Origin of the sequence: Vibrio sp. EA2, assembly GCF_033042495.1 — a bacterium.
Taxonomy (GTDB): Bacteria; Pseudomonadota; Gammaproteobacteria; order Enterobacterales; family Vibrionaceae; genus Vibrio.
In genome coordinates this window covers 1-57,671 of record NZ_JAWLID010000010.1, presented here as the reverse complement: position 1 = coordinate 57,671, position 57,671 = coordinate 1, and the positions used below count along the sequence as shown (strand labels likewise).

Here is a 57,671-nt window from a genome sequence, read left to right as displayed (position 1 = left end):
ATTTCCGGATACAGCGTTTCTAAACCATGCACAAACTCACGATAATTGGACATGTATGACTGAACACTGCTGACACCACAGTCAAGTGTGTCAAACAGCGCATGCATATGCTTCCACTCTGGGTTATACGGTGAGTTCTTAGTTGGAATATAGGAATGCAACGGCATGCCATTTTTGTAAGTCGTGCCTAGTGGTGGCTTCTTGTGAGTTTCGAGATAGAAGCGAATGTTTTGCTGCTTAGGGCCGAGCTCCAAACTGCGTATCCAGCTTGGGTTTAACATTCCTGGGCTGGTTAAATCCGACTGAATCTCTGGCAACTGCATGCACATCGCTTCACGCCAACGCCCCGGCACCGATGGACTTAGCAGGTTTTTCCAACCCTGCTCTTTTGCCAAAGTGCGTAATGAGCGGGGAATCGCTATCGCACCAGGTTTAAGAAAATTAGGACGCCAACCGACATTAACCAATCCAGTTGCCGGTACTATGCTGATGGTTTTACTCAGATTTCGTCTTTCTTCGGCGTATAAGATGTCAGCAAAATCCCGTAATCCGTTCATCGCCTGAGTCATTGGAGCCCCCTCCATCGAACCAGAAACATCCAACATGATGACAATTTCTAGTGTCATCAGGTGTAATCGGGAGGTAGCCTGGTGACGTATAATCAAGTCTTCTGTAACTAACTCTTCATTGAGTACTAACTCACTCGCCTTAACTTTTCCGGTCACTGTCGCTGTGGTGAAGTCATCACGCTTATCTAACCTCGATTGAGGTGCCGATAATCCCGTTGCATCGTCGCTAACGTTAGCGTTCAACAGTTGGTTGGCATCTTGATCTGCGCTTACGCTATCAGACGAAGAGTACAACACGGCATCCGCCAGCATAGATAACCGGCTGTCTGTGGTACTGGTGACGACCACTAACAACACAAAACTAAAGAAGGTCAGCATACCGGCTAGAAATATCGCCGCCGACACCGACACCACGCCAACCTGATGGCGACGAGACACAGAATATGTAGATAGCGCCATCATCAGTTCGTCTCCCTGATCATATGAGAGTGGAAGCGACCATTTGGCCATAGTTTCCAGATTGCGTTACTACTAACACTGTCGTCAGGCTGGAAGCAGATCGCGACTTCTACCAAGCTACCGACGTCAAAATCAGGCCATTTACCACTCAACATACAAGCAGAACTCACCATCACTGGCGTGGTTTCCTTAGTCGCTGCATTGTGCATTGCGATAGACAAACTCACGTTGCCTTTGGCAATGTTCGAGAGTTGCTGCTCGGCAAAACCACTAAAATATGGGAGCTGGGCAATATTATTTTCAATCGTCAACGTCCGGCGATTGCCCACCATTTCAAGAATGTTGTAGTTAAGGTTCACCAAGCGTTGCTCCACACGGAGGATGGTCAGAATTTCTGACGCCGCAACAATCACGGTCAGCAACATCGGCAAGATCAGAGCAACTTCCAGACTGACACTGCCTTGTAAACAACGTTTACGCGCGGAAAAAATCGGGTATCGAAACATAGTTAATCGAACAACAAGTCCTGTGAAGCAATCAAAGTGCTAGTAAACACCAAGGGTTCTGGATATAGCGTGGCTAAAGGGCTGATTTCCATTTGTGTCGAGAGCGTCGCGGTCACCTGAAAAACTGGGTCTCTCGGGCGAAAGAACGCGCTGGCCTCTACTTCTTCCTGCTCTTTCCCCACTCGAAGCATCTCTTCCAACGAGTCATAACGAATGATGCTGACCTCGACCTGGTCGATAAAACCGTAGCTGTTGTCGTCAAGCATTCGTTTGATAACAGAGGGATTCAACGGTTTAACGCGCCAGTCTTCTGCTAACAGCACCCGCAATGAGCTACGCATCGCGTGTTCCAATAATCCGTATTGCAAATGAACACGGGTAATATCAAAAAAGGCTAACAACACCGCTAAGACCGCAGGAAATAGCAGTGCGGTTTCTAAACTGATGACACCTCGCTGACGAAAACGACACCGACTCATTGGGCATTCCGCATTGCCGTCAAACGCGCGTTGAGGATAGCCAGATCGCGCTCAACTTCGCTCGCGGGTAAATGACGAGTAAGTAACGCTCGCGCTTGGTCTTCTTTACCTTCTGCCAGTAACAACAGCGCGAAATTCAGCTCTACCTGCGGAGGTAACTGCTGATACGCCAGGAGCGGAGAAAATGTAGTGCGAGCTCTCTCGACCTGATTGTCATGCAGATAACTGATCGCCAAGTTAGAACGAAAATGAGGGTTATCTGGTGAAAGGATCATCGCTTGTTGTAACGCCGTTCGTGCTTGTAAGGCATCACTGCCCAACAATGCGATACCAAGGCCGTTATGCAGCTGCGCTTCAACCTGTGGACCGTCCGCTTTCGGTAGCCCTAACTTATACACCTCGATAGCTTCGGTCACACGACTGTTGCTAAGCAAGTAACGGCCAAGATACATGCACGCCTGCGCAGAGACTGGCTCCGGATTCGCGCACACATAATGCAGTTTCGCCATCGCGGTTTCTTTCTTGTCCTGACGGTACTGACTACGAGCCAACATCATTTGGTAAGTGAGATTGTCTGGTGAGAGCTCGAGCAACTTAAGATACTGCTGCTCCGCTTTACCATACTGACCATAATTGAATGCTGCTTCGGCTAGTGCTTGAGTATTATTTTCAGTCTGCTTTTTCACTTTGCTCGCCGTCGCGCAGCCTAATAGCAGAGGGCTTAGACAGACCAACAACAGCCATTTGGTCGGGTTTGTCGTCATCATTTTAAACTCTCCAATAACAAGTTCATGGTCGGTGCGACGATCAGCACCATCAATGGCAACATAATGAAAGCCATTTGAATCAGCGTAATGCGTCCCGGCAACTTACCAGCTTGCTCCTGCAACGCCATTTTGCGTAGTTGTCTGGCATCGGCGCTGATGGTACGCATGGTTTCCGCTAAAGGAGAGCCATATCGCTCGGCCATCGCTAGCGTACTGGCGAGACGTTCTATCTCTTTCAGCCCCGTGCGCCACGCCAGCTTTTTCAGACACTGTGCAGACTCTCCCCGCACCTGAATCTCTGCGTGAGTGCGCAATAACTGTCGCGCCAACATCGGCTCAACATCGAGCAAATACAGACCGACTTTCTCCAATGCACGCTCCAGCGACAGCCCGGCTTCCACACTGATCACCATCAAGTCGATGGCGTCAGGCACGACTTGCTGCTGCTTCTGTTGAGCCTGATTGGCTTGGCGGCGCAACCAGTATTCCGGCAAGTTTGACCCCAGCACGTAACCGATTAACGTCATCATTAGGGTGTATGCATCGAGCAGTTCTCCAGATACCGCCTGCCAAATCAGAGCGGCACTCGCACTAAACAAACCGAGCACAAGCTTGGCGCCGCGCACCGAATTTAAGGCAGTCGAAGACGCAATACCGGCATGCTCCAGCATTTGCTGCAGGCGCTGTTTCTCTTTGTCAGAAGTGGGATACAACACACCTAGCCCGGCGAGAAATGACGATGACGAAGCCTCAATCACAGCATTATCATTACCAGGGTTTAAGTAACGCTTACACTGCGCCTGCCAACAACTTTGCGACTGCTGTGACAAGAACAACCACAGCAACACAGACATCAACACCACACCCGCGACCAACAGAGCGACAAGCGAGGTTGACGATACGAACCATTGCCCCATGAATTATCCCTTTAGCTGAGTCATACGGCGGATCAGGTACAACCCACCCAAAATGCTGCCCACGACGTAGGCCATGACGATTTGCCCACCATTCGAGGTCATCAGAAAATCAAAATGCTCGCGTCCAGTGGTAAACAGCACCAGACACACCAAAACTGGCAGTGCAGCGAGGACTTTGGCAGAGTTGCGCGACTCGGACGTAATGCTTTGAATACTGGCATTAAGCTCCGCACGCGATCTCAATGTAAGCCCTAGTCGCTCCAGCACTCCGGTTAAACGGCCACCCGTTTCCTGCTGTAGGCTAAGAACGATGGTCAGAAAACGAAACTCAGCAATCGGCATACGCTGCGCGGCATTTTTCATTACTTCGTCCAGCGTCTGGCCGACCTTCAACTCATCATGCATGTTGTCAAACAAGCGAGCAGTCACGCCCTGATGTTGCTGGGCCATCTCATGAAACACATCCGCCATCGGTGCACCAACGCGCAACGCGCGGATTAAGCCATCAATGACATCCGGTAATTCATCGCGAAACTGGTCTTTGGCTTTCTGCTGCAATTGTTGATAGGCGAACCACACCACCAGCAATGCCGTACTCAGACTGAGCGGTATGGACACGTACCAGTCCATACCGTTAAAACAAAGTACTGTCGGTGCTAGCAAAATGGACGCAACCAAACCAAGCTGCCACTGCTTTAATTTGGCTGGACTGACAAAAGTTTGCAGGTTTTGATACCAGATCCAGTGACACCAGAATGGTTGGCGCTGGTCGGCGTCAGTATTCAGGTTCAACAAGGTGTAGCGCTTAAGCTGACCTTGCCAATGTTCCTGACGTTGGATGGTGAGCCAGACCAGCCTGCCTGCAACCAACCAGAAAACAATCAAGACAATCAGTAGGTTCACGAAGACTTCTCCACGCACTGACGCAATGCATCTTCCTTGGCGAAATGAGCCGCTTTTTCAAGCAAAGCAGAGGAAACGGACTGAGCGCTAAATCGACCATAGATATGCTGCTGTTCAGCACGAATAAGCTCAAAACGGAACACTGGACTGAGTTCGATTTGTTCACCGTTTATTCCAACCACTTCGCTGATAGCAGTAATCCGACGACGCCCGTCGCGCATACGTTCAAGTTGCACTACTAAATCAATCGCACTGACGATCTGGCTGCGAATAATATGGTCGGACAAACGTTCTCCGCCCATTTGCAGCATATTGGTTAAGCGCACAATCGCATCTTGTGGATTGTTGGCGTGCAAAGTACACAGCGATCCGTCGTGACCGGTATTCATCGCTTGCAACATATCGAATGCTTCTGCGCCACGAACTTCACCCAGTACAATTCTATCCGGACGCATACGTAGGGCGTTTTTCACCAGATCGCGTACAGTCACTTCGCCATTACCTTCAGTACTGGCATTACGGGTTTCAAGCGGCACCCAATGGGGCTGCGCCAAGGACAGTTCGGCAGCGTCTTCTATGGTCAGAATACGTTCGTCTTCGCTGATGTGCCGACTCAGCGCATTCAACAAGGTCGTTTTACCCGAACCCGTACCGCCGGAAATCAAGATGTTACAGCGGCAATAGGTCGCCAACGCGAGAAACTCCGCCATTTGCTCGGACAGGCTGTCTTTGTCGACCAGATTCGACAGCATCAACTTACTCGCAGGGAACTTACGGATCGAGATGCAGGTCCCATGTAACGCTAAAGGTGGCGCGATGACGTTGACCCGACTGCCGTCTTTTAGGCGCGCATCCACCATCGGATTGGATTCATCTACCCGACGGCCGATCGCGTTTACAATCCGCTGGGCAACGTTGAGTACATGTTTGGCATCACGAAAGCGAATATCGGTTTTTTCTAACTTGCCACGTCGTTCGACGTAAATCGTTTCAGGACCATTAACCAAGATATCGGAGACTTCTGGGTCTTCGAGCAAAGGTTGAATAGGCCCGATACCGACCATTTCATCGACCAATTGCAAACCTAAGACCGCCAATTCCTGACGGTTATAGGGCAACATCTTCCGCCCTGAAATGACGTTGAGTGCGTCTTTGACACGCGGCAGCAGCTCATCACGGGATAAGCTCGCGGCGATCGATGGGTCGACCAGTTCGTAAAATGCGCTTTTGGCGTCATCCGTCATCGAAAGCAGTTCGTGGCTGCGGGTCTTGTGGGTTAACACATCTTGCTTAAACATCGACTTACCCTTTCTGCTCCGCCGAAGCGGCACCCAACACTTGCCCTAATTGATGGATTTTTTTGCTGAACTTCGAACGCTCAGCCAACAGCGGTTTGCCTTCTCTTTCCGCTTTATCAAACGCTTTGGCGTCAAACGGCAGTTCAACGCTCAATTCCAGTCCCAGCGCTTTGGTGATTTCTTGCTTAGGTACTCGGCCTTTGGCATGACGGCACAAGTTGCCGACCAAGATTTGTCGCTGGTGTTTCAGCGGTGTATTGGCGCGCAGCTTTGCCAGATAACGGAAGCTATTCAGGCTGTAGTCGGTGACGAAAATGCAGTTATCTGCCTGTTCTACAATTGCAGGCATCGCTGGGTGGTTAAGATTTGGCACATCCACAATCACCGTTGCGTAGTGCTCAGCCAGCGCTTGGATTGTCTCTGCCGGTTGCTGTACGTCGTCGTGCGGCAGCTGGCTGTCCTGACCGTAAAACAGATGCAGATGCTTTGTCAGTTGCTGGCTACTGTGCGCCAGCAAGGTTTCGTCGATACGATCTGCATCAGCAATGATGTGCTCCAAATGTGGGTCATAATCAGCGCCCAATAGGATCGGGTGTTGGCTGTGGAACAAGTCAAAATCCACCAAGGCAACAAACTGATGTTGTTTCTCAGCTAAGAAGTAACCCAGGTTGGCTGCGATGGTGCTTGCGCCGCACCCACCAGTGCTTCCCAACACACAAATAACGCGCCCATGACGCAATGGCTTAGTCACTTGGTGCCCTTGAAGGTGCAGTAAGCTCAGTCGGATCGCGTCGGCATCTAGCGGTGTAGTATGGTAATCGTTCACACCCGCGAACATTAGGCTTCGGTATAATGAAACTTCTTGTTTTTTACCTAATACGATCAGCTTCATCTGCGGTGGACAATACTCCGCCAGCTTACGCAGCGCAGCTTCCAATCCCAGACAGTCACCACCATCAACGATAAGTAAATCAGGCGCTCCCTGTTTGACGCACCAAAGTCTTGCGGCTTCGATATCGCCTTTTTTCACCTGAATATCTTGCGTAGTTAAATCGCTTTTTAGGCTCTCAAGGACTAGTTGACTCTGGCTATCGAGAACAAACGCGACAACATTAAATACTCTTTCAGTCACGATTTACTCTCCTGTCACCGGCTGTCTTTCTGCCGATTTAAGTTGGTTATTAAACAAACGTTGTACCGCCCCTGTTGTCAAAGCGCTGTTGTGCTCCTGATACTCTTCTCCATGGATCCAGGTCGATTTTTTAACCACACTCAGGTAATGATTACGTAGCTGCTGGCAGGCGTACGCTGAAATAGGCAGAGACTGACGGTTGTATCGGCACGTGTTTGGCTTCAACACCACTTCAAGCTCAGCAACAATCTGACTCTGCTTGTCCGAGTGGTAAGTCATCTCCACTGGTAATTGCAGATAAGTCGTCAACTGATTACGCAGATTTTTCTGGGATTGCAGGTCCAAATTACCGCCTTGTAACGCGAGGCGAATGTATCCCTGCTCTTCACGTTTGTTTACCGGACTCAGGATGTTTTTCAGGTCTAGCTCAATGTTGGCAGTGGTTGTCGTAAATGAGGTTTTGTCCTGAAAGGTTGCATGCGTTCCTGTTTGATACGGACGCTGGCAACCGACCACCAGAAAAAGGGTCAATGTGGTCAAAGCTAATTTCGCGAATTTCATCATCATCCTTAATAGTTGTATCCATAGTTACCAAACAAACGCTGGTTATCATCGTGGTCATCACCCATGTCGCGTAAGAACAAACGCTCAAATCGATTCGCAGGACGGAAGCGATCTAATGGCGTGGTCAATTCACTTGGGTCGCTGGTTGGCTCGACTAAATGTGCTGTCGCGATAATCACTAACTCGCTTTCCGAGTTTTTAAAGCTGTTGCTGCTGAAAAGCGGTGCAAGGAAAGGAATTTCCCCAAGAAACGGCAGCGCCTCGATTTTGTGGTCTTGATAGGTTCTCACCAGACCTGCCAGCGCAAAGCTCTGACCGTCTGCCAATTCAATCGTTGTGGTGGCACGGCGGCTTTCAATACCTGGCACTTCGACACCCGCAATAGAAACGCTGTGCTCGCGGCTCAACGTAGAAACTTCGGGAGCAACCGTGAGACTGATCTGTTTATTACTCAAGACTGTAGGTGTCAGCTCTAATGAAATACCAAAGCGTTTAAACTCAATACTCACACCGTCATCACTGTTGTCGACAGGAAAAGGAAACTCACCACCAGACATAAAGGTCGCCGCCTCGCCAGACTTAGCCGTCAGATTCGGCTCAGCAAGAACGTTTACTAAACTGTCTTCAACTAATGCATCGATGATGACATTAAGACCGTGCTGACCAGGGCCTGATGGCAGATTATTGGTTGGGAATTTATTACCAGGCGTTACACCCAGTGCCGTCTGTAACGTGTCCCATGTACCCCAGCGCATATTACCGATAGAGCTCCAACGCAAACCAAGTTGTTCGCTGGTCGAGCGTTCCATTTCAACAATACGCACGGAAATATTCACTTGAGCGCTACCCGCGGTTTTAAGCTGGTTAACAACCAAAGGGTAGACGCCCATGCCACCACCCGGTTTTGCCATACCTTCACCGCGACCAGAGCTACTGCTACTTTCGCTTGTTGGCGCAGCTAAGGTTTGTTCGTCTACCTCTTGTAGCCCTTTGGCAAACCCAGATGCCATGCTCAGGATCTCATGTGCCTGAAGTGCATTGTCCACTTCACCCATAGCAACGATCGCTCCCTTACTATGAACAAACGTCACTTGAGCATCAGGAAACGCGTGTTGTACGGCTCGTTCTAGTTGAGACAGATCAGCAGCAACCACAACCTTGTAATGCGCGAGTGTGCGAGCATTGTCTCCAAGTACCAGAATGTCGGTTTCTCCTAACGCTTTACCAGAGACCATCACGTGACGGTTGGAAGGTGCGTGAACCACGACTAAGTTGGGGTCAGAAACAAAAATATCTTTCACATCATCATTCACCGTAATCAAACGGTTTTGATTGATAGTAAGGTTAAAGGTATGACTTGCTGCTACCGCCCACGGAGAGATAGACAAAACCAGCGATACGCAAAGTATAAAATTTCGAAGCAAGGACATGATTTATCTCGTTGTGCTCTTTTCTTGAGTGCGGATATCTTCACCACTGAAAATGCGAATGGTGTGCTCAGGTTTACGATCCGGATGATGGTTATCCGACAACTGCTCATCCCAGAGCGTAGCTATGGTTGTTGTTGTCATAGACTGTTCGTCCTGTTGATAACCACGCAGGATAAGAGATAAATCCCCCAACGTTTTTGCTAGCAGTAAACGTTGCGCCCCTTCTGGAGTAACCTCAAAGGTAATCGGTAAGGTGTCACCACCAGCCATCGACATGTCACTTTCATTTTGATGTTTTGGGCCGCTCACAATATCTGTCAGAGTGTTATTGATCGCGAGCAGGCGCGTATTTTCTAGAATCACGCTGGTTGCACGCTTGGTGATTTCCCCAAAGCCCTTTTCTGAGGTGTGCTCGTTCTCACTAGTTAAGACGACATCTACGTAATTACCCGGTCTTAGTAGGTCATAATTCATTCCTGCTAAGCTCATCTCCAGAGTAACCGCTCGCATGCCTGGCGAGAGCATCGCGGACATATATTGGTTCTGCTCTGGGCGAATAATGTCTGATACCGCAAGTGGTTGATTCGCAGTCAAACGGCGGGTTAATAAGCTGCCTTTCAACACATCAGGTTTGATAAAACCTTCAAGAAACACGTCGTTAAGTTGCGTGTTGCTATCAGATGGCATTGGCGCCCAGCGAAAATCTTCCGCTCTCAACAAAGCACCTGCTTGAATGCCGTATTTCGCGACTAAGATTCTTGGTACGACAGCCTTTTCTTCTAACGCCACTTCGACTGGCTTATCTGGTTGGGTTGGAGTTGTACTCAACCATGCCACCACCAGCATTGCGACCAAGGTCGCTCCTCCGAGTAGCACAAAAATTAACTTTTTCATGATGGGTATAAACTACATATAGTGAATAGTGGTGGTTGCAGCGATACATATAGCGACCGCATAAGGCACGGTAGTTCGCGGCTTAGCCGCAATTACTCCCCTTATTGCGAAGTGGTTAAACAACAAATACGCGACACTTAACACTCCACCTAACAAAGCCGTTTTTAATAGCAACCAGTACCACTGTTCCAAAGAGGCGTAGGCGCATATTGCTAACAACTTACTGTCACCAGCCCCAAGCCAACGGTAGTGGAAAGCCACTAATCCAAAGACCACTATCGCGATCCCGGCCAAAAACGAGTGAAGATAAAAAGGCGTAACCGTAACGCCAACGAATAACAACAAAAGCAAACATATATTGGGAACCTTGCGCTGAAAAACATCGTTCAATGCAATAACAAGCAACAAGAACACAGTAATAATTTGCAACAATAAAAAAGAGTTACTCGCCACCAGATCCCATGTTCATACCATCAATGATTGTTTGAAACTTATCTTTTAAAGCACTGATAAATAAGCCATCAGAACCAAAAATTGCCAATATTCCAGCAGCTAACCCTGCGGCCAAAATACCGTATTCTATTGCGGTTGCTCCTTCCTCATCATGCATGTAACGCTTAACTAGCGACATAAAACCATTCATACAATCAATTCCTTCATAAAAAACATTCACATTTCTTTTGATGTGAGAATTATTATCAATACTGTTGTAAAAATCAATCTCATTTATATAATAAATGCCAGTTTATTGATCATATCTAGATCTATTTATCGTATAAATGTATTTTTTTAACATTAACATCTTTTACTAAGCGAAATAACGAGGGATTTCACAGTCCAACCAATAAGCACCACATTGCGTATATGCGTTATTTCTTGTTTGCTTTGATTTTCGTATAAAGGAATATTCATGCTCTTTAGACAGCTTGTTTTGTCTGCAACAATCGTGCTAGCGATCAGCGGTTGTAGTGACCAACCACAGGGATCAGCGCCAGCCCCCTCTAATGTAGATAATGGTTCTGGCAGCAGTAATCCCTCAGATTCAGATGCCGATTCGGGTACGTCGACCCAGTCAGGCACCGGCGGTACTATCACACCGCCAACGCTACCCAACGGTCGGTCAACTATGACTATTTCCGGCCCTGTATCAGGCAGCCATGAAAACGATGTATACGCATTTAAAGTTTGTTCTGGCCAGGTTTGTGAGCAGTGGCAAAGCACGATGGCTGAAGGGGGATTCGAATACACATTTCAGTTATCGCAATGGCCACTAGACAAAATTGTGACCATAGAAAGCAGCAAATTGGCGCAAGTAGACGCGAATGCGAGCGTTGACGTTCAAGCTGCATCGTACTTTCAAGCGGAACTGGATACGCTGACCAACATATTGAAAATGGACAGCAACGACGATGGCTATATCGATGAAAAAGAACTACCAACAATCTCACTAGACCCAGTGACAATTGCATTCAATACCGTCGCCAAACACCTGCTGCAAGGTGAGCTCAGTCATTATGGCAACCTACCATATGCGGAAAAAAATGAAGCGGTTCGCCGTTACTTGTCAGACAGTAGCAGGACGACATTAGTTGAGCTCAATGATGAGCAAAAAAGCGCAATAAAGAGCCATATTTCTGATCAATCAACAGAGTGGTCCCCGCGCTTTTTTGGCACCTTTACGTTAGCGCTGACAGATGAACAATGGGCTGGAATCAATGGACCGTTGAGTACGCCACAAGAGCAGCGTGTTGTCGTGCTCAATACAGCCCAACTTCGTACTTTATTCATCAAGGATGGTAATCGTGTCGCGACAAACAATCAGTTCAACCTGAGTGTTGAGCAAGCTTTCGCCGTGCATGGAAAACTTGTTTACAACCAACGTTTGGTGCTTGAGTTGGCTGCGCTATACCAGATGCTTAGCGAACAAAGCGATATAGCGCTACCCATCAGCGGCGCACAAAAACAGGCGCTTGATGAGCAAATCGCATTACTTAATCCCGACCAACAAGAAGCCACAAGATTTGAAGGCAGCTACAGCATCGACGTCGAATCTGGCACTCTCGATGAGTTAGGTGTTTTTGACCACCCTAACGGTGAAAAAGCCGTATTGACCTTTAGTGCAGAACAGATGCGTCGCGCGTATCAAGCTTATCAATTAGAGCTAGAAACCAATGATTATCCCAACTACGTCTTTGCGGTTGCGCCAATGCAATGGTCACGGGCTGACCTTTCATTAGAGGAAATAGGTACAAAAATTCTAGAGAAAGCTAAAACCGCTCCTTCTTATACGTTATGGCAGCATTATGAAAATGAAATACTGTCAGCGGATGAGCAACCTGGCATATACAAAGAGCTCACAAAATCCATCCCTGCACAACTGCAAAAATCTTATCGCTATCAATGGCGGGTGAATGAGTTGGTGATGGCGAATCACAACCATCCACTGAAGCACTCAATTTTGGCGATAGCGCCAGAACGTCAGCTTCAAATCAGTGGCCGTTTTCCGAAAGAGTTGGAGCAAGTATCACTGAGTATTATTCTAGGTAGCCGCCGCTCTCCGGGTAAAGATTCTGTTTTATACGACGATTCCGGTCGTTACCCTCTTCGCCACCAGCCGGTGAGCTTGATCAGCAGTACTGGACAGCGTCACCACAGCTTAGACTTAAGCGCTGAAAGTAGCTTTGTTACCACCATTGCCTTGCGCGATATCGATAATAACTATGCACGCTGTGCCCCAGGAAAGTTAGACGAGTTTGGCTATGAGTACACTGCCGATGAAATGCAAGACACTCTGACTATTCATCTTCGTGATGAGAAAACGAGTGTGGAACTGCGTTCTGTACTAGGCTCCTTCTGTGAAATTGCCAATCTGGATACACAACAAGGTAACAGTAACGGTGTGCTTGAACACGATGAATTTCAGCGCCTTAATGTCGGGTATATCAGCACTGCGCAATCCGCAATGCTATTAAAGTCTGGAATATCCTCCGCGGGGAGCCTGGCCTACCTTGTTCCTCAAACCAATGAACAAATCATTGAAAAGTATAATCAAATGCCACGCCAGCAAGTTGAGCTTTTAGCTTCATTTTTAGCGCTGCAGGCCAAAGGCGAACTGTTTAGTTCACTGGTTAATTTATCTGAACGGGCAAATCTATACGAAGATTTACTTGCACTCCTCAATATTGACCTAAGTAAATACCGCGTCAGTGACAGTAATGCCTATCCCACAATAGAAACGCTGTTAAACCGTATTGCTTCAAACTACGCTATCGGCCAGGTTCTGATTGAGAATATCGACGTCAATATTTCTCATATAGTTCAAGCAATGACCTCTCTGTTAGGGGATTCAGAACCGGATCAACATTATTTTCCAAGTGGGGTTCGACCAGGTAACTGGGTAACGGTGTATCCAGTCAATAGTTTAGATGCCAGTTGCCAATCGATAGTCGACGAGAATCAACTACTGGGGTTGCGAATTGAAGGAAGAGGAGAAGATGCGTCAGGTTCTTGGGTGACGATTGGCTGGGATTCTCAACCGGGCGCGTCAAGCTATACATTAGCTTGGGGAGAAGACAGCTTTACTCAGCTTGCTTACGCTCAGAATACTCTACCAACTGAAAAACAACGTGCCACTATATCTGGCCTGGATTTAAACACACAATATTACCTCCGTGTGCAAAGTAACATTGGTAGCCCTAGTGCACAGATGACTTACTCTCCTCGCCGAATCCACACCGCTGATTCAAGAGCAACAAAAGGCTTAGTTGGAGACGATAGTTCACGTGGTCGAGACAATAGTTTTGCTTGTGACCCACTCACGGGAAAAGATGAGAATAGCAACAAGGATGGTTTACTTGGTGCGCGTTACGTCAAGCTCGATCAACAAGGAAAACCTCTTGCTCGTCAGGATTTGAGTTACAACACTCAGCCTTTTGCCTGTGTTTTGGATGCTCACACCGGACTTGTTTGGGAAACAAAACATCGCCGTAAAGAAGAAGATCCGTACTCAGTATACGACAGCGACAACCAGTTCATCATCCAGCCTGTAGAAGAGGCAACCGAATTCAGCGCCACATGCACGGAGCACGGAAGTAACGAAGTTTCTACCAACCCTCATCAGTGTACAGTAGCCAATCAAATCCAGTGGTTCGATAAAGAGAAACGTTGTGGATTAAGTAACTGGCGCTTACCTACTTTGCAGGAGTCCGTCTCCATACTCAATTTCGGTAATCCACGTAAGTTTGGCAAGAATTTACCGGCTAACGTCGACACCCAATACTTTCCAAACATGCAAACCATGTGGCTGGATGCAGAAAACTTAAATAGCACCGAAAACCTAGTATTAAACACCGTCAATTTCGGTACTTATCACAAAAGTATTGGACTTTCTAACTCGCTAATTCTGGTCAGTGATGGCTTTTATCTCGAACAGTAACAAGGACTATAGTGTGAAATATTTAAGTTTAAGCCTAACGTTTTTCGTCGCGTCTGCATTCGCCGCTGAGCCAGAACTACAATGTGGGGCCGACACTGATCTCAACCCAAATAGTCGCTTTTCCCACGACGTCTTAGCAACGGATATTGGTGACTATAAGGTAATTAACGACGCAACAACGGGATTGCAATGGAGCTACTGCTTCGTCGGTCAAACATTCGATAGCCAACAAGATGTGTGTTTAGGCGTTCCTACCGTACCTTATGAGCTAAGCGATAGTAATTATAACTCGAACATCCGCCAAGCGAGCATGGACGCCGTTGAGAGTGAAAACCAACAGCTAGGTACACTCGAGCATCCTTGGCGACTGCCAAATATCAAAGAGTTAATAGGGATTTACAACGAGCAGTGCGTACCAGCAAACTATCCAGCGTTCAGTTACGCAATCAACGTATCTCAAAGTGAAATTGAGGATTTAGGCAATACGCCCTATTCAACAGATGAAACGATAATAGGATATCACACGGCAATTTCAGCCAGACAAAAGAGTGCGGTATACCAGAATATGACAATCACGTCGGATACCGTTTTATTGGACCGCGACTATTTACACTACTATACGGTCGACTTCAGCGGATGGGGCTCCTTACTAAACCAATTACGCAGAACAAGCGGTATGTTGAGATTGGTACGAGAAATACCGAAAGAATAATTCAGCGTCGTTCATCACTAAACGAGTGAGAGACAAGTGTTATGAAATGCTCAGCCAGCACGGCTGAGCATTTTTGTATTGAGACTACACCCACTGACCAGCGACAAAGCCGCTCGACCAACACCATTGGAAGTTATAGCCGCCTAACCAACCTGTCACATCCATCACTTCGCCGATAAAGTACAAACCTTGGATGTTTTTGCACTCCATGGTTTTAGAAGATAGGTGATCAGTATCCACGCCACCTAGTGTCACTTCCGCCGTGCGGTAACCTTCGGTTCCGTTCGGAGCCACGTTCCAGTTTTCTAAACGCGCGACAATGTCAGCCAGCTCTTTCGGGTTAAATTGCTTCAGTGGCTTGTCGGTTAACTCTTTACGTTCGATCAACACTTCCACCAAGCGTTTTGGCAGTACTTTTGCCAGTGTATTTTTCAGTGATTGATTTGGATGTTTCTCGCGGCTGCGCTCCAGCAGTACGGCAACATCATCATTCGGTACAAGGTTGATAGAAACCTTTTGCCCTGCTCGCCAGAATGAAGAGATTTGTAAAACAGAAGGGCCAGACAAGCCTCGGTGAGTGAAAAGCAGCGCTTCTTTGAACATAGTGCCGTCTTCAGCCGTAATTTCTGCCGGCACAGCAATCCCAGACAGGTCTGCGAAGTCTTCTTTGTCTTCTTTATGCAGCGTAAATGGCACCAAGCCTGCCGTGGTTGAAATGACAGGAAGTCCGAACAGCTCGGCGACTTTATAGCCAAACGGCGTCGCACCCAGTTTTGGCATCGATAGACCACCGGTAGCGATAACCAATGATTCACACTCAACCACTTCTGTACCTGCATGCAGCCGGAATCCAGCGTCCAGTTTTTCGATAGAGTGAACATCGCACTGATAGCGCTGCTGAATATTTGGCATATCGCATTCTGCGAGTAACATTTTTACGATATCTTTGGCTGTGAATGCATCCACACAGAACAACTGGCCATGGTCACGTTCTTCAAACTCAATACCGTGCTTGCTGACCATGGAGATGAAATCCCAATTGGTGTACTGAGACAGCGCAGACTTTACGAAATGAGGGTTTTTACATAAGTAGTTATTGGCTGACACATCGTAGTTAGTGAAGTTACAACGGCCACCACCAGAAATAAGAATTTTACGCCCAGGCTTTTTCGCGTGGTCGAGCACTAATACACTGCGGCCTCGCTTACCGGCTTCTGCAGCACACATCAAACCCGCAGCACCTGCGCCAATTACTACTACATCAAACTTCTTACTCATCGGTAACTCTTAGGCTCTATCCAAAATCCAAAACAATAAAAAAAGGATGTGCTCAGTGCACATCCTTGCTTTGTTCGCGCGACATTCTACCGAGAAAAGTTTTCCGGGAAAAGCGCTTAAATTCCAAGCACCGAATGAAGGACTTTAATTATCCAATTTATAGAATAAAAGCCGCGAGCAACGTGACGCCAACTAAAGCTGAGGAAAGGACAAACAGCTCCCTCACACGTTCACACTTACCCGTAAACACCTCATCGTGGTGATGATGGTACTCTTTACTCTTGATGTAGTGGAACAAACGCACTTGTTTAGTCACATTTCCATGGGTAGTGAAAAATCCATTACCATCCACCTGTTGGTATAACAACGGATGGGCTTCACGCATGATGTGAATTAAAGAACGAAGAGCGGTGAGATACCGGACCATATTAACTCCGGTGACTACCATTAGCGCAAATAAGATTGTGTCTCCACTGATCATCTTTTCCTCCCTACATCTTCAACAATGCTCAAGAGAAAAAGACAATCACTGCTTCGTCTTTTAATCGCTACTTATCGCGCTGGGGAACGCTTTATGCAGCTGGAGCATCCATAATTGAAGATGAACCTTCTTTCGCCATTTGTGCTAGATCTTTATCAATGAAGAACAATGCCTTACCATCTTCACCAACAAGTTCTATCTTATCTAAAATCCCTTTAAACAACTTCTCTTCTTCGTGCTGTTCAGACACGTACCACTGTAGGAAGTTAAATGTTGAGTAATCTTGACTTGTAAAAGCGCCGTGTGCCAACTTGTTGATTCTCTCCGTGATCATTTGTTCATGTTCATAAGTCTCACGGAAAACATCACCCAGGCTTGCGAAGTCATGCTTTGGTGCATCGATCGCGCCTAGAATTGGCAGTGCGCCAGTTTCGCTGACATAGGTGAAAAGGCGTTGCATGTGCTCCATTTCTTCTACTGCGTGTTTACGTAGAAATTCAGCCGCGCCTTCAAAACCTTTGTCTTCACACCAAGCACTCATTTGTAAGTATAGATTGGATGAGAAAAATTCTAGGTTAATTTGATCATTCAATTGATCGACCATAGTTTGAGACAGCATGTTAGCTCCTATTTATATTCCTGCATTTCAGATAACTATAACATGATTAGCAGATTAAGACTTTCTACCTACAATATTGATATGAGATCACTTTGGCAAAATTTATTGGAGGTTAGTGCTAATCTAAAACTATACCCAAGTGACTTCAAAACGCAGAAGTCAGAGCCTTAGCACTGGGGGTCAGTTCGAGGTTACTTGGGTATACGACCTTACTAGGAGATAGCAATATGAGTTACAAACACATACTTGTGGCAGTTGACCTGTCGGACGATAGTAAAGTGTTGATCAAGAAAGCCGTATCGCTGGCTAAACCTCTAGATGCGAAAGTCTCTTTCATTCACATCGATGTGAACTATGCCGAGCTTTACACCGGACTTATCGATATCAATATGGCGGAAGCACAACACCAAGCGATGGAAGCCTCACGTACCCAATTAGCGAATTTTACGGAATACGCCGAGTACCCAATCACCCATACTTTAGTCGGCAGTGGTGATTTAAGTAATGAACTGTGCGACACCATTCAGGACTTCAACATTGATTTGGTTGTTTGCGGTCATCATCAGGATTTCTGGAGTAAGATTTTGTCTGCGACGCGCCAGCTAATTAACCGCTCACCTGTCGATATGCTGGTCGTACCGCTAAAAGACTGATTGGCGCATTGAGAAAACTTGGTTAGACTGCGGGCATATTTGTTATTGATAAAAGTTCTCATCCATGGCTTATCTATCTGCAGTCACCCTACTCTGGGCATTTTCATTTAGCCTGATCGGCGTCTATCTTGCCGGTCAGGTTGATTCGTGGTTTTCAGTATTTATGCGTGTGGCACTCGCCAGCATCGTATTTATTCCGTTTCTGAAATTCCGTGGTATAAGTAAATCGCTGATTGCGAAGTTGATGATCGTTGGCGGCTTCCAGCTCGGTTTGATGTATTGCTTCTACTACCAGTCCTTCTTACTCCTGTCGGTGCCAGAAGTACTGCTCTTCACTGTGTTCACACCGATCTACGTCACCCTGATTTACGATTTACTCAAAGGCCGATTTTCTCCTTGGTATTTAGTCACTGCCTTAATTGCGGTCGTAGGTGCGGCATGGATTAAATTTGCAGGTATCAACGAAAACTTCCTGCTTGGGTTTTTGGTGGTTCAAGGCGCTAACTTGTGTTTTGCCATTGGTCAGGTGGGCTACAAATACATCATGGAAAACGAGCCCGTTGACCTGCCTCAGCATACCGTATTTGGGTACTTCTACCTGGGAGCCCTGTGCGTGGCAACGGTTGCTTTCGCACTGATGGGGAATATCGACAAGCTGCCAACCACCGCGACCCAGTGGGGCATTTTGACTTACCTTGGTTTGATTGCCTCAGGTTTTGGCTACTTTGCCTGGAACAAGGGCGCTACATTGGTCAATGCTGGTGCGCTTGCTGTAATGAATAACGCTCTGGTTCCGGCAGGTTTGATTGTCAACATTGTCATTTGGAACCGCGACGTTGACCTTACTCGCCTGGCTATTGGCGGCGCTATTATCATGTTCTCACTATGGGTGAACGAGACCTGGGTGAAAAAACGCGTCGAGATGAGCTACGCGAATAAGTAATTCCCTTTATAACGACAATAAAAAACGCTCTTCAGATGGAGAGCGTTTTTTAATTCAATCAATGTACTTTAGCTTGCTGTCTTTCGTTCATCACAGCAGTTATTGGCAACATCACTTCCAATTTTGCATTGCGTGCCTCTAACTTACGTTGACGTTTCAGCAGTTTTTGCTGCTTCTTGGCCAGTTTAAGCAGCTTCTTCTGTTGCTTGTACTGTTTTTTCAGCGTCTTCTTGGCTTTCTTAAGCGCTTTTTTATCCGCTAAATCAAATAGGTCTGGCGCTTTTAGCGCAACCGGCGCAGCCTCTTGGGCAGCCAGTTTTTTCTCTTTGACTCTTTCGACCACTCGCTTAACAATCGCTGCTTTTTCGGCACTTTGCTTGGGAGTTTCCGCAATAGGCTTTGCAGGAAGCGCTTCGGCTAAAAGACCACAGGCTTGCTGCTCGTGAAGTGGCTTATCCTGGCAGGCTTGCGGTGGAATAGCCGCTGGCTTACACAAGGTATTTTTAGAAGCGGAAGAACGCGCACACGAGCGACAGACAAATTTCGGCTCAACCACCAAGCGGTGAATATCACCAAGATTGGTCGCGATCTGTTTGCGATTCATTTTACATAAACGTTTAGCCATACGACGACTCCAAATCACGCACTATTACTTCATCGACATGTGAAATAATAATAATTCTTACTTAGATATACCGTCAGTCTGCCGAATTAGCAAGTGGAAAATCTCGTTGGGTATCACGAAAGAAAAGCTGGATCACAGCGCGAAAACTCGCGCTATGAAGAGAAAGGGTTAGCAGTCAGAAAGTTACGCCATCGACGCTTTTACATACACGTCGAATCGGTTCTTTTTGGTTTCTATCGCCATACTTGGTTTTTCGTCGTTCAGCCAATTGGCGTAATCCGGACGCTTCACCACCACACGCTTGGTCGCTAATGCCATTGCCGGCTCGAATAGATCATCCGCATCTAAATCAGCGCCAACCAAAGATTGGAATACGCGCATCTCTTTTTTCACTAATGCAGATTTCTTTTTGTTTTCAGGATGTGGGTACATAGGGTCAAGATACACCACATCTGGCTTTACAAAATCACGGTCCTGAGCCAGTTTTTCTAGCGCATCATGACTTGAAGCATGAATCAACGACATTCGCTCAGACACCCAGCTACCGATTTCTGGATCTTGCTTCGCACGAGCCAAGCCATCATCCAACAAGGCTGCAACCACAGGGTGACGCTCGACCATCTGCACTTTACAGCCCAGAGAAGCCAGCACAAACGCATCCCGACCTAGTCCAGCCGTGCCATCCAGTACCGTTGGCGTTGCGCCCTTATTTAAGCCAGCCGCTTTGGCAATTGCCTGACCTTTACCACCACCAAATTTTCGGCGATGCCCCACTGCGCCACCAATCAAATCGACAAAAATCGCACCCAGTTTGGGCTCATCGACCTTACGCAGCTCTAATCGCTCGGCAGTCAGTACCAAAGCAAAGTCACTGTCGTCAGAATGGGACAGCTGCCAGCGCGCAGCAAGCTCATCAAGGTGAGATTGTTGAGACGGGTCTTCACAAATCAATTGCAGTTGCAAAAGGAGGCTCCAATAAAAATCGCGGTCACTGGCGCTGAGTTTACCTCACTACAGGGTTTCTTGCAGTAACTGCGAAGCGGGTTAAAATGAACTCAAGACAGACACCTACGGAACGAATCGTATGAATGCGAGCATGCCGAAACTCGATGACCTCGATCGCGCAATCTTAAAAACTCTGATGGCGGATGCCAGAACGCCGTATGCAGAAATGGCTAAACAGTTCGATGTCAGCCCTGCCACGATTCACGTGCGGATTGAAAAAATGAAATCGGCGGAAATCATTGAAGGCACCGAGGTGATCGTTAACACCAAGAAGCTTGGTTACGATGTGTGTTGTTTTATCGGTATCAACCTGAATGCCGCGCGCGACTACCACTCTGCACTGGAGAAGCTCAACGCGCTCGACGAAGTGGTAGAGGCCTATTACACCACGGGGGCATACAATATTTTCGTTAAACTGATGTGTAAGTCGATTGAAGAGCTGCAATTTGTTCTGATCGACAAGCTGCAGGCAATTGATGAAGTACAGTCCACCGAAACGTTAATCTCGTTGCAAAACCCGATTAACCGCAACGTGAATCCATAGTTCTGGATTATGTCGTTTTCTACCTATGTCATTCCAGCGAGCCTTAGCGATACTAGGAATCTAATAAAAGCGTGCTGAAAAGTGTTAGAAAAAGCTTTAACAACAAAGTACTCGGAAAGAAGATCCTGAATCACGCTCCTTCGTCGCTGTCCAGAATGACGGGGTTATTTGAAGATACCGTTCACTGTTAAGTGAACGGCATTGATATGAAGATTCTATTAACGCTTACGCTGCAATACCTGAATGACGCAGTAGCGCATCGATTTGTGGCTCACGGCCACGGAAGCGTTTGAATAGCTCCATAGGCTCTTCACTGCCGCCCATCTCCAGGATGTTGTTCAGGAAGCTTAGGCCGGTGTCTTGGTTAAAGATGCCTTCTTCTTCAAAACGTGAGAATGCATCCGAAGAGAGCACTTCTGCCCACAAGTAGCTGTAATAACCTGCGCTGTAACCACCAGCAAAGATGTGCGCAAAGCTGTGTGAGAAACGCGCCCACTCAACCGCAGGAACAACAGCAACTTTCTGCTTCACTTCCGCTAAGGTTTCCAGCACACGTGCGCCCACTTCAGGGTCGTATTCCGTGTGCAGCGTGAAGTCGAACAAACCGAACTCAAGTTGGCGCAGAATGCCCATCGCCGACTGGAAGTTCTTCGCCGCCAGCATCTTCTCCAACATCTCTTTTGGCAGAGGCTCATCCGTCTCATAATGACCAGAAATGAACGCCAGCGCTTCTTCTTCCCAACACCAGTTTTCCAGGAACTGGCTTGGCAGCTCAACCGCATCCCATGGCACACCGTTGATGCCAGATACCGCACCAGTGTCGACTTGCGTCAGCATGTGATGGATGCCGTGACCAAACTCATGGAATAACGTCACCACTTCATTGTGGGTAAATAGCGCTGGTTTATCGCCAACCGGACGGTTGAAGTTACAGGTCAGGTAAGCGACCGGCGTTTGTAGCTCGCCAGAAAGCGTTATACGACGACCACGGCAATCATCCATCCAAGCGCCGCCACGTTTGTGTTCACGAGCGTAAAGATCGAGGTAGAAACTGCCACGAAGTGTGCCTTGTGCATCAAAGATATCGAAGAATCGAACCGATTCATGCCAGGTATCCACGCCTTCGCGCTCTTTCACTGCCATACCAAACACACGGTTTAGCACTTCAAACAGACCGCTCACCACCTTAGATTCTGGGAAGTACGGACGCAGCTCTTCATCAGAAATCTGGAACAAGTGCTGTTTTTGCTTTTCGCTGTAGTAGGCGATATCCCACACGTTTAGCTCATCTACGCCAAACTCGCTCTTAGTGAACTGACGAAGCTCTTCCACTTCACGCTCACCTTGGGGCTTAGCACGGGTTGCAAGGTCGTTCAGGAAACCTAATACCTGGTCTGGCGTTTCTGCCATTTTGGTTGCCAGTGACTTTTCACTAAAGGTGTTGAAGCCCAGCATACGCGCAACTTCATAGCGCAGTTTCAACTGCTCAGAAATGATGTCGGTATTATCCCATTGGCCTGCATTTGGACCACGGTCTGACGCACGAGTCACGTACGCCTCATACACTTCTCGACGCAGTTCCTGGTTGTCACAGTAAGTCATGACTGGCAAGTAAGATGGAATATCCAGCGTGATTAGGTAGCCGTCGAGCTCTTTCGCTTCTGCCGCGGCTTTAGCTGCTGCTAATGCTGACTCCGGCATACCTGCTAAGTCTTTTGCATCAGTAATATGTTTGGTCCAGCCCATGGTCGCATCTAACACATTGTTAGAGAATTTAGAGCTTAACTCAGACATACGCTTGCTGATTTCACCGTAGCGGTGTTGTTCATCTGATGGCAGACCAATACCTGAGAGCTCAAAATCACGCAGAGCATCGGTAATGGTTTTTTGTTGCGCGCGGGTCAGCGTCGCAAACTCATCACTGGCTTTGATTGCTTTGTATGCTTCGTATAAACCTTTGTGTTGACCTACCCAAGTTCCGTACTCAGACAGAATAGGCAGACAACTTTCGTATGCTTCACGCAGTGCTTCACTGTTTACGACCGAATTCATGTGCCCGACAGGTGACCAAATACGACTTAGGCGGTCATCCGTTTCTTCCATCGGCGCAATAATGCTGTCCCAAGTTGGATGCGCATTTTCTTTTAGCACCTCTTCAACTTTGGCGCGGCAATCCGCTATCGCCTGCTCCACCGCAGGTTTGATGTGTTCTGGTTTAATTTGCGAAAACGGAGGCAGATCCGTAAACGTAAGAAGTGGATTAGACATGAATAATTCCTTTTGTGTTTTGGCTTTGTGACTACCTATAAAATAGGTCAGCTCAAGGTACAGGAAAGCCAACAACATGGATGGAGAGATATCCGTTCTCTTTCTCTATGCGGCGATAACCTCTTGGGTCAACGAGAGCAACTCTGTCCTTGAGCGTAGTTATGCCTAAATGAGGCTTACTCTATAGGAGTATCGCCCTATTGGAGTCCTTACTCTCATTTAGGTTCAATATGTTTACTAAGTATGGGTGACTTAAAGAAATTTCAATAGTGATGAAATTAATAATTGAGCAATGCAGAATGGATGTTCTGCATCTTTGAGGTTGTTGGGTATAATACCTCCAACATTGCAACATTGATTGCATCTGAAATCACAGACCACACTCAGTTACAGAGTGTTTCGAGAGTTTAATTTGTTAAGTTACCGCCACAGCTTCCACGCAGGCAACCATGCTGACGTGGTCAAACATATTGTTCAAAGCCTTATCATTGATGCGCTAAAACAGAAAGATAAGCCATTCGTTTACCACGATACCCACTCGGGTGTGGGCCGTTACGATCTGACTCACGAGTGGTCTGAAAAAACCGGAGAATACAAACAAGGCATCGCTCGAATTTGGGATAACCCGAACATTCCAACAGACATCAAGAGCTACATCGAGTCAATCAAAGCGCTGAACAATGGTGAGAACCTACGTTACTACCCAGGGTCACCTCGCGTAGCACGCGCCCAAATCCGCGAGCAGGACCGCATGGTATTAACCGAGCTTCACCCAGCCGATCACCCCTTGTTGGAGCAAGAATTCCACCGCGATCGTCAGGTGAGCATCTACAAAGAAGATGGTTTTCAGCGTCTAAAAGCGAGCTTGCCACCAAAAGAGCGCCGTGGTTTGGTATTGATTGACCCGCCCTATGAGCTAGCTAAAGAGTACCGCGACGTGGTGCAGGCGATTTACCAGAGCCACAAACGCTGGGCGACGGGCATCTATGCGATTTGGTACCCGGTAGTTAACCGCCTCGACATTGAGGACATGATCGAAGGGTTGGAAGCTCTGGGTATTCGTAAGATTCTGCAAATTGAGCTTGGTGTCGCGCCAGATACCAATGAGCGTGGCATGACAGCATCAGGCATGATCGTGATTAACCCGCCATGGAAGCTGGAAAGTCAGATGAAAGAGATTCTGCCGTTCCTAAAAGAAGCAATAGCACCGGCGACTGGTCACTGGAAAGTCGATTGGATTGTGCCTGAGTAAACGTCTTCGCACAAAACTCCCTCAGCGCAACGAGGCCATCGTTGCGCTTTTTGTCCGCTCGAATTCGCAGTACACCCGCACTTATTCTACTTTTTGTGCCTCTCATCGCTATTTGTCATAAGTTTTGTCGCTTTTTCCCATTTAGGAAATAGTCCAATTCGATTTATCATAGTCAGACTTCTTAACAAAATGTTGCGGCGATATTGAGTTAACATCTCATCACCCCAATGTATTTGTTAACCAGAAATTCATACGCTCTTGGAGAAAGTAATGGCGACTCATTTTGACTATATCTGTATCGGTGGCGGCAGTGGCGGCATCGCATCTGCAAACCGTGCAGCCATGTACGGCGCGAAAGTAGCGCTGATTGAAGCACAAGACCTTGGTGGCACCTGTGTAAACGTAGGTTGTGTACCAAAGAAAGTGATGTGGCATGGCGCGCAAATCGCAGAAGCAATGAACCTGTACGCGGAAGACTACGGGTTTGATGTCGACGTGAAAGGTTTCGACTGGAGCAAGCTGGTAGAGAGTCGTCAGGCGTACATTGGTCGTATCCACCAATCTTACGACCGCGTTCTGGGCAACAACAAAGTCAATGTCATCAAAGGCTTTGCCAAGTTTGTTGACGAGAAAACCGTTGAAGTAAACGGTGAACACTACACGGCCGATCACATCCTGATCGCGGTTGGTGGCCGTCCAACGATTCCAAACATCCCAGGAGCAGAATACGGCATCGATTCAAACGGCTTCTTCGATCTAGCTGAGCAACCAAAACGCGTTGCAGTTGTCGGCGCAGGCTACATCGCGGTCGAAATCGCAGGCGTACTACACGCTTTAGGTACAGAAACGCACCTGTTCGTACGTAAAGAATCGCCACTGCGTAGTTTCGATCCAATGATCATCGAAACGTTGGTTGAAGTGATGGACGCTGAAGGTCCAAAACTACACACCCATTCTGTACCAAAAGAAATCATTAAAGAAGCAGATGGCTCTCTGACTCTGCATCTGGAAAATGGTGAAAGCCAAAACGTTGACCAGCTAATCTGGGCTATCGGCCGTCACCCAGCAACAGACGCAATCAACCTGACATCAACTGGCGTTGCGACCAACGACAAAGGCTACATCAAGGTAGACGAATACCAAGAAACCAACGTGAAAGGCATCTACTGTGTCGGTGACATCATGGAAGGTGGTATTGAGCTAACGCCAGTGGCAGTTAAAGCAGGTCGTCAGCTTTCTGAGCGTCTGTTTAACAACAAGACAAATGCGAAGATGGATTACGACTTAGTTCCGACTGTCGTGTTCAGCCACCCACCAATCGGCACTATCGGCCTGACTGAACCAGAAGCGATCGAGAAGTACGGCGAAGACAACGTGAAAGTGTACACATCAGGCTTCACAGCAATGTACACCGCCGTAACGAAACACCGTCAACCATGTAAGATGAAGCTGGTATGCGCTGGTGAAGAAGAAACGGTTGTTGGTCTACACGGCATCGGTTTCACGGTTGACGAAATGATTCAGGGCTTCGGCGTAGCAATGAAGATGGGCGCAACCAAAGCGGACTTCGATTCAGTAGTCGCTATTCACCCTACAGGCTCGGAAGAGTTTGTTACAATGAGATAATCTCTTAAAAATCAATCATAAAGGGTCATCATCTGATGGCCCTTTTTTGTTTTCTCGCTTGCATTATTTAGTTGGTATTATCCAGTAAAGAGCAAACAAACTCCGCCTAAATGGCACTCCCTGTTTACCATCATCAATCAGACATAAGGTAACGAGCATGACTCACGATCCCGTAATCGGTGCATTAAACACCATTCACCAACGCAAACCGAACTTCCAGCCTAAAGCGGCATTTATTCTGGGCTCTGGATTAGGTGTATTAGCAGACGAACTGCAAGAAAAAGTGGTCATTCCATACGAAGAATTAGAAGGCTTTCCGGTCAGCACGGTTCAGGGGCACTCCGGTGAGCTGGTACTCGGCAAAATGAACGGCGTCGACGTGGTGTGCATGAAAGGTCGTGGTCACTACTATGAACATGGCTCAATGAAAGTAATGACCACTCCGGTGCGCACCTTTAAGAAGCTTGGCTGTGAATTTATGTTGGTGACTAATGCCGCAGGTTCACTTCGCCCTGAGCGTATTGATGTCGGCTCGTTGGTGGTATTTAGCGATCACATTAACACCATGCCGGAATCACCGATGGTTGGGCCAAATGACGATGAATATGGTCCGCGTTTCTTCAGTCTGGCCAATGCGTACGATAAAGACCTGCGTGCCGAAGCGTTTGAAGTCGGTAAAGCCAACGATATTCACCTTAATGAAGGCGTGTTTGTCTCTTACACTGGGCCGAACTTTGAGACGGCGGCAGAGATTCGTATGATGCAGGTGATTGGCGGCGATGTCGTTGGGATGTCTGTGGTGCCTGAGGTGATATCCGCGGCGCATTGCGGCTTACCAGTTCTGGCGGTTTGCGCGATCACCAATATGGCTGAAGGCTTAGGCGATGTCGAATTGTCTCACGAGCAAACTCTCAAATGTGCCAAGTTAGCTGAAGCCGATTTTATTCACTTCATTAAGAGCTTTATGAAGCATCATTTCTAACGAGTCTTAGCGTCGACAAACAAAAGGGTCATCAAGTACATTGATGACCCTTTTTCATAATACGTTTTAAAACGTTAGGGGGAGTTGTGGAGCAATTTCAGCTTGTTAGTGCGAATTACTTAACCGCACGAACCAATTCAGCCAGACCTTCCCAGTCGCCATTATCCATCAATGTCGTTGGCACCATCCAGGTACCACCACATGCAAGAACAGATTTAAGCGCCAGGTAATCTTCTACGTTAGATGGGCTTACGCCGCCAGTTGGCATGAAGTTTACCGGGTAAACCGCAGTGAGTGCTTTTAGCATATTCACGCCACCCGACGGTTCTGCCGGGAAGAACTTCAGGGTACGCAGACCCATTTCCATTGCTTGTTCAACCAAGCTTGGGTTGTTCACACCAGGAACAATCGCGATATTACGCTGCTGACAGTATTTCACTGTGGTTGGGTTGAAGCCAGGGCTAACGATAAAGTCCACACCCGCTTCAATCGCGATATCCACCTGCTCTGTCGTCAGAACGGTACCTGCACCAATCAAGAGTTCCGGATAAGCTTCACGCATAATACGAATCGATTCTGCTGCAGCCTCTGTACGGAACGTTACTTCAGCACATGGAAGACCGTTCTCTACTAACACTTTCGCCAGAGGCAGTGCGTGAGCGACGTCGTTGATCGCAATAACTGGGACGATTTTGATTTCTTTTAATCGTTGTTCAAGTGTTGTCATGGGTAACCTCTAAAGAATAAAGCTTAATGTTGCTACGATAATAAACGCAATACCGCCAAGTAGTGTTTCCATTACCGTCCAAGTTTTTAATGTGGTTTTCTCATCCATCTCTAGCAGGCGAGAAACCAACCAGAAACCAGAGTCATTGAAGTGTGAAAGCACCGTTGCACCACCTGCAATCGCAATCACGATAAAGCATAGGTCAAGTTCGCTCAAACCAGTTGATGACGCGACAACAGGCGAGATAAGTGCCGCTGTCGTGGTCAGCGCGACAGTTGCAGAACCTTGCGCCACGCGCAGACAGGTAGAGATAACGAATGCTGCAACAATCACAGGCATGCCAGTATTGGTTAACACACCCGCAAGTGCATCACCAATGCCACTTGCACGCAAAACGCCGCCGAACATACCGCCCGCACCTGTGACCAGAATAACGCCACAAATCGGTGCCAGTGACTCACCGCAAAGCTTTTCCAGTTTCGCCATGCCGTAATCTTTAGTAAATACAGCAAGACATACCACCAGCGTGATCAGCAGCGCTACCGGGGTTTTACCTAGCATACGCAGGAATGAAACCAGCGCAGAGTTTCCATCTATAACACCAGCAACCGCTAGCGTGTTAAGAACGGTGTCCAAACAGATAAGCAACACAGGCAGAATAAGCAGCGTCATTACCGTCGCAAACTTTGGCGCTTTGCTGTCATCCGCGAACGCGTCACCGTCAAAGAAAGCTTTAGAAAGTGGGATCTCGAACCTCTTACCGGCATAAATACCAAATAAGTAAGCGCCAAGATACCAAGTCGGAATCGCAACCAGAATACCGACCATCAGCAGCAGGCCAATATTTGCGCCAAGGAAGTCCGCAGCGGCAACAGGACCTGGGTGCGGAGGAACAAACGCATGCATTACGGCAAACGCACCTGCGGCTGGCAACGCGTATTTAAGTGGTGAACCACCAAATCGAGCCGCTACGCTAAGGATGATCGGCATCATGACGACCAAACCGGCATCAAAGAAGATTGGGAAGCCAAACATAAGCGACGCGACACCAAGCGCAAGTGGTGCACGCTCTTTACCAAAGCGGCCAATCAAAGTATCGGCCAGCACTTTAGCACCACCCGTCACTTCAAGAATTTTACCGATCATTGCTCCAAGACCAACCAACAGAGCAACAGAAGCTAAAGTGCCTCCAAAGCCACTCATCATGGTCGGTACCACTTGGTCAGAAGAGACGCCTGTAGCGATTGCCGTCCCCAGACTCACCATAGTCAGGGACGCAAAAGCATGGACTTTTAGTTTAATAATTAGAATAAGTAACGCTGCAATAGCAAGGCCTGCAATCGTTAGTAAGTATGTAGGATCTGGGGCTTGGGCTAGCTGCTCCATAGGCTCACCTTTAAAAATTATAGTTTGTGTTGTGGTTCACATTTATTTAAGTTACCGGTAACATGTTACCGATAACATGAATAAGATAAACCCATATTTTCAAGTGAATTCAAAAATTGAGATCACGCGCAACTTTAGTTATGAGGATAAGTTATGGCTGGTAGTAGTGTCATCGTTATGGGCGTTTGTGCGAGTGGAAAAAGCACAATCGGCGAGCAACTAGCGAAAAAGCTGGGACGTAAATTCATTGATGGTGATGATCTTCACCCGCGAGCGAACATCCAGAAAATGGCATCCGGCCAGCCTCTGAATGATGACGATCGCAAGCCATGGCTAGAGCGTATTCGTGATGCTGCCTACAGTCTGGAAAGCAAAAACGAACACGGCGTGATCGTCTGTTCCGCACTAAAAAAGATCTACCGCGACCAAATCCGAGAAGGCAACGATAACGTGACTTTCCTGTTTTTAGATGGCGACATGGACTTGATCCTCGATCGCATGCGCCTGCGCCAAGGTCACTTCATGAAAGAGAACATGGTGAAAAGCCAGTTTGAAACACTTGAGCGCCCAGATGCTGAGCCTCAGACCCTCATCGTGAGCATTGATGGCGACATCAGTGGCGTTGTGGAACGCTCTGCAGCGGAAATCTTGAAACAACAACAGGTTGAGGAGGCATCATGACCCACTCTGTTATTATCAACGTCACTGAACGTCTTATCGAACGCAGTCGTGAAGCTCGCGCTGCCTTTCTAGCCCGTACCAGTATTCAGTCTGAAGCAGGTAAAGGTCGCACAGGTTTGTCCTGTGGTAACCTTGCGCATGCGGTGGCAGCGTCATGTTCTTCTGAGAAAGAAAGTATTCTCAATTTTACCCAGTCTAATGTCGCGCTGATCAGTGCCTACAACGACATGTTGAGTGCCCACCAGCCTTACCAAGAATATCCAGCACAAATAAAACAATTACTGGCACAATATGGGCACACGGCTCAAGTGGCAGGTTGCGTGCCTGCGATGTGTGATGGTGTGACGCAAGGTCAGCCGGGCATGGATATGTCGCTGTTTTCCCGTGATTTAATCGCCCAGGCAACGGCATTATCCCTGAGCCATAACGTGTTCGATGCGACACTGCTGCTTGGTATCTGCGACAAAATCGCACCAGGGCAACTGATGGGTGCACTCTCTTACGCTCACCTGCCAACTGCCTTTGTGCCGGCCGGCCTAATGGCAACGGGCATTAGCAATGAAGAAAAAGTCGACGTCCGCCAAAAATACGCAGCGGGTGAAGTCGGGAAAGATGCGCTACTGGATATGGAGTGTCGCGCTTATCACTCTCCAGGCACCTGTACTTTCTACGGCACGGCAAACACCAACCAGCTCGTCTTTGAAGCCATGGGATTAATGCTGCCAGGTTCAGCCTTTATCCACCCACATACCGAGCTGCGTAAAGCCCTGACTGATCATGCAGCACTGAAGATCGCTTCCATGACGGCAGGCACTAGCAATTTCCGTCCTCTGGCTGAAGTCGTAACAGAGAAAAGTCTGATCAACGGCATTATTGCCCTACTCGCATCAGGCGGCAGTACCAATCACACCATTCATATGATCGCCGTCGCGCGTGCGGCTGGTATCTTGCTCACTTGGCAGGACATCAGTGACTTGTCAGAAGTAGTGCCTCTGCTTGCTCGCGTTTACCCGAATGGCCCGGCAGATATGAACGCGTTTCAGGAAGCTGGCGGCGTACCGGCTCTGTTACATCGATTGAATCAATCTGATCTGCTGCACCGCGATGTGAAACCAGTGTTCGGAAAGTTTGCCGATCAAATGACGATTCCATCTTTGACCGATGGTCAATTGGTATGGACAGCCTGCCAGCATAGTTTGGATAACGAAGTCATCGCCGCACCGGATACAGTGTTCCAAAACACCGGGGGAACACGTGTATTAAACGGCAATCTTGGCAAGGCGGTAGTGAAAGTCTCGGCAGTCAAAGAAGAGCAGCGCATCATCGAAGCCCCTGCGGCCGTCTTCCAGTGTCAGCACGAAGTAGAAGCAGCCTACAAGCGAGGTGAACTCAACAAAGACTGCATTGTTGTTGTAACGCACAATGGTCCTGCTGCGAATGGCATGCCAGAGCTACATAAGCTGATGCCGATTTTAGGCAACGTACAAAAAATGGGCTTTAAAGTGGCGCTGGTAACCGATGGCCGTTTATCAGGCGCATCCGGCAAAATCCCATCCGCGATCCATGTATCACCTGAAGCGATTCGCGGTGGTGCAATTGGTTTAGTCCGTGATGGTGATGTTATACGCGTTGACTGCCAAACTGGCGAGTTGAACAACTTAACTGACACCAGTGGACGCAAAATGATTGAGCTGGATACTGAATCAACCCAGCAAACATGGGGACGTGGATTTTTCGAAGTGATCCGCCACAATGTTTCCAGTGCCGATCAGGGCGCGAGCTTTATTGTTTAAGGTATAAGAACAGAAAAGCGGAGGCTCAGTACTCCGTTTTTCGCTCTATTCGACAAAAGATTACACGCTCTCACCCGCAGTAATGTCATAGCCCATGTCGACCACCAACTCTTGCTGCTCTTCCCCTTTTAATCGCGCTATCAGCAGTTCTGCACTCTTCTTGCCAATCTCAAAACGAGGTGTATCCACACTGGTCAACTTCGGACTGATCGTCTGGCCGATGTCTAGCGCATTGTAACCAACCACCGCCAGTTGCTCAGGCACTTTAATCCCACGCTGCTGGGCACTCAGTATTGTACCAATCGCGATATCATCGTTGGTACAGAACACACCATCAAGATCAGGGTAAGTCTCCAGTGCACGCTCAAGTAGCTCATGCGCAAGCGAGAAGCTGGAATGTTCACCGGTTAGTACGTGTTTCGCTTCTAGACCAGCTTCAGACATAGCACGTTCATAACCTTGCATACGCAGCTTAGTTCGCGTATCCAAACGGGCACCAAAGTAGACAATGGTACGCTTGCCAGAATCCAGCATACGCTTTACTGCGCTATATGATGCATCTTCATGGTCCAAACCAACCGCCATATCAATAGGCTGGCTCGGTAACTCCATGGTTTCCACCACAGGTACACCGGCGTTTTGGATCATCTGCAATGTGCGTGGAGTATGGTTGCTTTCGGTTAAGATCAATCCATCCACTTGATAAGAGAGTAACGACGCGATCTTGCGTTCTTCTTCTTCTACGTCGTAGCTAAAGTGGGCCAGAAGCGTCTCATAGCCATTCGCTTTGGTGACCATCTCAATGCCCTGAACAAAAGAGGCAAAAATTTGGTTAGACAGAGAGGGAAGTAAAATACCGATCGCTTTGCTGGAGGATTTAGACAGCATTGCCGGTGCTCGGTTTTCAATATAACCAAGCTTTTCTATCACAGCTGCGATTTTAACCCGCGTCTTTTCCGCAACAGAGTCCGGGTTGCGCATATAACGCGAAACCGTCATCTTTGTGACACCAACCTGGTCAGCAACATCCTGTAATGTCGCACGTGTTTTCTTATTCTTTTGATTCATAAATATGTGAACTATCAGTAATGTTACTTGTAACATTATGGCCAATAGATGCTCCGTGAACAAGCCTGAGATCAATAATTAACAAATCAGTCACTTACTGAGCGCCAATCGCCCTACCATTGATGGTAACAATGCGACTAAACCTCAATAAATATATGACGTAAATACAAATTTTCATATAAACTGGTGTACCTAAAAAAGTAAGACATTAGGCACCGTGCAATTAGGTTATAACGAAACCCAGATTTATTATCATCTTCTTGATCTGGAAGACTCACAAAAACAGCAATTCCTGCAAGAATTACAAAAAAGTCAACCAAAGTTATATCGACAGCTTAGCCCTCTTTTAGCGGACCAAACAGCAGAGGGACACCTGACTCAATTACTTTGTTTTGGCGCTCAGCAGGTAATAAGCCGGGATATTGATCTTAGCGGCCAAATAGTAAGCAAATACCGCTTAATCCATGAATTAGGCAGAGGTGGCATGGGGATTGTGTACGCCGCACAGCGTGCAGATGCAACATTCGAGCAAGATCTCGCTATCAAGTTTATTCAAAGCAACTTGAGCAACGTATTGGGGCAACACGCTCTTTTCGATGAAGCTCAGCTTCTCGCTCGCTTAAACCATCCTTATATCGCCAAAGTCTTTGATGGTGGTATCCACGACAATTGCGTTTACATCGTGATGGAACGAGTATTCGGTCAAACCCTAAATAAGTACCTGTCCGAAACTGAATTGGAAGCAAACGAGAAATTGCTGCTGTTTAAGCAGATTTGCCAAGCGATGGAGCACGCTCATCAACATCACGTTTTGCATGCCGATCTCAAGCCAGAAAATATTCTTATCGACCACAGCCAACACCCCAAGTTGATCGATTTTAACTTACGACAAAAAACGCACTCTAATCAAGGGCAGTCACCGTCGACGTTGATCGCTTTCAGCCAGCAATTTGCCAGCCCAGAACAACAGTCAGGACAAAGTCTGACCGAACAAAGTGATGTTTACTCATTGGGTAAAATTCTCGCGATGATGTTCCCGTCTCCAGCGGTTGGGTCAGATATCTATTGGGTGATAGAAAACGCGACGCACACTACCATGACCCAGCGTTATCAAAACGTCACCAGCTTAAGAAACGATATCGAACGAGTTCTCAAACATCGTCCAATCAAGCAGAAAATGTATTCGCCTTTTTATCGCGTACTTCGTTTAGTTCAGAGAAGACCACTCGCATCAATGTTGTCAGTCACCATTATGTTCTCAGGCCTGATATTTGGCAGTGCGATGGTGCAAAAAAATATCCAGTTACAACAAGAGAAGCTGGTGACAGAAAACATGATGTTCGAGCTTACTCGCCTTATCTTCGACGCGAAAGATCAGAATATAGACCCAATGTCAGTGAGCGCCATGAGAGAATTAACCCGAAGACGGCTACTGGCTAACCCAGACATTCCTAAACAGGTAAAACAAAACATATTATTGGCGATGACACCAGTATCAGAGAAACAACATCTAACCTCGCTAAAAACGTGTCATGCAAATTGTGAGTCTGAGGACAGCGCTAAACGATGAAGGAGCAACATATTATTCTCTCCCTTAAGCGAGGGGGTTCATCGTCGTCGAGACGGTTCTGATCGCATTGAAACCCACACAATTTCTGAATTTGTCAAAGTGAGTAAGGATGTACAACGATGACAACCCCCATAGATCTAACTCAAATTATTCATCAATGGCAATCTGGTAATAAACAAGCCGAAAGTGAGTTGTATCAGTTCGCTTACCTGCAATTGCGCAAAATTTCCCAACAGGAGCGAAAGAGAAACGCAGAAAAATACGGACCTGAAAATAAAGTATTAGTCGATAGCGTCAATAGCACCACAGCATTGATTCACGATGCCTACCTAAAAATATCCAACTACAACAGAAGCGATATTAAAACCAAGCGTGATTTCTTTTTGATGGTAGCCAAAGTCATGCGCCAAATTCTCACCGATAACGCTCGCGCTCAGCAGGCACAAAAGCGCCAACATTACACTGCGATGAACCAAGAAGAAGATCGCTTCGAACAGCTGATCATCATGGATAAGACCCTGGATAGCTTCAGTATCCGTTACCCACGACAGTCCAGTGCCTTAAAGCTTAAGTATTTGATGGGAATGAAAAGCCAAGAAATCAGCGAACTGCTCGAGTGCAGTGCGAGTTTGATTGAGAAAGATCTCAAATTCTCCCGCAGTTGGTTACAGTCCCGTTTGACATCGTAATAAAAAAGCACATGAAAAATAAGCCCACCCAGATTCACTCGTGTAACATCGCGCTGTGCGACACCTCGATAACTTAATAAAAAACAAAACAATTTTACGGTTTTTTAGCTAATTTTCGTGTCTTGAAAAACTCATCCTTTCGGACTAAAACATCGCCAATCATCACCCATCCGAAGGATGGAATGAACATATAAAAATAAAAATATAGTTCGAGACTATTTCAGAAAGAATCAAAACAAGGAGTCAATCAGAATGAATAAGGTTAGTATATTAGCAGCGTCAGTGGCAATCGCCCTTACCGGATGTGGCGGCTCTGATGGAGGTTCATCCGACGGCGGCACACCACCAACTCCGGGCGGCTTGATTATCACAGCTATTGATGGATACCTACAAAACGCTGAAGTCTGGGTAGATAAAGACGGTAACCTAAGCAATGGTTGTGAATTCAATACTGAAGAAGTAACCGATGAAAATGGTCAAGCAACCATCAGTAAAGATGACTACGCGGGTATGGATGTTTGTATCAAAGCAACCGCAGGAAAAACCATCGACAAAGACCGTGGTATTGTAGTGTCTGACTTCGTACTTGCTTCTCCTTCAAGTGATAGTGATCAGGTGATCGTCAACCCAATGACCAATATGGTTATTGAAAAGGTTAAGACGCAGCTAGCCAGTGACTCAGCTCTAGATGTGGTGGAAGCGAAAAAAGTAGCATCTAATGAGGTCGTTACTGCCGTAACACAGTCGGGTTTAACCGCGAGCGCTGAGATGATTTTCGGTGATTATATCGCTAGCGCAGAAACCTCAAATGATGCTAAAGCACTAAAAGTAATTGGTGAAACGCTGGTTGACCACCAAGTTCAACCTATTGAAAAGCAGCTAGAAATTACGACCAAAGTGGCCGAAAAAGCACAAGAGATTATCAGCAGTACCACACCTGAAGATATTGATAACTTCGCCCCAGCGGTTAATGTACCTAGCGATGGTGACGTTACTGTAGTGCAGAACAGCCGCCCTGTGGTAGAGACCGCTCTAAAACCTGTTACCATTCAACTTGGTGATACATTCTTCTCGATTAATGCCGCTGATTACTTCAGCGATGCGGAAGGCGATGCACTGACTTTCACCATGAGCGCTATTGGCGGTGATAAAAATGGTATCGATATTGATGACCTTGGCATGATCACAGGTACACCAGAAGCGGCTGGCGAGTTTATCTACCAAATCTTTGCTGAAGATGAGAAAGGTTCACTCTCTTATCCTGCGACCTTGACAGTAACTATTGAAACGCCAAATACAGCGCCAACGGTCAATGACACCACAAAAACAGACCTTCAAGCAGAAGTAAACGGCTGGCAGTGGGTGAAAGGAGAGCAACCACAAGACACCCTTAATATTTCAGCGCTATTTACCGATGCTGACTCAGATGTACTTTCATACAAAGTGGAAACCTCGCTGAGCAAAAATGGTGGTGTAGACACAGGCTTTCAGGTGCTTGTAGATGACAGCGGTACGATTTCATTCGACGGTCCAGTGCCACATGTTGCCAATGCGGGTGCGGAGCATATTTATGTGTACGCGAACGACGGGGTGAATTCTGAAGACGCTTTAGTTACCTTTGCGCTACCGCAAATCGCAGAGGGAACGGTGGTTGAGCCAGCATTGCACCCACTGGAAGGCAAAACTTGGTACCGTCTAGAGCATGGTGGTGGCACAGATGCTGTATCGTTCAATTACTCACGTATCTGGTGTGATTCACTACGATTTGAAGACGGTAAAGTATCAGGTAACTACCGAGACTTAACCAACCTTACTCAGTGTGGTGAGATTGCCGCAGAGTCTTTCTCGAGCGGTACCTACACAGTGCAAGGTGACAAACTAATTGCAACCTTTACTGGTGAAAACGGCGAACCTGAAACAGCAGAGCTAACCATTAGCGATGCCAGCGAAATCTCAAGCGGCGCGAAGTCTTTGCAATGGAAGTATTTAGAAGATGGCGTAGAGCAGAGTGAACTGTATACGTTATTCAGCAACAAAGCCGATGCGGAAGCACGTATCCAGATTCAGTCAGACGATATCTCTGATGACCGTATGTTCCCAATGACGCTACCAACCGCAATTGAAGGTCAATATGCAACAGGTAAAGCGTCTGTGTCACTGCTAGAGAATAGCAACACTGGTGATAGCGGTGCGATGGACGCTAACCTGATTCTAGAATTCGATAATCAAGACTTTACCTGTGCTGATGTGGCCGAGTTTTACCGTAGCATTAAATTCACAGGCGAAGGGTTAGGAGCTGGTATTGCTTCAGTCAATCCTTCCACTGGCGGGTTTGAGTGTTACAACAAAGTTGAAAACAATATCACCCATGCAGCCATCGATTTCGACTTACCAGCATTGACGGTAGGTAACGTGTACAGCTTTGTGGGTAAAGTCAAAGAGAGCCAGGGAGCTTATATTGAAGCCGTGAAGTTCAACGTAACTTGGACAGGCACTGGCAACAACGAATAACAATGCCTCCCCCAAGCACCAAGCCCCGACTTACGGGGCTTTTTCTTTAGTACGCTAGACCATCACTTCACACACATCACATTCAGTAGCGAAGTACCAGTCAATTGATTAGGTTCACGATCGGTAAACAACCCTTTCTTACCTTTACCCCAATACGGGAGTTGCAGCGGCCAGTCATTCTTTTCCATCACACCTGACGCTCTTAGTCTCTTAAACTCTTCAGACGTCGCCAACGACATGTCTAATTGCTGGCATATTTGTGCTGCGTTGTTATAGCTGAGGCGATTCCATGGTTTGCCATATTCCATGTAAAACTGGTTATGGTTCTCAATCAGATAAGGCACGACATAGGTTTGCCCCTGCAGCACGGTGGTTAGCCGAACCACAATGTCATCATTGTTTGAGGCTCTTTTGACTGACTTACTATTCGCCACAGGTTTGGTTGCAACAGGCTTAGCTGTGACAGCTTTTGGTTTAGGGGCAACCGTCGTATTTTCAACCGCTGGTTTCGTCACAGCCTTGGCTTGCTTCGACGATGAGGAACTCCGCTTCTCAACCACACGAATAAACGCCTCGCTGTAATTGGGTAAGGTTTTTACCCGGCGTAATTCAGCTGCCGCCTTCGCTGGATCGGTATACGGACCAATCAGACAACGGTAGCCGTTCGATTCTGATTTCATCCAAACATCCGTAGTGATTTGGTTGTAGAGGGGTTTAGATTTGGCCAGTGACATCGGCTTTGGCAGCAAACCACATTGAATCCAATAGAAATCACTGCCACCCTGCGGCACTTTCTTTCCCCATACTCCTTTTCCAATAGGGCAGGTTTGCTCAAGCCTTGGCAGCGCTTTGTCGCTGGCCTGAGTCGCCTGACAAAGAAATTCTTCAGCCAACACGGCTGGAGAAAACTGTGCGCAAACCATGACCAAGCCTAAGCTGAGGCTTAATTGGATACGTCGAGATGAGTGTTGTGCCTTCTTCAATTCCATACGCTTCACTCTAAACTAGTGGGTAAGGTCATTATGGCGAAAGACCGCCAAAAATCGGTGAACAAGGAATAACTAGCAAAAAAAGAGCCGGAAATTCATCCGGCTCTTAGTTTAGGAAGGAATTAAGCGATTTAACAACACTTAATGTTTAGATTCTTAACCTTTATACAGTTTCGGGTTAAATACATCACGTAACCAGTCACCCAGAAGGTTGATTACCAGTACCAATGTAACCAACACAATGCCAGGGAAAGCAGTGATCCACCAGGCGCCTGAGAAGATGTAGTTAAAACCGATACTGATCAGCGCACCCAGAGATGGCTGGTCGACTGGCAGACCCAAACCCAGGAATGATAGCGCCGCTTCCGACATGATCGCGTTTGCTACCTGAACCGTCGAGATAACCAAGATTGGTGATAAACAGTTAGGCAAGATATGGCGGAACATAATACGTGGCGCTTTAAAGCCCATTACACGTGCTGCTTCTACGTACTCTTTTTTCTTCTCCGCCAGGACCGATGCACGGATAGTACGTGCGTACTGCGGCCATTCTGCCACACCGATGATAACCACCAGCATGACCACCGCATATTGGCTATAGAAGTCACTACCAAAGCTGGCTTTGAAAATCGCCGAAACGATGATAGCCACCATCATGGTTGAGAACGAAAGCTGAACATCGGCAAAACGCATAAGGAAGCTGTCGATGCGGCCACCAAAGTAACCGGCTGACAGACCAATGATGATCCCCAGAATTAACTGTAAACCAACTGCCAGAAAACCGATGGTCAGTGATAAGCGCGAGCCATAGAGGATCGTCGATAATATGTCACGACCTTGCTCATCCGTACCCAGAACAAAACGCTCATCGCCTTCTTCCATCCACGATGGTGGAAGTTCAGAGTCCATAATATCGATTGATGTCAGGTCATACGGATCGGTTGGTGCCAGAACAGGTGCCGCTAGTGCTAAAACCAAGAACACCATAAATACGGTGAAACTTGTCATCGCGACTTTGTCACGCTTAAAGTAGTACAGAAAATCTGACTTTTTAAAACGCTGCCACGCTGAAGGAACGGCTTCAGGAGCAGCAACTTGATTTGATTGGCTCATGATTAAGCTCCTTTCCCGGTTAGGTTCACTGTTGGGTTGATGATGCCATACAGCAAGTCAACGATGGTATTGGTTACCACGAAGATCAGACCAACAAAAATAACGTAGGCTGTGATTAGCGGTGTATCAACACGGTTAATCGCCTCAAGGAAAAGGAAACCCGTACCCGGCCATTGGAATACCGTTTCGGTTAGGATGGTGTAGGCCACCATAGTACCAATTTGCACACCACCCACTGTCAGTACTGGCAGCATGGTGTTTTTCAGTGCATGTTGGTAATAAATCTTGTGTAAGTTCAGGCCTTTCGCTTTGGCGAACTTAATGTACTCAGAGCTCAATACTTCCAGCATTTCTGAACGAACCAGACGAATGAACAGCGGCAGCATGATAGAAGCCAGAGAAATACATGGCAGGATCAGGTGCTTGATTCCATCAAGGGTAAATAAGCCAGACTCCCAACCGAGCAGGTTCGATGTCTCACCCCGCCCGTAGGAAGGCAGCCAGCCGAGCTCAATGGAGAAAACGTACATCAGCATGATTGCGGTCAGGAAAACCGGAATCGAGATGCCGACACTACTCATCGCCATAACAAATTTGGTAAAGATACTTTTCGGGTGAATCGCGGAATACACCCCAAGTGGTATTGAGAAAGCAATAATAATGAGCGTCGCGCCAAACACGAGCTCCAGTGTTGCTACCAGCTTGTCAAGAATGACATCAACCGCTGGGCGCTTGAAAAAGTATGACGTACCTAAATCACCTTGCAGTGCATTACCAACAAAGCGAGTGTACTTTGTGATAAAGGGATCGTTCAGGCCCAGTTCATCACGCAGCGCTTGACGCTCCGACTCCGAAACCGACTGACCTACAAGCTCACGCAGCGGGTCACCCAGGTTGTCCTGAATGGCAAACGCCACCAAACTGATCACAAACATCACTATCAGTGCCTGAAACAGGCGCTTGACCAGAAACGAAAACATTCCTTGCCCCTTAACTATCCATAGATCTCTAAATTTAGAGAGAAAATTCAGTCTTTAAACGGGCTCAGTCCGACTGAAATAAAACTGAGCCTGGTATTAAGCCCCACAATAATTCACTTGTTGTGGGGCTCATTCTGGAGGGAACGAATCCCTTCCTAATCACGACTCAATGTGATTATTCAACCACTAGGTCGCCAAAGTAAGGCATAACCATTGGGTTCACGATGTCTGCTGCTTTCACGTTAGACTTCGCGCCCCACGCTTCACTTTGCCAGTGTAGCGGTACAAATGCTGCGTCGTTGTATAGCGTTGCTTCTACACCTTGTAGCATTTCTGCACGTTTCGCTGGGTCTGTTTCAACGTTAGCGGCTTCTACTACTTTGTCCATTTCTGGGTTTGAGTAGTGACCACAGTTGTACTGACCACGGCCTGTTTCTTCGTTACGAGTCATGGTTAGGAATTCGTTGAAGTTCGCAGAATCTTCAGTATCTGAGTGCCAGCCGATCATCAGCATGTCTGCTGAACATAGGTCGAACTCAGGCCAGTATTGCGCTTTAGGCATTGTCTTCAGATCAACCTTGATGCCGATCTTAGACAGCATCGCCGCCGCTGCTTGTGCTACTTTCGCATCGTTCACGTAACGGTTGTTTGGCGCAATCATGGTTAGCGTCAAGCCGTCTTCGTAGCCCGCTTCTTTCATCAGCTCTTTGGCTTTCTTCAGATCGTAGCGAGGAACTAACTTGTCGTTATGACCAACGTAACCTGCCGGGCTTTGCTGACCAGCTGCCGTTGCGAAGCCTTTCATGATTTTCTTCACGATGCCTTCGTTGTTGATCGCATGAACAATCGCCTGACGAACGCGAACGTCTTTCAACGCTTCGTTGCTATTTTGGTTCATTTGAAACGTGATGATACGAGTACCAGGTAATGTAACCAGATCGATACCTTCAGCATCTTTCACACGTTGGTGATCGTTTGGCGCAACTGGGTGAATCATATCTACGCCGCCAGAAAGTAATGCTGCAACACGAGTCGCATCTTCTTTGATCGGTACTAGCGTTAGCTTATCAACGTTACCTTTTGACTCTTTGTCCCAGTAATCAGCGAAACGCTCAAATTCTACTTTTACGCCCTGTTCACGTGATGTCACGATGAATGGACCAGTACCTGAAACGTGAGTTGATGCAAATGAGTTACCGTGCTTCACTAACTCAGATTTGTCTTTGCCGTCTTCTGTCTTACCTGTGTAGAACTTGCTGTCCATCGGGAAGATGTACGTCGCCGTTTGCAGCACAAGTGGGTAAGGACCTTTAGTTACAAGATCAACCGTATTGTCATCAACTTTAACGATTTTTTCGTACGGTTCGAAGATAGATTTAAAGTCTGGAGAGTTTTTCAGACGCTCAAATGTCCATACAACGTCATCTGCCGTCATTGTGTTACCAGAGTGGAACTTCACACCTTCACGCAGTTTAAAACGTACTGTTGTATCGTTAATACGCTCCCAGCTTTCTGCCAGGCGAGGTTCAAAGTCCATTTCCTGAGTGAAACGAACCAGTGGGTCAAATACCATGTGTGACATTTGCAGTGTACCGCCAGATAACTGCTCGTGCGGGTCAAGCGATACTGGGTCAGCAGCATAGCCAACTTTAATGTCTGCTGCTAACGAGTTAAAACTTAGTCCCGCCGCGATTAGCGCCACTGCTAATTTGCTTTTCATGGTTTTCATTTGCATAACTCCTTCATGCTGGGATCAAAGTCCCTTGTTGTTGTGTTTGCGTCTGCTTTTATTTCAAGATCAGCCAAGCGAAAAGCTTGGTTTATGCCGATTTAATCTCTTCTCTTAGTCCGGTAAATTCTGGCATCAGAGAGATCAGTTTCTTACTGTATTCATGCTGAGGATCGGTAAACAGCTGCTCTGTTGGAGCCACTTCAAGTAGCGTACCCATCTGCATTACACCGACTCGGTCACACATCTGACGAATTACCGGTAAGTCGTGACTGATAAACAACATAGTCAAGTTCAGCTCACTTTGCAGATCTTTCAGCAAGTTAAGAATCTGTGCCTGTACCGAAACATCCAATGCAGATGTTGGTTCGTCACAGATTAAAAGACGGGGCCTGGTTGCCAGTGCACGCGCAATAGAAATACGTTGACGCTGACCACCAGAGAATTCGTGCGGATATTTCAGACCAGCCATACGCCCTAAACCAACGTGATCAAGCAAGTCGTTAACGATTTGGCGTGTTTCTGATTCGTTTTTAGTTAGCTTATGGAACCGAATTGGCTCGGCAATAATATCAGCAACCTTCATACGAGGGTTCATTGAGGTGTAAGGGTTTTGGAACACCATCTGCATTTGACGACGCATTGGGCGACGCACTTTTTCCGACTTCATCGCCGTCAGATCGATGCCTTCAAATTTCACTTGGCCAGAGTTTGGCTGGTACAAGCCCGCAATCACGCGCGCGATAGTCGACTTACCCGAGCCTGACTCACCCACCAGACCAAACGTCTCACCTTCATGCACTTCAAAACTGACGTTATTCGACGCTTGAACATACTCGCGGCGACTTTCAAACAAAGAATCTTTCGTCACAAATCTTAGGTTAACGTTTTTCACGTCCAACAGCGGACCGGTGTACTCACGTTGATCCTGGCTTTGTCCTAACCAGTGGTTCTTAATGTCTAGCGACTTCATTTCTGTCGCTTCTTCGATGTAACTCACCAGAGGGAAGCGGTCGAGCTTTCTGTCTGAGCGTGGCACCGCTGAGATCAAACTACGAGTATATGAGTGATCTGGGTTACCCAGCACTTTTGCTGTCGGGCCAAATTCAACCAGATCACCACGGTACATAACTGCAACACGGTCAGTGACATTCGAAACCACGCCCATATCGTGCGTAACCAGCATACAACCGACGTTGTTTTTGACGCACAACTCCCGAATCAGGTTCAGGATTTGGTCTTGGATTGAAACGTCCAGAGCCGTCGTTGGCTCATCGGCAATGATCAGCTCAGGCTCACCTGCCAGAGCAATGGCAATAACCACACGCTGACGCATACCACCGGAGAATTGGTGAGGATACTGTTTGAGACGGTTTTCCGGTTGAGGGATGCCCACTTGCTGCATCAGAGAAAGTGCACGCTGATAAGCCTCTTCATCCGACACCTTCATATTGGCATGAATGGTTTCTTTAAGCTGCTGCTCAACCGTAAACAGAGGGTTAAGTGAGGTCATTGGGTCTTGGAAAATAAAGCCTATTTTCGAACCACGAACCTTACGCATCGCTTCCGGGGATAAACCAGAAATCTTTTCGCCATCCAGAAATACGTCGCCACTAGCAACGCGACCCGGAGGACTAAGCAAATCAATAACAGCGTTACCAACGGTGGATTTACCTGCACCTGATTCGCCAACAACACCCACAATCTCACCACGTTCAATTTGGAACGAAAGAGATTTCACGGCTGCGTGAACACCGTGTCGGGATGGATATTCAATACGAAGGTTTTTCACTTCTAATAGTGACATTTCAGACCTCTACTACCTTGTCTGTGTGGCATTGAATCACGCCCTCCTGGGACGCTATTCCTCGCCTGAATGAATCCGTTCAAATTCAGAATAATACTCTGAAATTTTAATGCGGACACAATTTGGCAAAAATCACACAAAAAAGCAACAATTAAAGTATTTTCCGCCATAAAAATGTTAATTGAGCGCATATTTGGCGAATAAAAATGCATTAACAAGTATTTAACCATTTTCATATCAACCTATTTTTGTGCGCTATGCACCAAAAAAATCAGGAAAATGCTCTAGATTTAGGCAAAAAAGCAACATCCGCTACGACCGCATTATTCATGGGTAATTATTAACATTTAGCAAACAATATCTGGCATGAAATCGATCTCTTAGGCATAAAACTCCATCTAAAAATAGTAGAGAGAGATAAAAAACCAAGCCTCAACAATACTAGCCAGAGGTAAAACGTGAGCAGTGCTACAAAAAAGATTAATATTCTATTTTAGGTCAATTATTCAGATTTGGTGGTTAAACGCACAACGATTGAGACTAAAAATGGTCCATCTAGGTTTTAATAGAGTCAGATCAGCTGGCCCTATCATGCTGTGGTTTTAAGGCTTTACGATACTAGCGAGCATGAGATAATAGATTAAATAGAAGCCCCAGTAGCAAAGTTGTCAATGATAGGAGCCCCTGTGCTGAAAGCGATTTTTTTTGATATGGACGAGACTTTATGTGGCACATCTCAGGCCGATAAAGTGGCAGGACAAGCGTTTGCAACTTGGATGAAAGAAACCTATCCACAGCTCGCGGATTCTAATGCCTTCTTACAACGCTACTTACAAGGCGTGTATAAAAAGCTCAATGCAGAGTTCCCTCAGCTTGTAGCCTTGCTACCGGATGAAAATGCATTCCGTTGTGGCCTGATAAAAACCATCCTTGCGGAACAAGGTATCGAAATAAGCGCAGAGCAAGCTCAACAGGCGCAAAGTTTTTTTGATTCTGCACGTATGAACGCCTTTTCCTTCCTACCTGGGGTAAAGGAGATGCTGGTTGAACTGCGTCATCACTACACTCTCGTCGTGATTACTAACGGCCCGATCTTCTCTCAGCACCCTAAATTAGCCGCAACCAACATGAGTGAATGGGTCGATCACATTATTGTTGGTGGTGAAGAACCTGAAGAAAAACCAGCGGCAAGCATCTTCCGCAAGGCTCTTAAGCTAGCAGAGGTTAAACCAGAAGAGGCGCTTCATATCGGTGACTCTTTAGCAGCAGATATTGCAGGCGCTAACAATATGGATATTCTCAGCGTTTGGGTGAACCCAAAAGGCGCTAATAATCAAACGGATATTGAGCCAGACTACGAAGTAAAAGACACCGTAGAGCTAAAAGAAATCCTCAAAACACTCGCGCAATAGCTAGGTAAAAAGGGCCTAGGTTCTAGAATCCTAGGTCCTAGGGCCTTTCAAACGCAAAAAAGCCGCAACATTTCTGTTGCGGCTCTTTTAATAGTGGTCGGTGAAGAGGGATTCGAACCCCCGACCCTCTGGTCCCAAACCAGATGCGCTACCAAGCTGCGCTATTCACCGAGCATGTATTCTTTAAAGAAAGAATGGGGTGGCTAACGAGACTTGAACTCGCGACAACCGGAATCACAATCCGGGGCTCTACCAACTGAGCTATAGCCACCATCAAATTGTCATGTTTACCGCTTATTGTAAGCCATAAACTAAATAGTGGTCGGTGAAGAGCGTGATTTAAACATCAGACGAACCCCCGACCCTCTGGTCCGCTATTCTCAAGAAATGAGATGCGCTACCAAGGTGCGCTATTACCAGATTGACCCATAATAGCTAAATAGTGGTCGGTGAAGAGGGATTCGAACCCCCGACCCTCTGGTCCCAAACCAGATGCGCTACCAAGCTGCGCTATTCACCGACTTATGTTTTATCTCGACTCTAAATCAAGACAGGAAGCAATGCTACCTTGTTCTCTCTAAAAAAGAAAGAATGGGGTGGCTAACGAGACTTGAACTCGCGACAACCGGAATCACAATCCGGGGCTCTACCAACTGAGCTATAGCCACCACTGATTTTTACCGACTTATCCTCCGGGGGAATGGTACGCCCGAAAGGATTCGAACCTTCGACCTTTGGCTCCGGAGGCCAACGCTCTATCCAACTGAGCTACGGGCGCATGCCCTATCGGCGGAGTGGAATAATACGGATATCACACTATGTCGTCTAGTACTTTTTTTACTTTTTTTATCGTTTGGTCTCTTTTTCGACAGTTATCCTTCTTTAAAGTGAATTTTTGATGTGATTCACGCCCTGTCATGGATAACTTGTTGTTTAATGCAACAAGCTATCGGGATATAATCACTCATTATTTACATTGATTTAACAGCTGCAACCAAGTTGTCTAATCATTCTATGCCATTGAAGTGGTTTTATCGGGCTTCTTTAATCGGTATCAATACTCTAACTATATAAATAGGTAAGTCACTTACCTCGGGAATGTGAAGTGGGTTTAATGGATATGTCTCGACAAATGATTAGCGTTTTGTTCGCTGCCTTAACGTTTTCTACGGCAGCTTTAGCTTCTGACATCAGCCAAAGTGAATACGATGCGATCGCAGAACGCATCAAACCTGTCGGCGATGTTTATCTAGCAGGCTCTGAGCCTGTAAAAGCAGAACCAACTGGTCCTCGTGATGGCGCAACAGTTTACGGTACTTTTTGTATTGCTTGTCACGCATCTGGTGTAAATGGTGCGCCAAAGATTGGCAATGCTGATGAGTGGGCACCTCGTATCGCTCAAGGTAAAGATGTACTAGTTAAACACGCACTTGAAGGCTTCAACGCGATGCCAGCAAAAGGGACGTGTATGGACTGTTCTGATGACGAGATCATCGCAGCTATCGATCACATGATTGAAGGCTTGTAATTCAGCTTTATTCAAGGCGTTAAAAGAGAAAGGCTTGCCATTTGGCAAGCCTTTTTATTTGCTGTTTAAGCGAGTGAGATAATGTTACTTCTTAAACATCGCGCGTAAGTTGGCGATGTGCGCCTGGCCTTTCGCCATTCGCTCTTCTTGCGATACGGGCTTTTTGTTGACTTCCCACTCCACATCATCAAACGGAAGTTCATCAAGGAAGCGGCTCTGAGTAGGCTTAATTAACTCACCAAACTGACGACGCTCCTTACACATCGTAAACGTCAGCTCTCGCTGAGCACGAGTAATACCCACGTACATCAGGCGGCGCTCTTCTTCCACGTTGTCTTCATCAATACTGGTTTGATGCGGCAATATGCCTTCTTCCGACCCAATCAGATAAACATAAGGAAATTCCAGACCTTTTGACGCATGCAATGTCATCAGCTGAACCGCATCACTGTCTTCGTCCTCTTCCCCACGCTCCATCATGTCACGCAAGGTCAGGCGCTGAACCACCTCTTTCAACGTCTTCTCTTCTTGATCGTAATTATCACCTTCCAAATCAGCCACAATCCAGGAATAGAGATCTGATACGTTCTTCATCCGCATCTCAGCCGCTTTCGGGCTCGTGGAGGTTTCGTACAACCAGTCTTCGTAATTAATATCACGCACCAATGAACGTACCGCCGCCACGGTATCGCCTCTTTCCGACTGATCGGCAATCGCCACTAACCATTGAGTAAAACGACGCAAGTTTTCCAGTCCCCGGCCCGTTAAGTGCTGCTCGAGTCCCATTTCAAAACTGGCTTCAAATAAGCTCTTGCCGCGCATATTGGCGTAACTGCCGAGTTTTTCTAACGTTACAGGACCAATTTCACGTCGAGGCGTGTTTACAATGCGTAGAAAGGCGTTGTCATCGTCCGGGTTCACCAATACTCGAAGATACGCCATGATGTCTTTGATCTCTGCACGAGCAAAGAATGAGGTGCCACCCGAAATTTTGTATGGCACGCGGTTTTGCATCAGCGACTTTTCAATGAGGCGTGATTGGTGGTTACCACGATACAAGATCGAGTAGTCTCGGTACTCCGTACGATTAAGGAACTTGTGCGCAATCAGTTCACCCGTGACGCGCTCCGCCTCATGTTCTTCATTTTTCGCCAACAGCACTTTAAGCTTTTCACCATCTGGGATCTCTGAGAACAGTGACTTCTCGTACACGTGCGGGTTGTTGGCGATGAGTATGTTGGCAGCGCGAAGGATACGACTGGTAGAGCGATAGTTTTGCTCTAGCTTAATCAGGCGCAAGTTCGGGTAGTCTTCACCCAATAGCACCAGGTTCTGTGGCTTCGCACCACGCCATGAATAAATAGACTGGTCGTCATCCCCTACTACAGTTAGGCGACCACGCTCACCGACAATGAGTTTGACCAACTCGTATTGGCTGGTATTGGTATCTTGATATTCATCTACTAACAGATAGCGGATGCGGCTCTGCCAACGCTGACGCACGTCTTCATTAGTACGTAACAACAGTACTGGCATCAGAATCAAATCATCAAAATCGAGCGCGTTGTACGCTTTCATCTGCTTCTGATACATGTCGAAGCAGAAGGCAAACAGCTGTTGTTGCTCACCTTTCGCCTGAGCTTTCACCTGCTCTGGCGTTAGCATGTCATTCTTCCAGTTAGAGATGGAACTCATCAGCTGACGCAGCAGATCTTTATCGCCGTCGAGTTGCTTTTCCGTTAGCTCTTTGAGTAACGCGAGTTGGTCTTGATCATCAAATAATGAGAAGCCGGCTTTTAAACCAAGCTGCTTGTACTCGCGCTTTATAATGTTCAAGCCCAAGGTGTGGAAGGTTGACACCATCAAACCTTTAGACTCGGCTTTTCCTAACGTCTGACCAACCCGCTCTTTCATTTCTCGAGCGGCTTTATTGGTAAACGTTACCGCTGCAATATTTCGCGCTTTGTAGCCACATTGCTGAACCAAATAAGCAATTTTATTGGTGATAACACGAGTTTTACCCGAGCCCGCACCAGCCAACACCAGACAGGGACCAGATACATACTTTACGGCTTCATCTTGACTAGGGTTCAGCTTCATAGGATTTCTCAGCGGGTAATAAACGTGGCGCCTATGATAATAGTGAGTCTGACCGATTACCACGTTTATCAGTCTTCAAGACCTAGGTTGATAAATTCCATGTATGCCAAAGTAAAAAATAAATAACTTTTTATTGCACAAGTGTACAGCCTTAAGTTTATAATGAATGAACGTTCATTCACTAAAAGTGGCTCTATGTCGAGTAACACAACTTTAGATAAAAAAGCTCAGATTCTTTGTGCGGCGGAAAAACTGATTGCTGAGCTGGGTTTTCAGGGGTTTTCGATGCAAAAGCTAGCCAAAGAAGCGGGGGTGGCGGCTGGCACTATCTATCGTTACTTTTCCGATAAGAACCACCTTTTAGACGAAGTAAGATTAAACGTCGCAAAGCGCATTGCTGCAGAAGTTCAAGCAGGCGTAAGCGAAGACATGTCCTTAAAAGAACGTTATACAAAAATGTGGCTTAACATCTGGTGTTTAGCTGGCTCAAATGTGGACACGTTGAACAATAGGGTTCAATATCAATCCCTACCTTATGCAAGCAATAGAGTAACGCTGGAACGAGAGCGTAAAATGTTTGATCAGGTAGAAAAGCTATTTGACCAAGGTAAAAAGCAAGGTGTGTTTAAGCCACTCGACAACATGATCCTTTCAGGGCTTAGTTTCGAGGCGACCGTTGCCCTCGCTCGACACCATGCCTTAGGTTTTTATCAACTGGACGAAGCAGCCATAGAAGCCGCTATTGAGGCCAGTTGGGATGCAATCATTCAACACTAATTGGAGTTCTGACCAGAATGAAAAAGTGGACTTTCTTTATGTTACTTATCGCCGTATTGCTGTTCGGCAGCGTGATAGGTTTCAACTTATTTAAGCAACAGAAGATTGCTGAATATATGGCGAATCGCCCGGAGCCTGACTTCCCGGTAACCGTAACTGAAGTACGATCAGTTGATTGGGTACCAGTAATTGAGGCGATTGGCTTTATCGAGCCAAACCAAGGGGTGACCGTTGCGAACGAAACAAGTGGCGTCATCGACCAAATCGCTTTTGAATCTGGTGCTCAAGTAAAAGAAGGCCAAGATTTGGTGCTTCTTGATTCAGCTGTAGAGAAAGCCAACCTAAAAAGTGCGCAAGCGAAGCTGCCAGCAGCCGAAGCGAAATACAAGCGTTATCAAGGTCTTTACAAAAAAGGCTCTATTTCTAAAGAGTCTTATGATGAAGCAGAAGCGAATTACTTTTCTCTTAGCGCGGACATCGAGAGCTTAAAAGCAGCGATTGACCGTCGTGAAATCAAAGCGCCATTTTCTGGCGTTGTCGGTATTCGTAATGTTTACCTGGGTCAGTACTTGCAAGCCGGTACCGATATTGTGCGTCTTGAAGATACCAGCGTCATGCGTCTACGTTTCACAGTGCCGCAAACTGATATCTCTCGTATCCATATCAGCCAAGCAGTGGATATTTTTGTCGATTCGTATCCAGAAATCGCCTTCAAAGGTTCCATTACCGCGATTGAACCAGCGGTTAATGTGCAAAGTGGTCTGATCCAAGTACAAGCGGATATCCCAAATAACGACGGTAAATTACGTAGTGGTATGTTCGCACGTGCGAATATCATCCTACCTAAACTTGAGAACCAGGTGACTCTGCCACAAACCGCCATTACTTACACACTCTACGGTGACAGCATTTACATCGTCTCTGAACAAGATGGTGAAAAGCGTGTAACACAGCAAGTGGTTAAAGTAGGTGAACGTACAAAAGACATCGTACACATTCTTGAGGGCGTGAAGCCAGGTGATGTGGTGGTGACCTCAGGTCAGATTCGTCTGAGTAACCACGCGAAAGTCCGTGTCGTAGAAAGCGATGCAACGACTCCACCAACTGAAACACCAATGCTGTAATCGGAGGCTTCATGCGCTTTACTGATGTTTTTATTAAACGTCCAGTTTTAGCGGTATCAATCAGCTTTTTGATCGCATTGCTTGGTCTGCAAGCAATCTTCAAAATGCAGGTTCGTGAATACCCTGAAATGACGAATACGGAAGTAACGGTTTCGACCAGTTACTACGGTGCCAGTGCCGACTTAATCCAGGGCTTTATAACTCAGCCTTTGGAGCAAGCCGTCGCACAGGCAGACAATATTGACTACATGACGTCTCAATCGGTACTTGGTAGTTCAACGATCACGGTAAAAATGAAGTTGAACACCGATCCGAATGCGGCACTCTCGGATATTCTGGCAAAAACCAACTCGGTTCGCTCTCAGCTACCGAGAGAAGCGGAAGACCCTACCGTTACCATGTCGACCGGTTCGACAACGGCGGTGCTGTATATCGGTTTTACCAGTGACGAGCTGTCTTCAAGTCAGATCACCGACTACCTTGAACGTGTAATCAACCCGCAGTTGTTTACCGTTAACGGCGTGTCGAAAGTTGACCTCTACGGGGGTATGAAATACGCACTGCGTGTGTGGCTGGACCCTGCAAAAATGGCAGCGTTTAACTTAACCGCGACCGACGTAATGGGCGTACTGAGTGCCAACAACTACCAGTCAGCTACAGGTCAGGCTATCGGTGAGTTTGTCCTTTATAACGGCAGCGCGGATACACAGGTATCCAATGTTGATGAGTTGAAGAACCTTGTTGTTAGCAACAATGATGGCAATGTGACTCGCTTAAGCGATATTGCCAAAGTGACACTAGAGAAGAGCCACGACTCGTATCGAGCCAGTGCAAATGGTCAGGAGGCGGTGGTTGCCGCGATTAACGCAGCACCAAGTGCCAACCCAATCAATATCGCCGCAGACGTACTTGATCTATTACCTCAGCTAGAGCGTAATTTGCCTAGTACGATCAAGATGAATGTGCTTTACGATTCGACTATCGCAATTAACGAATCCATTAACGAAGTAATCAAAACCATCGCTGAAGCTGCAATCATCGTACTGATTGTGATTACAGTGTTCCTAGGTTCATTCCGTGCGGTAGTGATTCCTATCGTGACCATTCCACTCTCTTTGATCGGAGTGGCAATGGTGATGCAGTCAATGGGCTTCTCCTGGAACCTGATGACGCTACTGGCGATGGTACTGGCTATCGGCTTGGTGGTGGATGATGCGATCGTTGTATTAGAAAACGTTGACCGACACATCAAGCTTGGGGAATCGCCATTCCGAGCGGCCATTATTGGTACGCGCGAAATCGCGGTGCCCGTTATTGCGATGACGCTGACCTTAGGTGCGGTATATGCGCCAATTGCTCTGATGGGCGGTATCACCGGTTCATTATTTAAAGAATTTGCGTTAACCCTAGCAGGTGCCGTATTCGTATCGGGGATTGTGGCACTAACCCTGTCTCCGATGATGTGTTCAAAAATGCTTAAAGCTAACCAGAAGCCAAGCAAGTTTGAACTGAAGGTCCACAGCGTGCTGGATCGTATGACGGGACGTTACGCAAAAATGCTAGGTGCGGTCATGCAACATCGTCCGGTTGTGATCGGTTTTGCGTTGATTGTATTTGCCAGCTTACCAATGCTGTTCAAGTTTATCCCAAGTGAACTGGCGCCATCGGAAGATAAAGGTGTGGTTGTATTGATGGGTACTGCGCCATCTAATTCAAACTTAGACTTTATCCAGAATACCATGAACCAAGTAAACAACATTCTGTCTGATCAGCCAGAAGTTCAGTTTGCACAGGTGTTCTCAGGTGTACCAAACTCTCACCAAGCGTTCGGTATTGCCTCTATGGTGCCTTGGAGTGAGCGTGAAGCAAGCCAGGCAGACGTAACGGGCCGTGTAGGCGGATTGGTTGCCGACGTACCGGGAATGGCGGTTACCGCTTTCCAAATGCCTGAGTTACCAGGTGCGGGTAGTGGTCTGCCAATTCAGTTTGTTCTGACCACACCAAACGCGTTTGAAAGTTTATTCTCTATCGCAACCGACGTATTGACGGAAGTGAAGTCCAGCCCAATGTTTGTTTACTCGGATCTTGATCTGAACTACGACTCAGCGACGATGAAAATCAACATCGACAAAGACAAAGCGGGCGCATACGGCGTAACCATGCAAGACATCGGTGTGACACTGAGCACCATGATGGCAGATGGCTACGTAAACCGTATCGACCTTAATGGCCGCTCTTACGAAGTTATCCCTCAGGTAGAGCGTAAGTGGCGTCTAAATCCAGAGTCGATGAACAACTACTACGTACGTGCAGCTGACGGCAACGCGGTTCCACTGAGTAACCTCGTGACGATTGACGTGATTGCAGAGCCACGCTCACTGCCTCACTTCAACCAGCTGAACTCAGCAACGGTTGGTGCGGTACCAGCTCCGGGCACAGCTATGGGTGATGCGATTAACTGGTTTGAGAATATCGCTGAAACGAAACTGCCAAGCGGCTACAACCATGACTATATGGGTGAAGCTCGTCAGTTTGTTACTGAAGGTAGTGCGTTATACGCGACATTTGGTTTAGCACTAGCGATCATCTTCTTGGTCCTGGCGATTCAGTTTGAATCTGTGAAAGATCCACTAGTTATCATGGTGTCGGTACCACTGGCAATTTGTGGTGCGTTGATTGCGCTTGCTTGGGGCGCGGCATCAATGAACATATACTCTCAGGTTGGTTTGATTACTCTGGTTGGTCTTATCACCAAGCACGGTATCTTGATCTGTGAAGTGGCGAAAGAAGAGCAGTTGCACAACAACCTGGGTAAAACAGAAGCAGTTATGGAAGCGGCGAAAGTTCGTCTGCGTCCTATTCTGATGACTACAGCAGCGATGATCGCGGGTCTTATCCCACTGATGTACGCAACTGGTGCAGGTGCAGCTCAGCGCTTTAGTATCGGTATTGTAATCGTTGCTGGCCTGGCGATTGGTACGCTGTTTACCCTATTCGTACTGCCTGTTATCTACAGCTACTTAGCTGAAAAACACAAACCACTTCCAGTGTTTGTGGAAGACAAAGATCTGGAAAAGTTGGCCCGTGTAGATGAAGCAAAAGCGGCACAACGAGGTTTAGCGGACAACCACTAATTCCCTATCAAGCTAAAAAGGTCACTTCGGTGGCCTTTTTTATTGCCTTGCGTTTGCCGTACCTATCTCGATTTTTTGCATTCCAACTAGCGACTTTCCCGTATCAATTACTTAAAATGAGCACAAATCAAAAGGAGTTTTAGCCACTATGTTTGACCCAAAGAAATTAGAGCAAGTCGCCAAGCAGATTCATGACTCTATGCCAGCGCCAGTGAAAGAGCTAGGTGCGGATGTTGATCAGAAAGTTCGCCAGGTGATTCAAGGTCAGCTTAACAAGCTTGATGTTGTCAGCCGTGAAGAGTTTGATGTGCAGACTCAGGTTCTACTGCGTACTCGCCAGAAGCTAACTGAGATGGAAGCAAAGCTGGCCGAGCTTGAAGCGAAGCTGGCAGAAAAATAAACATCGTCTTCCGTTAAGAAGTAAAGGCTGACACTTAGGTGCCAGCTTTTTTATGTTCAAACTAAATGAGCTATATAAACAAAAAAGGCTTGGTCAACGGCGACCAAGCCTTTTGATTAGATGTTGTGTTTTGTATTTATTGACCCCAGTCTGTCTGGAGTTCTTTTACAGCGTTACTTTAGAATAGGTAACTTATACAGTATTAGCCACCAACAGCGATGCGCTTCATATCAGTCATGTAACCACGCAGCTCTTCACCGATGTACTCAACCGGGTGGTTGCGAAGCTTTTCATTAACCGCGATAAGTGTTGCATTATCCACTTGGTTTGAAGTCTCACCTAGGCCTTTACCGATAACATCAGTACCTACTGAAGGCATGAACTTTTCACGTAGTAGCGGCGTTGCTACATTTGCAAATAGGTAGTTACCGTATTCCGCAGTATCAGAGATTACTACGTTCATCTCGTACAGACGCTTACGTGCAATTGTGTTTGCGATTAACGGTAGTTCGTGTAGTGACTCGTAGTACGCTGACTCATCGATGATGCCTGATGCAGTCATTGCTTCGAACGCTAGCTCAACCCCTGCGCGAACCATTGCAATCATTAGAATGCCGTTGTCGAAGTACTCTTGCTCAGAGATTTCAACGTCACTTTCTGGGTAGTTTTCAAATGCTGTTTGACCTGTTTCTTCACGCCAGCCTAGTAGGTTCACATCGTCGTTCGCCCAGTCAGCCATCATCGTGCTAGAGAAGTGACCAGAAATGATGTCATCCATGTGCTTGTTGTAAAGCGGACGCATTAGATCTTTTAGCTCTTCAGAAAGCTCAAACGCTTTGATTTTAGCTGGGTTAGACAGACGGTCCATCATGTGCGTGATGCCACCGAACTTCAGTGCTTCTGTTACTGTTTCCCAACCGTACTGCAGTAGTTTACCGGCGTAACCTGGGTCGATACCTTCCGCAACCATCTTCTCGTAACATACGATAGAACCTGCTTGTAGCATGCCACATAGGATAGTTTGCTCACCCATTAGGTCAGATTTTACTTCTGCAACGAAAGAAGACTCTAGACAACCTGCACGGTGACCACCAGTTGCTGCTGCCCATGCTTTTGCGATTTCCAGACCATCGCCTTTAGGGTCATTCTCTGGGTGAACCGCAATCAGAGTTGGAACACCGAAACCACGTTTGTATTCTTCACGAACTTCAGTACCTGGACACTTAGGTGCAACCATTACAACTGTTAGGTCTTTACGGATTTGCATACCTTCTTCAACCACGTTGAAGCCGTGTGAGTAACCTAGTGCAGCGCCTTCTTTCATTAGAGGCATTACTGTCTCAACAACGTTAGAGTGCTGCTTGTCTGGAGTTAGGTTAACAACAAGATCCGCTTGAGGGATCAGATCTTCGTAGCTGCCTACATTAAAGCCATTATCTTTTGCGTTTTTGTATGACTGACGTTGTTCATCGATTGCTGCCTGACGAAGTGCGTATGACACATCCAGGCCAGAATCACGCATGTTTAGACCTTGGTTCAGGCCTTGAGCACCACAACCTACGATGACAACTTTTTTACCTTTTAGGTAGTCTGCTTCTGAAGCAAACTCACTGCGGTCCATAAAACGACAACGACCTAGTTGGTCCAATTGCTCACGCAAGTTTAGAGTATTAAAATAGTTAGCCATTAGGGTGCTCCTTTAAGATTCTTCCGTAGAGGTCGGTATTAGTCTTACCGAATGAGTTCATACTAGAACAGACATTTGATTGCTTAAAGTGATATATTCACAATTAGTAATTGCAAAAAGTGCAACACGGTAATTTCATGAATATAAAAACCATCCGACTGTTCCTTGATATCTGTGACAGCAAGAATTTTAGTAAGACAGCAGCAACAATGCACGTCAGTCCATCCGCTTTGAGTCGTCAGATTCAAAAACTAGAAGAAGAGATAGGCCACCCGCTTTTTGTCAGGGACAACCGGAGTGTGGAGTTAACACCCGCTGGCGAGAAATTTCAGCCGGTAGCCATGAAGATGGTTCATGACTGGACGCAATTCCAATCTCAAATAAATGTGCAAGACGATGTTCTGAAAGGTGAGGTTCGATTGTTCTGCTCCGTCACCGCCAGTTATAGCCACCTACCTCAGCTGCTCAACTCATTTCGCTTAAAACATCCCTTTATTGAGTTCAAATTACTGACTGGCGACCCAGCTCAGGCTATCGATAAAATAATGAATGATGAGGCCGACATAGCGATCTCAGCAATGCCAGAGTACCTTTCATCCAAAGTAGAATTCACCACCATCAGTGAAATTCCCCTCTCGGTAATAGCGCCCATAGGTATCAGCTCGTGGGTTGAAGAGCTACATAAAGAGCAGCCCGACTGGAGCAAGATTCCTTTCATTGTGCCTGAGTCAGGTACCGCTAGGGACAGAGCCAATGCCTGGTTTAAGAAGATGAAAATTAAACCCAACATCTACGCGCAAATTTCCGGTCATGAAGCCATTGTCAGCATGGTGGCATTAGGTTGTGGTGTCGGAATCGCGCCTGATGTTGTGATTAATAACAGCCCTGTACGAGATAGCATTCAGCGTCTCTCGTTTGCGCCAATTAAACCATTTCAACTCGGTGTGTGCTGTAAAAGGTCCCAGCTTGAAAACTCATTAGTCAAAGCGTTATGGGAGTTAGCAGAAGGAAGCTTTATTGCTCAATAATCACCATGCAAGCCATTCAATAAAGACCTAATGTTCGAGCATTTAGGAAAGTATAGATAGCAAAAAAGCCCGCTATTTCTAGCGGGCTTTTTTGCAA

At 46.9% G+C, this 57,671-nt stretch carries 50 protein-coding genes and 5 tRNA genes (1 of these 55 running past the window's edge); 20 read left to right on the top strand and 35 right to left on the bottom strand.

The genetic code is table 11. The features are described 5' to 3' along the window. The 13 genes in view from RXX31_RS18035 to RXX31_RS17975 are tightly spaced (at most 28 nt apart) and all read right to left on the bottom strand, a layout consistent with a single transcriptional unit that may run on beyond the window. Positions 1-1,028, bottom strand: partial view of a VWA domain-containing protein gene (locus RXX31_RS18035; protein WP_317591069.1) — the 5' portion only. It extends 373 nt beyond the left edge of the window; 1,028 of the gene's 1,401 nt are visible here — the first part of the coding sequence; it begins with the start codon at positions 1,026-1,028; the stop codon falls past the left edge of the window. Positions 1,029-1,030: 2 nt separating this feature from the next. Then, positions 1,031-1,534 (bottom strand): hypothetical protein, encoded by a 504-nt coding sequence (locus tag RXX31_RS18030; RefSeq protein WP_317591067.1) that lies wholly within the window; start codon positions 1,532-1,534, stop codon positions 1,031-1,033. A 2-nt stretch (positions 1,535-1,536) separates the two neighbouring features. Further along, positions 1,537-2,013, bottom strand: coding sequence for a TadE/TadG family type IV pilus assembly protein (locus tag RXX31_RS18025; RefSeq protein WP_065298993.1), 477 nt, complete (start codon positions 2,011-2,013; stop codon positions 1,537-1,539). Further along, the gene (locus RXX31_RS18020; RefSeq protein ID WP_317591065.1) at positions 2,010-2,780 is read right to left on the bottom strand and encodes a tetratricopeptide repeat protein; all 771 of its coding nucleotides are present in this window, start codon (positions 2,778-2,780) and stop codon (positions 2,010-2,012) included. The genes RXX31_RS18025 and RXX31_RS18020 overlap by 4 nt, the downstream gene beginning before the upstream one ends. Continuing rightward, a complete protein-coding gene (locus tag RXX31_RS18015; RefSeq protein WP_065301815.1) occupies positions 2,777-3,697 on the bottom strand; it encodes a type II secretion system F family protein in 921 nt (306 codons plus the stop codon). The genes RXX31_RS18020 and RXX31_RS18015 overlap by 4 nt, the downstream gene beginning before the upstream one ends. Before the next feature lie 3 nt (positions 3,698-3,700). Next, positions 3,701-4,600: a type II secretion system F family protein gene (locus tag RXX31_RS18010; protein WP_317591063.1), complete on the bottom strand. Its 900-nt coding sequence runs from the start codon at positions 4,598-4,600 to the stop codon at positions 3,701-3,703. Next, positions 4,597-5,898, bottom strand: a complete 1,302-nt coding sequence (locus RXX31_RS18005; RefSeq protein ID WP_317591062.1) for a CpaF family protein — start codon at positions 5,896-5,898, stop codon at positions 4,597-4,599. Before RXX31_RS18005 ends, RXX31_RS18010 begins: the two co-directional genes overlap by 4 nt. A 4-nt stretch (positions 5,899-5,902) precedes the next feature. Then, a complete protein-coding gene (locus RXX31_RS18000) occupies positions 5,903-7,030 on the bottom strand; it encodes an AAA family ATPase (RefSeq protein ID WP_317591060.1) in 1,128 nt (375 codons plus the stop codon). 3 nt (positions 7,031-7,033) lie between these two features. Then, positions 7,034-7,591 carry a pilus assembly protein FlpD gene (locus tag RXX31_RS17995; RefSeq protein ID WP_317591058.1) on the bottom strand — a complete coding sequence of 186 codons (558 nt, stop codon included), beginning with the start codon at positions 7,589-7,591 and terminating at the stop codon, positions 7,034-7,036. 8 nt (positions 7,592-7,599) lie between these two features. Beyond that, the gene (locus RXX31_RS17990; RefSeq protein WP_317591056.1) at positions 7,600-9,024 is read right to left on the bottom strand and encodes a type II and III secretion system protein family protein; all 1,425 of its coding nucleotides are present in this window, start codon (positions 9,022-9,024) and stop codon (positions 7,600-7,602) included. Between the two features lie 3 nt (positions 9,025-9,027). Then, complete coding sequence (gene cpaB / locus RXX31_RS17985) at positions 9,028-9,918, bottom strand: Flp pilus assembly protein CpaB (RefSeq protein WP_076633422.1); 891 nt, start codon at positions 9,916-9,918, stop codon at positions 9,028-9,030. Between the two features lie 12 nt (positions 9,919-9,930). Next, positions 9,931-10,332 carry a prepilin peptidase gene (locus RXX31_RS17980; RefSeq protein ID WP_236614684.1) on the bottom strand — a complete coding sequence of 134 codons (402 nt, stop codon included), beginning with the start codon at positions 10,330-10,332 and terminating at the stop codon, positions 9,931-9,933. A 28-nt stretch (positions 10,333-10,360) separates the two neighbouring features. Then, positions 10,361-10,561 carry a Flp family type IVb pilin gene (locus RXX31_RS17975; protein WP_020336259.1) on the bottom strand — a complete coding sequence of 67 codons (201 nt, stop codon included), beginning with the start codon at positions 10,559-10,561 and terminating at the stop codon, positions 10,361-10,363. A gap of 267 nt (positions 10,562-10,828) precedes the next feature. Here RXX31_RS17975 and RXX31_RS17970 point away from each other — a divergent pair, with 267 nt between their 5' ends. Next, positions 10,829-14,353, top strand: a complete 3,525-nt coding sequence (locus tag RXX31_RS17970) for a DUF1566 domain-containing protein (RefSeq protein WP_317591055.1) — start codon at positions 10,829-10,831, stop codon at positions 14,351-14,353. Between the two features lie 13 nt (positions 14,354-14,366). Continuing rightward, the gene (locus RXX31_RS17965; protein WP_317591054.1) at positions 14,367-15,065 is read left to right on the top strand and encodes a hypothetical protein; all 699 of its coding nucleotides are present in this window, start codon (positions 14,367-14,369) and stop codon (positions 15,063-15,065) included. An 84-nt stretch (positions 15,066-15,149) separates the two neighbouring features. On the opposite strand, the gene RXX31_RS17960 is transcribed toward RXX31_RS17965, so the two are convergent. The 3 genes from RXX31_RS17960 to ftnA form a co-directional block, all read right to left on the bottom strand. Then, entirely contained in the window at positions 15,150-16,343 is a 1,194-nt protein-coding gene (locus tag RXX31_RS17960) for an NAD(P)/FAD-dependent oxidoreductase (RefSeq protein WP_317591053.1), read from the bottom strand. Between the two features lie 157 nt (positions 16,344-16,500). Continuing rightward, positions 16,501-16,824: a universal stress protein UspB gene (uspB, locus tag RXX31_RS17955; RefSeq protein WP_317591051.1), complete on the bottom strand. Its 324-nt coding sequence runs from the start codon at positions 16,822-16,824 to the stop codon at positions 16,501-16,503. Positions 16,825-16,915: 91 nt separating this feature from the next. Then, positions 16,916-17,443: a non-heme ferritin gene (gene ftnA, locus RXX31_RS17950; protein WP_317591049.1), complete on the bottom strand. Its 528-nt coding sequence runs from the start codon at positions 17,441-17,443 to the stop codon at positions 16,916-16,918. Between the two features lie 227 nt (positions 17,444-17,670). On the opposite strand from ftnA, the gene uspA reads away from it, so the two are divergent. Then, positions 17,671-18,096 carry a universal stress protein UspA gene (gene uspA / locus RXX31_RS17945; protein ID WP_317591048.1) on the top strand — a complete coding sequence of 142 codons (426 nt, stop codon included), beginning with the start codon at positions 17,671-17,673 and terminating at the stop codon, positions 18,094-18,096. A 64-nt stretch (positions 18,097-18,160) separates the two neighbouring features. Continuing rightward, positions 18,161-19,039, top strand: coding sequence for a carboxylate/amino acid/amine transporter (locus RXX31_RS17940; protein ID WP_317591047.1), 879 nt, complete (start codon positions 18,161-18,163; stop codon positions 19,037-19,039). 58 nt (positions 19,040-19,097) lie between these two features. Here the strand turns inward: RXX31_RS17940 and RXX31_RS17935 are convergent, their stop codons facing one another. Both RXX31_RS17935 and RXX31_RS17930 read right to left on the bottom strand, forming a co-directional pair. Further along, the gene (locus RXX31_RS17935; RefSeq protein WP_317591046.1) at positions 19,098-19,664 is read right to left on the bottom strand and encodes a hypothetical protein; all 567 of its coding nucleotides are present in this window, start codon (positions 19,662-19,664) and stop codon (positions 19,098-19,100) included. Positions 19,665-19,847: 183 nt separating this feature from the next. Further along, on the bottom strand, positions 19,848-20,627 hold the full coding sequence (locus tag RXX31_RS17930; RefSeq protein ID WP_317591045.1) for a class I SAM-dependent methyltransferase: 780 nt from the start codon (positions 20,625-20,627) through the stop codon (positions 19,848-19,850). A 121-nt stretch (positions 20,628-20,748) separates the two neighbouring features. Between RXX31_RS17930 and asnC the strand changes: the two genes are divergently transcribed. After that, positions 20,749-21,213 (top strand): transcriptional regulator AsnC, encoded by a 465-nt coding sequence (gene asnC, locus RXX31_RS17925; protein ID WP_317591044.1) that lies wholly within the window; start codon positions 20,749-20,751, stop codon positions 21,211-21,213. Between the two features lie 225 nt (positions 21,214-21,438). On the opposite strand, the gene prlC is transcribed toward asnC, so the two are convergent. After that, a complete protein-coding gene (gene prlC, locus RXX31_RS17920) occupies positions 21,439-23,481 on the bottom strand; it encodes an oligopeptidase A (RefSeq protein WP_317591042.1) in 2,043 nt (680 codons plus the stop codon). 412 nt (positions 23,482-23,893) lie between these two features. Between prlC and RXX31_RS17915 the strand changes: the two genes are divergently transcribed. From RXX31_RS17915 to xapA, 3 genes are all read left to right on the top strand, one after another. Next, positions 23,894-24,733 carry a 23S rRNA (adenine(2030)-N(6))-methyltransferase RlmJ gene (locus RXX31_RS17915; protein WP_317591041.1) on the top strand — a complete coding sequence of 280 codons (840 nt, stop codon included), beginning with the start codon at positions 23,894-23,896 and terminating at the stop codon, positions 24,731-24,733. Between the two features lie 270 nt (positions 24,734-25,003). Continuing rightward, complete coding sequence (gene gorA, locus RXX31_RS17910) at positions 25,004-26,359, top strand: glutathione-disulfide reductase (RefSeq protein ID WP_317591039.1); 1,356 nt, start codon at positions 25,004-25,006, stop codon at positions 26,357-26,359. 157 nt (positions 26,360-26,516) lie between these two features. Next, positions 26,517-27,341: a xanthosine phosphorylase gene (gene xapA, locus RXX31_RS17905; protein WP_317591038.1), complete on the top strand. Its 825-nt coding sequence runs from the start codon at positions 26,517-26,519 to the stop codon at positions 27,339-27,341. A gap of 115 nt (positions 27,342-27,456) precedes the next feature. Here the strand turns inward: xapA and RXX31_RS17900 are convergent, their stop codons facing one another. Both RXX31_RS17900 and RXX31_RS17895 read right to left on the bottom strand, forming a co-directional pair. Then, on the bottom strand, positions 27,457-28,068 hold the full coding sequence (locus RXX31_RS17900) for a bifunctional 4-hydroxy-2-oxoglutarate aldolase/2-dehydro-3-deoxy-phosphogluconate aldolase (protein WP_317591037.1): 612 nt from the start codon (positions 28,066-28,068) through the stop codon (positions 27,457-27,459). Between the two features lie 9 nt (positions 28,069-28,077). Continuing rightward, entirely contained in the window at positions 28,078-29,454 is a 1,377-nt protein-coding gene (locus RXX31_RS17895) for a GntP family permease (protein ID WP_317591036.1), read from the bottom strand. 153 nt (positions 29,455-29,607) lie between these two features. Between RXX31_RS17895 and RXX31_RS17890 the strand changes: the two genes are divergently transcribed. Together RXX31_RS17890 and edd are read left to right on the top strand one after the other, a co-directional pair. Next, positions 29,608-30,135 carry a gluconokinase gene (locus RXX31_RS17890; RefSeq protein WP_317591034.1) on the top strand — a complete coding sequence of 176 codons (528 nt, stop codon included), beginning with the start codon at positions 29,608-29,610 and terminating at the stop codon, positions 30,133-30,135. Beyond that, positions 30,132-31,928 (top strand): phosphogluconate dehydratase, encoded by a 1,797-nt coding sequence (gene edd / locus RXX31_RS17885; RefSeq protein WP_317591033.1) that lies wholly within the window; start codon positions 30,132-30,134, stop codon positions 31,926-31,928. The genes RXX31_RS17890 and edd overlap by 4 nt, the downstream gene beginning before the upstream one ends. 60 nt (positions 31,929-31,988) lie before the next feature. Here edd and RXX31_RS17880 read toward each other — a convergent pair whose 3' ends face one another. Then, complete coding sequence (locus RXX31_RS17880; protein ID WP_317591031.1) at positions 31,989-32,996, bottom strand: LacI family DNA-binding transcriptional regulator; 1,008 nt, start codon at positions 32,994-32,996, stop codon at positions 31,989-31,991. A gap of 217 nt (positions 32,997-33,213) precedes the next feature. Here RXX31_RS17880 and RXX31_RS17875 point away from each other — a divergent pair, with 217 nt between their 5' ends. The 3 genes from RXX31_RS17875 (at position 33,214) to RXX31_RS17865 (ending at position 37,766) form a co-directional block, all read left to right on the top strand. Beyond that, positions 33,214-34,566, top strand: coding sequence for a serine/threonine-protein kinase (locus tag RXX31_RS17875; RefSeq protein WP_317591029.1), 1,353 nt, complete (start codon positions 33,214-33,216; stop codon positions 34,564-34,566). A gap of 119 nt (positions 34,567-34,685) precedes the next feature. Beyond that, positions 34,686-35,255, top strand: a complete 570-nt coding sequence (locus RXX31_RS17870; RefSeq protein WP_317591027.1) for an ECF-type sigma factor — start codon at positions 34,686-34,688, stop codon at positions 35,253-35,255. Positions 35,256-35,507: 252 nt separating this feature from the next. Continuing rightward, positions 35,508-37,766 carry a hypothetical protein gene (locus RXX31_RS17865; RefSeq protein WP_317591026.1) on the top strand — a complete coding sequence of 753 codons (2,259 nt, stop codon included), beginning with the start codon at positions 35,508-35,510 and terminating at the stop codon, positions 37,764-37,766. A gap of 62 nt (positions 37,767-37,828) precedes the next feature. On the opposite strand, the gene RXX31_RS17860 is transcribed toward RXX31_RS17865, so the two are convergent. The 6 genes from RXX31_RS17860 to RXX31_RS24850 all read right to left on the bottom strand — a co-directional run bounded on the left by RXX31_RS17860 (position 37,829) and on the right by RXX31_RS24850 (position 44,620). Next, positions 37,829-38,755, bottom strand: a complete 927-nt coding sequence (locus RXX31_RS17860; RefSeq protein ID WP_317591024.1) for an SPOR domain-containing protein — start codon at positions 38,753-38,755, stop codon at positions 37,829-37,831. 156 nt (positions 38,756-38,911) lie between these two features. Then, the gene (locus tag RXX31_RS17855) at positions 38,912-39,868 is read right to left on the bottom strand and encodes an ABC transporter permease (RefSeq protein ID WP_317591023.1); all 957 of its coding nucleotides are present in this window, start codon (positions 39,866-39,868) and stop codon (positions 38,912-38,914) included. Between the two features lie 2 nt (positions 39,869-39,870). Beyond that, positions 39,871-40,848, bottom strand: coding sequence for an ABC transporter permease (locus tag RXX31_RS17850; protein WP_317591022.1), 978 nt, complete (start codon positions 40,846-40,848; stop codon positions 39,871-39,873). A 175-nt stretch (positions 40,849-41,023) separates the two neighbouring features. Continuing rightward, positions 41,024-42,577, bottom strand: a complete 1,554-nt coding sequence (locus RXX31_RS17845; protein WP_317591021.1) for an ABC transporter substrate-binding protein — start codon at positions 42,575-42,577, stop codon at positions 41,024-41,026. A gap of 91 nt (positions 42,578-42,668) precedes the next feature. Further along, on the bottom strand, positions 42,669-44,384 hold the full coding sequence (locus RXX31_RS17840) for an ABC transporter ATP-binding protein (protein ID WP_317591019.1): 1,716 nt from the start codon (positions 44,382-44,384) through the stop codon (positions 42,669-42,671). Then, a complete protein-coding gene (locus RXX31_RS24850; protein WP_411197988.1) occupies positions 44,372-44,620 on the bottom strand; it encodes a hypothetical protein in 249 nt (82 codons plus the stop codon). Before RXX31_RS24850 ends, RXX31_RS17840 begins: the two co-directional genes overlap by 13 nt. 450 nt (positions 44,621-45,070) lie before the next feature. Here RXX31_RS24850 and RXX31_RS17835 point away from each other — a divergent pair, with 450 nt between their 5' ends. After that, positions 45,071-45,796 carry an HAD-IA family hydrolase gene (locus RXX31_RS17835; protein WP_317591018.1) on the top strand — a complete coding sequence of 242 codons (726 nt, stop codon included), beginning with the start codon at positions 45,071-45,073 and terminating at the stop codon, positions 45,794-45,796. 94 nt (positions 45,797-45,890) lie between these two features. Here the strand turns inward: RXX31_RS17835 and RXX31_RS17830 are convergent. From RXX31_RS17830 to RXX31_RS17810, 5 genes are all read right to left on the bottom strand, one after another. Next, a tRNA-Pro gene (locus tag RXX31_RS17830) sits at positions 45,891-45,967 on the bottom strand. 24 nt (positions 45,968-45,991) lie between these two features. Beyond that, positions 45,992-46,067 (bottom strand) — tRNA-His (locus RXX31_RS17825). 172 nt (positions 46,068-46,239) lie between these two features. Next, positions 46,240-46,316: transfer RNA gene (locus tag RXX31_RS17820), tRNA-Pro, on the bottom strand. Between the two features lie 72 nt (positions 46,317-46,388). Continuing rightward, positions 46,389-46,464: transfer RNA gene (locus RXX31_RS17815), tRNA-His, on the bottom strand. Between the two features lie 33 nt (positions 46,465-46,497). Beyond that, positions 46,498-46,574 (bottom strand) — tRNA-Arg (locus RXX31_RS17810). A gap of 336 nt (positions 46,575-46,910) precedes the next feature. Here RXX31_RS17810 and RXX31_RS17805 point away from each other — a divergent pair. Next, positions 46,911-47,324 carry a cytochrome c5 family protein gene (locus RXX31_RS17805; RefSeq protein WP_317591016.1) on the top strand — a complete coding sequence of 138 codons (414 nt, stop codon included), beginning with the start codon at positions 46,911-46,913 and terminating at the stop codon, positions 47,322-47,324. An 84-nt stretch (positions 47,325-47,408) separates the two neighbouring features. On the opposite strand, the gene rep is transcribed toward RXX31_RS17805, so the two are convergent. Beyond that, positions 47,409-49,424, bottom strand: coding sequence for a DNA helicase Rep (rep, locus tag RXX31_RS17800; protein WP_317591015.1), 2,016 nt, complete (start codon positions 49,422-49,424; stop codon positions 47,409-47,411). 195 nt (positions 49,425-49,619) lie between these two features. On the opposite strand from rep, the gene RXX31_RS17795 reads away from it, so the two are divergent. From RXX31_RS17795 to ubiK, 4 genes are all read left to right on the top strand, one after another. Further along, positions 49,620-50,201, top strand: coding sequence for a TetR/AcrR family transcriptional regulator (locus RXX31_RS17795; RefSeq protein WP_317591014.1), 582 nt, complete (start codon positions 49,620-49,622; stop codon positions 50,199-50,201). 17 nt (positions 50,202-50,218) lie between these two features. Beyond that, a complete protein-coding gene (locus tag RXX31_RS17790) occupies positions 50,219-51,325 on the top strand; it encodes an efflux RND transporter periplasmic adaptor subunit (protein ID WP_317591013.1) in 1,107 nt (368 codons plus the stop codon). A gap of 11 nt (positions 51,326-51,336) precedes the next feature. Further along, the gene (locus RXX31_RS17785; protein WP_317591012.1) at positions 51,337-54,459 is read left to right on the top strand and encodes a multidrug efflux RND transporter permease subunit; all 3,123 of its coding nucleotides are present in this window, start codon (positions 51,337-51,339) and stop codon (positions 54,457-54,459) included. Between the two features lie 148 nt (positions 54,460-54,607). Then, a complete protein-coding gene (gene ubiK, locus RXX31_RS17780; RefSeq protein ID WP_317591011.1) occupies positions 54,608-54,859 on the top strand; it encodes a ubiquinone biosynthesis accessory factor UbiK in 252 nt (83 codons plus the stop codon). Positions 54,860-55,061: 202 nt separating this feature from the next. Here the strand turns inward: ubiK and ilvC are convergent, their stop codons facing one another. After that, positions 55,062-56,546, bottom strand: a complete 1,485-nt coding sequence (ilvC, locus tag RXX31_RS17775) for a ketol-acid reductoisomerase (RefSeq protein WP_317591009.1) — start codon at positions 56,544-56,546, stop codon at positions 55,062-55,064. A gap of 137 nt (positions 56,547-56,683) precedes the next feature. Here ilvC and ilvY point away from each other — a divergent pair, with 137 nt between their 5' ends. Next, positions 56,684-57,574, top strand: coding sequence for an HTH-type transcriptional activator IlvY (gene ilvY / locus RXX31_RS17770; protein ID WP_317591007.1), 891 nt, complete (start codon positions 56,684-56,686; stop codon positions 57,572-57,574). Positions 57,575-57,671 lie beyond the last annotated feature (97 nt).

What these genes read in the sequence shown, in the direction of transcription:
- prlC (WP_317591042.1), bottom strand. Translation starts at nt 23,481, where the DNA reads ATGTCTAATCCACTTCTTACGTTTACGGATCTGCCTCCGTTTTCGCAA.
- RXX31_RS17840 (WP_317591019.1), bottom strand. Translation starts at nt 44,384, where the DNA reads ATGTCACTATTAGAAGTGAAAAACCTTCGTATTGAATATCCATCCCGA.
- uspB (WP_317591051.1), bottom strand. Translation starts at nt 16,824, where the DNA reads ATGATCAGTGGAGACACAATCTTATTTGCGCTAATGGTAGTCACCGGA.
- RXX31_RS17870 (WP_317591027.1), top strand. Translation starts at nt 34,686, where the DNA reads ATGACAACCCCCATAGATCTAACTCAAATTATTCATCAATGGCAATCT.
- RXX31_RS17790 (WP_317591013.1), top strand. Translation starts at nt 50,219, where the DNA reads ATGAAAAAGTGGACTTTCTTTATGTTACTTATCGCCGTATTGCTGTTC.
- edd (WP_317591033.1), top strand. Translation starts at nt 30,132, where the DNA reads ATGACCCACTCTGTTATTATCAACGTCACTGAACGTCTTATCGAACGC.
- ilvY (WP_317591007.1), top strand. Translation starts at nt 56,684, where the DNA reads ATGAATATAAAAACCATCCGACTGTTCCTTGATATCTGTGACAGCAAG.
- ftnA (WP_317591049.1), bottom strand. Translation starts at nt 17,443, where the DNA reads ATGCTGTCTCAAACTATGGTCGATCAATTGAATGATCAAATTAACCTA.
- RXX31_RS17880 (WP_317591031.1), bottom strand. Translation starts at nt 32,996, where the DNA reads ATGAATCAAAAGAATAAGAAAACACGTGCGACATTACAGGATGTTGCT.
- RXX31_RS17785 (WP_317591012.1), top strand. Translation starts at nt 51,337, where the DNA reads ATGCGCTTTACTGATGTTTTTATTAAACGTCCAGTTTTAGCGGTATCA.
- RXX31_RS17975 (WP_020336259.1), bottom strand. Translation starts at nt 10,561, where the DNA reads ATGAATGGTTTTATGTCGCTAGTTAAGCGTTACATGCATGATGAGGAA.
- RXX31_RS17890 (WP_317591034.1), top strand. Translation starts at nt 29,608, where the DNA reads ATGGCTGGTAGTAGTGTCATCGTTATGGGCGTTTGTGCGAGTGGAAAA.
- RXX31_RS17940 (WP_317591047.1), top strand. Translation starts at nt 18,161, where the DNA reads ATGGCTTATCTATCTGCAGTCACCCTACTCTGGGCATTTTCATTTAGC.
- cpaB (WP_076633422.1), bottom strand. Translation starts at nt 9,918, where the DNA reads ATGAAAAAGTTAATTTTTGTGCTACTCGGAGGAGCGACCTTGGTCGCA.
- RXX31_RS18025 (WP_065298993.1), bottom strand. Translation starts at nt 2,013, where the DNA reads ATGAGTCGGTGTCGTTTTCGTCAGCGAGGTGTCATCAGTTTAGAAACC.
- RXX31_RS17895 (WP_317591036.1), bottom strand. Translation starts at nt 29,454, where the DNA reads ATGGAGCAGCTAGCCCAAGCCCCAGATCCTACATACTTACTAACGATT.
- RXX31_RS18015 (WP_065301815.1), bottom strand. Translation starts at nt 3,697, where the DNA reads ATGGGGCAATGGTTCGTATCGTCAACCTCGCTTGTCGCTCTGTTGGTC.
- RXX31_RS18030 (WP_317591067.1), bottom strand. Translation starts at nt 1,534, where the DNA reads ATGTTTCGATACCCGATTTTTTCCGCGCGTAAACGTTGTTTACAAGGC.
- xapA (WP_317591038.1), top strand. Translation starts at nt 26,517, where the DNA reads ATGACTCACGATCCCGTAATCGGTGCATTAAACACCATTCACCAACGC.
- uspA (WP_317591048.1), top strand. Translation starts at nt 17,671, where the DNA reads ATGAGTTACAAACACATACTTGTGGCAGTTGACCTGTCGGACGATAGT.
- ubiK (WP_317591011.1), top strand. Translation starts at nt 54,608, where the DNA reads ATGTTTGACCCAAAGAAATTAGAGCAAGTCGCCAAGCAGATTCATGAC.
- RXX31_RS17960 (WP_317591053.1), bottom strand. Translation starts at nt 16,343, where the DNA reads ATGAGTAAGAAGTTTGATGTAGTAGTAATTGGCGCAGGTGCTGCGGGT.
- rep (WP_317591015.1), bottom strand. Translation starts at nt 49,424, where the DNA reads ATGAAGCTGAACCCTAGTCAAGATGAAGCCGTAAAGTATGTATCTGGT.
- RXX31_RS17795 (WP_317591014.1), top strand. Translation starts at nt 49,620, where the DNA reads ATGTCGAGTAACACAACTTTAGATAAAAAAGCTCAGATTCTTTGTGCG.
- asnC (WP_317591044.1), top strand. Translation starts at nt 20,749, where the DNA reads ATGAATGCGAGCATGCCGAAACTCGATGACCTCGATCGCGCAATCTTA.
- RXX31_RS17845 (WP_317591021.1), bottom strand. Translation starts at nt 42,577, where the DNA reads ATGAAAACCATGAAAAGCAAATTAGCAGTGGCGCTAATCGCGGCGGGA.
- RXX31_RS17860 (WP_317591024.1), bottom strand. Translation starts at nt 38,755, where the DNA reads ATGGAATTGAAGAAGGCACAACACTCATCTCGACGTATCCAATTAAGC.
- RXX31_RS17850 (WP_317591022.1), bottom strand. Translation starts at nt 40,848, where the DNA reads ATGTTTTCGTTTCTGGTCAAGCGCCTGTTTCAGGCACTGATAGTGATG.
- RXX31_RS17855 (WP_317591023.1), bottom strand. Translation starts at nt 39,868, where the DNA reads ATGAGCCAATCAAATCAAGTTGCTGCTCCTGAAGCCGTTCCTTCAGCG.
- RXX31_RS17805 (WP_317591016.1), top strand. Translation starts at nt 46,911, where the DNA reads ATGGATATGTCTCGACAAATGATTAGCGTTTTGTTCGCTGCCTTAACG.
- RXX31_RS17990 (WP_317591056.1), bottom strand. Translation starts at nt 9,024, where the DNA reads ATGTCCTTGCTTCGAAATTTTATACTTTGCGTATCGCTGGTTTTGTCT.
- RXX31_RS18005 (WP_317591062.1), bottom strand. Translation starts at nt 5,898, where the DNA reads ATGTTTAAGCAAGATGTGTTAACCCACAAGACCCGCAGCCACGAACTG.
- RXX31_RS17935 (WP_317591046.1), bottom strand. Translation starts at nt 19,664, where the DNA reads ATGGCTAAACGTTTATGTAAAATGAATCGCAAACAGATCGCGACCAAT.
- gorA (WP_317591039.1), top strand. Translation starts at nt 25,004, where the DNA reads ATGGCGACTCATTTTGACTATATCTGTATCGGTGGCGGCAGTGGCGGC.
- RXX31_RS17865 (WP_317591026.1), top strand. Translation starts at nt 35,508, where the DNA reads ATGAATAAGGTTAGTATATTAGCAGCGTCAGTGGCAATCGCCCTTACC.
- RXX31_RS17900 (WP_317591037.1), bottom strand. Translation starts at nt 28,068, where the DNA reads ATGACAACACTTGAACAACGATTAAAAGAAATCAAAATCGTCCCAGTT.
- ilvC (WP_317591009.1), bottom strand. Translation starts at nt 56,546, where the DNA reads ATGGCTAACTATTTTAATACTCTAAACTTGCGTGAGCAATTGGACCAA.
- RXX31_RS17970 (WP_317591055.1), top strand. Translation starts at nt 10,829, where the DNA reads ATGCTCTTTAGACAGCTTGTTTTGTCTGCAACAATCGTGCTAGCGATC.
- RXX31_RS24850 (WP_411197988.1), bottom strand. Translation starts at nt 44,620, where the DNA reads ATGAAAATGGTTAAATACTTGTTAATGCATTTTTATTCGCCAAATATG.
- RXX31_RS17995 (WP_317591058.1), bottom strand. Translation starts at nt 7,591, where the DNA reads ATGAAATTCGCGAAATTAGCTTTGACCACATTGACCCTTTTTCTGGTG.
- RXX31_RS18020 (WP_317591065.1), bottom strand. Translation starts at nt 2,780, where the DNA reads ATGATGACGACAAACCCGACCAAATGGCTGTTGTTGGTCTGTCTAAGC.